We start from the raw sequence: 55947 nt of genomic DNA on the forward strand, positions 1-55947 counted from the left end.
GCAGTGGTAGCAGCGACCGACAGAGCGGCGGCGAGTGCGAGTTTCTTCATAGGATATCCTCCAAGATACGCCATCGGTGAGGCGACAGTTGCCACACCATATGGCACCCAAGACTGTACCTCGTCTGACTCGTTAAACAGGTCAGGCAAGGCTTTGCAATGTTAAGTCAAACGGTCATTCGAGCAGGCTACCGAGTGCCGTCAAATAAGCAACACCTGCGTGCCGACCTTTGTCATGTCAAACACTTCGGCGATATGCTCATTGTAGAGGCCGATGCAGCCCGACGACGACCGGCGACCGATCTTGCGCGTGTCGTGGGTGCCGTGAATCCGGTAATACGTCCACCCGAGGTACAACGCGTGGGATCCAAGCGGGTTGTCCGGCCCCGGACCGATGACCGTGGGCCACTCCGGATTGCGGCGCAGCATGTTGGGCGTCGGCCGCCAGGACGGACCGACCACCTTCTGGACGATCCGCGTGCGACCGCGCCGCGTCAGATCCTCGGACTGCGGAACAGATGACGGATACAGGTGATGCGTGCCGTCTTCTTGCCAAAGGTGCAGGGCGCGGCTGTCGATATCGACCAGAATCGCCCCGTTGCGCAGGCTGTCGAAATGCGGTTCCCACTGCATCCGACGGAAGGCCGAGATGTTGTGACGGGTCGTCGCCGAAATCTCGGATCGGTTCTGAACCGTATCCGGCAATTGTTGCGACAACGCCGGCGTCGCCAGAACAGCCGACGCGGCGGCACCGGTCGCAAGAAAGGACCGGCGGCTGATGTGTATCTTTAATCGAGCCATAGAAAATCTCCCTTTCGACGTTCCGGAGTCCCGCGGAACCGGACTGACGTCTGAGACAAGCGGTTGCAGGTTGAATGGCATGATCGGGAAAAGCAACACCACCCCTGGTGGACCGGCGGTACCTTGCAGTTACATTTCTGTCATCACGAGGATTTGCGTCGCGACCCGCTCCGCGCTAGGTCCAAGGAAACAATGCTTGGAAGACCTGCACAATGAACCGTCGTTACGCCCTGACTCTGCTGGCTGGCACGGCGCTTGCCGCCTGCGCACCGCCGCCGCCCACCCTTGGCCCCGACGGCAGACCCTTGCCGAAACTCTATCGTATTTCCGGGACCGACGCCCGGCGCATCCCATTCCGGGCGCTCGACGCCATCAACGCTCTGCGTCAGGGGGCCGGGCTCAGCACGCTGGAGCTGAGCGCCGCGCTGAACGCCGCCGCCGAGACGCATTCCCGCGACATGTCCCTGCAAAACCGCCCCTGGCATTTTGGATCCGACGGATCCTCGCCGATCGACCGCACCCGGCGCGTCGGGTTCAGCGGAGAATTCCTGGGCGAAGCCATTTCCGAGACCTTCGAAAGCGAACTGGAAACCATCGCGGCCTGGATGCAGGAACCCGGTCCCCGCCGCGTGATTCTGGACCCGGATGCCCGTCGCATGGGCTTTGCCTTCTTTCAGGAACCGAACGGCAAGATCTGGTACACGCTCGACGTCGGCACCTGATCTGATCTTCGAACACGACTGTGCGCCCCGAACTTCATCGGCGCGCACCTGTTTTGTCGGAAACCGAAGGCGTCAGGCGTAGATGTCGACCGGGACGCCGTTCTGCACCATCGCATAGACCTGCTGCATTTCGTGGTTCGTGACGGCCACGCAACCCGCGGTCCAATCGTGATGCGGGTCGCGTTTTTCCGGACCCCAACCATGAATGAAGATGTCGCCACCCGGGTTCTTGCCCTTGGCCGCCGCAAAGGCGCGGTCACGGGCGTTGGGATAGTCGATCCCGACCGATAGAAAGAAGCTGCTTTCGGGATTGCGGCGATTGATGTGGTATCGTCCTTCGGGCGTCTTGCCGTCGCCATAGAACTGCTTGTGACCCTCGGCGGTAAAGCCCAGTTGCACGCGGTAATGTTCCAACACACTGGTGTTGTGGATCAGGAACATTCGCCGGTGTTCCTTGTGGACCTCGATCTTCGTGACCTCCGGCCCGCGATAGGGAACGAATTTCTGCCCGCATGCGCCGAGCAGAGAAAGGCCGCCGGCGATGGCTGCCCGTCGAGTAAATCTATGCATGACCTGTTGACCTGATTTTTTTTGGTTCACTGTCCGAACCCAAGCATACCAGATTCGCGCAATTAAAAAAATATCCCTGTTACGACGAATTTTCCTCATGTCGTAGCAATACCGCAAGGCCGGAGCGGTAGTCCTTGTGGATCAGAGAGATGCCAAGGTCGCGCTTGATCCGGTCGTTTCGCACTTTCTTGGATTCGGCATAGAAACTGCGGGCCATGGGCGTCATTTCAGCCGTTGCGAAATCTTCGACCGGTGGCAGCGGCATCCCCAACAGCATTGCCGCATGGGCGATGACATCCTCCGGCGGGGCCGGATCGTCGTCGCAAAGGTTGTAGACAGCGCCCTGATCGGGACGCGCGATCGACGCTGCCAACACCTGAGCGATGTCGTCCACATGGATCCGGCTGAACACCTGCCCCGGTTTGACGATCCGCCGCGCCGTGCCCGCGCGCACCTTGGCAAAGGGTCCGCGTCCCGGTCCGTAGATCCCGGCCAGCCGGAACACATGCAAGGCCGCGCCGGTGTGCTCTGCCAGTTTGTGCCACGCCGCCTCTGCGGTCACGCGCAGTTGCCCGCGCCGCGTGGCGGGGGTCAGAGGCGTGTCCTCATCGACCCAGCCCCCGCCGTGGTCGCCGTAGACGCCGGTCGTCGACAGATAGCCGACCCACTGTCCGGGCCGAAGACCCGTGCGCAGCGCCGCGTCATAGGCCGCCAGTACCGGGTCCCCCTCCGGCCCGGGCCCGGCAGAGACCAGAATATGCGTCGCGCGCGCCAGTGCGTCGTCGATATCTGCCCCGAACAAGACAGGCGTCACCCCCTCGTCGCGCAACGCGTCTGCCTTTTCCTGGGTGCGGGTGGTTCCGATCACCTCCCACCCGCCCGCGAGCAACTGGGGCGTCAGCGCCCGCGCCGAATAGCCATGCCCGAAACTCAACAGAACCGACATCAGAGCCTCTCTACCGCCCAGCGGGCCGCATCCGCCACCGCCGCATCCGCGTCTTCACACAAGTCCTGCACCACCGGTTTCAGCGCCGCCAGACCCGAATTGCCGATGGCATAGCACACATTCCGGATCATCCGATCCCGCCCGATCCGCTTGATCGGTGACCCGGAAAAACGCGCCCGGAACCCGGTATCGTCAAGCCGCGCCAGATCCGCCAGATCCGGCGCGCGATGCGGCCCGTGATAGCGCATGTCCGAGGCCGTGACGGCGAACTTGTTCCACGGACAGACCGCAAGGCAGTCGTCGCATCCATAGATCCGGTTGCCCAGTCCCGGCCGCAGCGCAGGATCGACGGGCCCCCGGTGCTCGATCGTCAGATAGGAAATGCAGCGCCGTGCATCCAGTTGGAACGGGGCCGGAAAGGCATCGGTCGGACAGACATCCAGACAGCGCCGGCACGATCCGCAATGCTCCGCCTCAGGGGAATCCGGTGCCAAGGCCTCGGTTGCAAAGATCGCCCCGAGGAAGACCCAGTTTCCAAAGTCCCGCGACAAGAGGTTCGTGTGCTTGCCCTGCCAGCCGATCCCGGCGGCCTGGGCCAAGGGTTTTTCCATCACCGGCGCGGTATCGACAAAAACCTTCACCTCGCAACCCGTCTCGGCCACCATCCAACGCGCGACGCGCTTCAGCGCCTTCTTGACCACGTCGTGATAGTCCCGCCCCTGGGCATAGACGCTGACCGCGCCCTTTGCCCCGTCCTTCAGGTCGGTCAGGGGATCATGATCTGGCGCATAGGAATGAGCCAGCATCACGACCGAGCGTGCGTCGGGCCAAAGCGCGGCGGCACTGCCGCGCCAGCCCTCCCGCTCGGCCATCCAACCCATCTGCCCGTGCCGCCCTGCCTCCAGAAAACTCCGCAGGCGCGCCGCGCTCTCCGGTGCCGCGTCAGGACGGCAGACCCCCATGGACACGAACCCCGCGTCCAACGCCTCCGCCCGCAACCGCGCCTTCAGCCCGTCCAAAAGCAACCCGGCGTCAAAGGAAACGCACACCCCCGTGCATCAGGGGGCGTCAAATACCCACCCCAGGCACGACGCACATGCCAAGGCGCAGACCTCAAAAATCCAGGTCCGCATAGTGGGGCGCGGGCCGGAATCCGGGCACCACATCCGCCAGGATCGACCGAAAGGCCGGCCGCGATTTGATCTTGGCGTACCAGTCCCGCACGCCTGCGTTCCGGTTCCAATCCACGTCCGAGCTGTAGTCGAGACAGGACAGATGCGCCGCTGCGGCGAAATCCGCCAGCGTCATGTCAGGTCCCGCCAGCCAGCGCCGCTGGTCCAGCAGCCAGCCCATGTAATCCAGATGGAACTTGATCGCCTTCACGCCCGATTTGACGTTGGTCCCGTCGGGATACCCCTGCCGCGTCAGCTTCTTGTTGATCCGCTCATAGACCAGCTTGGACGTCACCTCGGCGTGGAACTTGTCATCGAACCAGGCCACCAGACGGCGCACCTCGGCCCGCTTCTCCGGGTCACGCGGCATCAGCGGCGGCTCGGGCATGGTTTCCTCGATGTATTCGCAGATCGCCTGACTGTCCGACAGGATCAGCCGGTCCATCCGCAACACGGGCACCTTGCCCGCCGGGTTCATCCGCAGGAACTCCGACCCGGCTTCCCAATAGGGCAACGGCTCCAGCACGACTTCCATCTTCTTTTCGGCAAGCGTCAGCCGCACCTTGCGGCAGAACGGAGAGAGCGCGAAGTGATAGAGTTGGATCATGGCCCCGGAATGCCCCGTGGCGCGGGCGGTTTCAATCCTCGAAACAAGCGGCGCGGCCGTCGGCGCGGATCGTTGCCGCTCCGTCAGCGACGGAATTGGCCCGCCGCGACAGAAACGAGGTCGGCGCGGCCGCGTCCCGTTCTTTCGGGTTCGGCAACACCGTCGCCAGCAGACCCGCCTGCCGCGCAGTCACCGCCGAGGCCCCGCGCCCGAAATAGTTCCGTGCCGCCATTTCGACACCGAACACGCCCTCGTCGAATTCGGCGATGTTCAGATAGACTTCCAGAATGCGCCGTTTGGGCCAGAATAGCTCCATCAACGGCGTCAGCCCCGCCTCCAACGCCTTGCGCGGCCACGACCGCCCCTGCCAAAGAAAGGCGTTCTTCACGACCTGCTGACTGATGGTAGAGGCGCCCCGGTTCGCGCCCGCTTCGATCGCCTCGCGAATGGCATCGACATCGAATCCCCAATGCAGACAGAAATTCGCATCTTCGGCGGCCACCGCGGCCCGCGGCAGAACCTCGGCCATGGTATCGATATCGACCCAGACCCGCTCCACCCCGCCCAAACGCGCGCTTTCCGACCAGATGTAGGGCGTGGTTGGCGGGTCGATCCAACGATAGGACGCGACCCAAAGCACCAGCAGCGCCACGAGAACAAGCCCCGCACGCAGCATCAGCCGCACGGCCCGGCGCAGGCCACCCGTCACGCGCGCCCGCAGGCCCGCCGCTTTTGTTTTCTTTCTGCTCGCCCGCTTCGCCATGCATCCACCAAACGGCGATTGGCCTCCGGGTCAAGACCGGGTGCTGCCTGCGCGCCCAGGCGCGCGGGAATCGTCACACGGCTGGAACAGGTGCCCCGGATCTTCTCCAGCCGCACAGACCTGCAACCGGTCCCGCGACAGCGCGCGTCGGGCGAGGGCAGGCAGCGCCTGTCCGAGCCCGACGCGGCCCTTCATTCCGCCGGGATCGCCCCTGCTTCTTCGGACAGGGGAACCGGGATGTGGATCAGCATTTCCTTCGGGCAAACCTGCAGGAAGTTGCCGACCTCCGCCTCCCAATCCGACAGGATCAGGCGGGCCTTTCGGGATCCGGTTTCGGCGGCGTGACGCTCCACCAGGGCGCGCAGCTGCGCTTCCCAATGGGCGACGGTCACGGGACAGGTCACCAGCGTTTCCATGTTCATCACCGGCGGGGCCTTGCCTTCCGGATCATAGAGATACGCCATCCCGCCGGTCATGCCGGCGCCAAAGTTGGCCCCGATGCTGCCCAGGATCACGGCCACGCCGCCGGTCATGTATTCACAGCCGTTCGACCCGCAGCCCTCGATCACCACCGACGCGCCCGAGTTGCGCACCGCGAACCGTTCTCCCGCGCGGCCAGCCGCGAACAGAAACCCGTCGGTGGCCCCGTAAAGCACCGTGTTGCCGATGATGGTGTTTTCATCCGCCTTCAGAGGCGAATCCATCGTCGGTCGCACCACGACCGTGCCGCCCGACAGGCCCTTGCCCACATAGTCGTTGGCATCGCCCGACACTTCGATCTTCAAGCCCGGTGCCGCAAAGGCCCCCAGCGATTGCCCGGCGGACCCCTGCAGCTTCACCGTCAGGTGGTCGGGTTGCAGGCCATTGCGCATGCCGAACTGCGACACGATATGCGACGAGGTCCGCGTGCCCACGGTCCGCAGGGTGTTCTGCACCGCATAGGACAGCTGCATCTTTTCGCCGTCATTGAGGAAACGGGCTGCGTCCTTGACGATCTGCGCATCCAGCGTGTCGGGCACGGCATTGCGCGGCTTGGTGCGATCATAGGTGATCTTGTCCGCACCATCGACGGTGATCAGCAACGGGTTCAGGTCCAGATCGTCCAGATGGGCCGATCCGCGCGACACCTGCGTCAGCAGGTCTGCGCGCCCGATCACCTCATCCAGCGACCGCGCGCCGATCTCGGCCAGGATTTCGCGAACCTCCTGCGCGTAGAATGTGATGAGGTTCACGACCTTGTCCGCCGTGCCCGTGAACTTGGCGCGCAGCGCCTCGTCCTGGGTGCAGACGCCGACGGGGCAGGTGTTCGACTGACACTGCCGCACCATGATGCAGCCCATCGAAATCAGCGCGGCGGTGCCGATGCCGTATTCCTCGGCCCCCATCATCGCGGCCATGACGATGTCGCGCCCGGTCCGCAGGCCGCCATCGGTGCGCAGGGTCACGCGTTCGCGCAACTTGTTCATCGCCAGAACCTGATGCGCCTCGGTCAGGCCCATCTCCCACGGCAGACCCGCGTATTTGATCGACGTCGCGGGCGATGCGCCGGTGCCGCCGTTGTGCCCAGAGATCAGGATGACGTCGGCCTTGGCCTTGGCCACGCCGGCGGCAATCGTACCCACGCCCGAGCTTGCCACCAACTTCACCGTCACCTTGCAGCGCGGGTTGATCTGCTTGAGGTCGTAGATCAGCTGCGCCAGGTCCTCGATCGAATAGATGTCGTGGTGCGGCGGGGGCGAGATCAGCGTCACGCCCTTGGTCGAATGCCGCAGCCGCGCGATCAGGTCGGTGACCTTCATGCCGGGCAACTGTCCACCTTCGCCGGGCTTGGCGCCCTGCGCGACCTTGATTTCCAACTCTTCGCAGTGGTTGAGGTATTCGGCGGTCACACCGAAGCGCCCCGACGCCACCTGCTTGATCTTGGCCGACGGGTTGTCGCCGTTCGGCTCGGGCACGAAATGCGCGGGATCTTCGCCGCCCTCACCGGAATCGGACTTTGCCCCGATCCGGTTCATCGCCACGTTGAGCAGTTTGTGCGCCTCAGGCGACAGCGCGCCCAGCGACATCCCAGGCGTCACGAACCGCTTGCGGATCGCGGTGATGCTCTCGACCTCTTCCAACGGCACCGGCTTGCCCAGCGGCTTGACCGCCAGCAGGTCGCGCAGGTGGATCGGCTGGTTGGCGCGGATCGCGTGGCTGAACTGCTTCCAGATCTCATAGGATCCGCGGTCGCAGGCGGCCTGCAGCATGTGCATGGTCTGCGCTTCCCAGGCGTGCTTTTCGCCAGAACGGCGCGCCTTGTAGAAGCCGCCGATCGGCAGGACGTTGGACGTGGACGACAGCCAGCCGCGGGCGTGGACCTCCTCCACCTTCCTTTGCAGGCCATTGGTGCCGATGCCGGAAATCCGGCTCAGCATTCCGGGGAAGTAATCCGCGACCATGGCGCGCGACAGGCCCACCGCCTCGAAGTTGAGACCCCCGCGATAGGAGGAAATCACCGAGATCCCCATCTTCGCCATGATCTTCAACAAACCCGCGTCGATGGCGGCGCGATACTTGGCGACGGCCTCGGTCAGGGTGCAATCCAGCAGCCCCTTTTCGATCCGGTCGGCCAGGCTGTCCTGCGCCAGATAGGCGTTCACCGTGGTGGCACCACAACCGACGAGCACCGCAAAGTAATGCGGGTCGATACATTCCGCCGACCGCACGTTCAGCGAACAGAACGTCCGCAGCCCCTTGCGCGTCAGCCAGGAATGCACCGCGCTGGTGGCCAGGATCATCGGCATCGGCACGCGGTCCTCGGACTGCATGCGGTCGGTCAGAACAAGATGCCCCGCGCCGGACCGGACGGCATCCTCGGCCTCGGCCCGGATCCGTTCCAGGTTGGCTTTCAGTTGCCCGGCTTCGCCACCGGCAGGGAAGGTGCAGTCGATGGTCACGACGGATTCGGCAAAATGCTCGAACATCGCCTGGAACTGGGCGTTGCCCACAAAGGGGCTGTCGAGCACCAGGATCTCGGTCTGGGACCCATCCTCGTCCAGCACGTTCTTGAGGTTCCCGAACCGCGTCTTCAGGCTCATCACCCGGAATTCGCGCAGACTATCGATGGGCGGGTTGGTCACCTGGCTGAACGCCTGCCGGAAGAAGTGCGACAGCGGGCGATACTTCTCGGACAGGACCGCCGAGGGCGTGTCATCACCCATGGACGCCAGCGTCTCTTTGCCGTCCTCGGCCATGGGGGCCAGGATCTGCTCCAGCTCCTCGATGGAATAGCCGGCGGCGATCTGCCGCTTGCGCAGTTCCTCGCCGTTGTGGATCGCCGTCTCGGAGACGCCGCCGGTCACCTGCTCCAGGTCGGTGATCCGCTCCACCCAGTCGCCGAACGGATGCGCGCCCGCCAGCTTGTTCTTCAACTCGGTGTCGTGGAACAGGCGGCCCTCCTTCATGTCGACCGCGATCATCTGGCCGGGGCCAAGCGCGCCCTTTTCGACCACGGTGCCCTCGTCGACGGGGACCATCCCCGCCTCGGATCCGGCAATCAGCAGGCCGTCACCGGTCACGGTATAGCGCATCGGGCGCAGGCCGTTGCGGTCCAGTCCGGCGCAGACCCAGCGCCCGTCGGTCATGGCCAGGGCAGCGGGGCCGTCCCACGGCTCCATCACGGCGTTGCAATAGGCATACATGTCGCGCCAGGCATCCGGCAGTTCAACCGCGGCCTGCGACCACGATTCGGGGACCAGCATCGTCTTGGCCATGGGCGCATTGCGCCCGGCGCGCACCAGCACCTCGAACACGGAATCAAGCGCGGCCGAATCCGACGACCCCTTTGGAATGATCGGCTTGATGTCCGCGGCGTTGTCCCCAAAGGCCGACGAGGCCATGCGGATCTCGTGGCTCTTCATCCAGTTGACGTTGCCCTTGAGCGTGTTGATCTCGCCGTTGTGCGCCAGCATGCGGAACGGCTGCGCCAACCACCACTGCGGGAAGGTGTTGGTGGAATAGCGCTGGTGATAGATCGCAAAGGCGCTCTCGAACCGCTCATCCTTGAGGTCGGGATAGAATTCCGCGACCTGCTCGGCCAGCATCATGCCCTTGTAGATGATCGACCGGCACGACAACGACGCCAGGTATAGGCCCGGAATCTGGGCTGCGATCGCGGCCTTTTCGATCCGGCGCCGGATCACGTAAAGATCGCGCTCAAAGGCTTCGTCGTCGACGCCCTTGACGTTGGAAATCAGGATCTGCTCGATCTCGGGCCGGGTGGCGTTGGCCTTTTCGCCCAGCACGTCGATGTTCACCGGCACATGCCGCCAGCCATAGATGTAATAGCCCATCCGCAGGACTTCCGTTTCCACGATCGTCCGGCAGGTTTCCTGCCCGCCGAAATCATTGCGCGGCAGGAACACCTGGCCCACGGCCAGCAATTGATCGGCGTGCGGCTCGTGCCCGGTGCGGCGGACCTGATCGTAGAAGAACTTGACCGGAATCTCGACGTGGATGCCCGCGCCGTCACCGGTCTTGCCGTCGGCATCCACCGCGCCCCGGTGCCAGATCGCCTTGAGCGCGTTGATCCCGGCCTCGACAACCTTGCGGGACTTGCGCCCGTTGATGTCCACGACCAGCCCGACCCCACAGGAGGAATGCTCGGATTCCTGGTGGTACAGGCTCGTGCCCTCCAGCTTGGTGCGCATCTCGACCTGCTGGCGTTCCCATTCGGTAAAATAGTGGGTCATGTCGATACTCCGTCAGGCCGCCGCATTGGCGTAGGTGTCATAGAGCGCGTCGATCCGGGGGTGATCGCCCCGGAGCGACGCGGAAATCACGTCTTTCAGAAGGCCCGCGTCCTTCAGGCTGCGGGCCAGATTGTGCCGCCCGCGCGGCCAGACCCGCCGGTACAGGCGCGGGTGAACCGGCAGCCGGTCCAGATGCGCCACGTCCTGCGGCGCGTTGGACCCGGCGTGGGCCAGGTATTCGGTTTTCGTCCCGGCAATCGTGTCACCGATGCAGGGCACGGGCAGCGGTCCCCAGACGGTCGCGACGTCCGGCCAACGCACATCGTCCAGCAGATGTTTGTCCATCGTGACCTGAGGCGCAAAGGCGACCGCGCGCCGCACCTCCAGGTCGCGGGCCAGCAGCAATGCGCCATACCCACCCATGGAATTGCCAAGGCTCAGCACCTCGTCCACCCGTTCCGCGTCGCAGACATCCTCGACCATCTCGACAATCCGCGACCACAGGCCCGGGGCGGCGTACCAGGTCGCCCGACGGTCGGTCACGAACAGCACCTTGTTGGTCCCGCCCTCGGTCACCGAGCCCGCGAATTCGTCCAGCGATTCGCCGCCCACCGACAACTTCAACCCGGTGAAGACGACGACCAGACGCGACGACGACCCGGGCAACCAGCGGAGCGCCAGCGCCTCGTCGCGATAGATCGTCTGGATCGGCGTCATCATGCGGATCGCGGTCTTTCGGGTTCAGGTCAGCAAAACTGACGTTTCGGGATCAAAGACGTCGGACCCGGATCCGACGTGGATCACCCCCGGATCACCCGGAGGTTCTCAGGCTTATTCCGCGGCGATGACCGCGCCCTTGGCATCCAGCTTTTCCAGGATCGCCTCGGCCGCTTCGCGCCCATCGCGGATGGCCCAAACCACCAGCGACGCGCCGCGCACGATGTCGCCTACCGCATAGACCCCGTCCAGCGGCGTCTCGTGGGTGCGGAAATCGGCCTTCACGGTGCCCCAACGGGTCACCTCCAGCTCTGGCTTGGACCACAGCGTCGGCAGATCCTCGGGCGAGAAACCCAGCGCCTTGATGACCAGATCGGCATCTTCGACGTAGTCGGCGCCCTCGATGATCTCGGGCGTCTGACGACCGGTGGCATCGGCTTCGCCCAGCTTCATACGCTGCACCTTGACGCCGCTGACGGCGGCACCGCCGGTCTTGGCCTCGGCCAGGGCGGCTTCGAACCCGGCGGGGGCTGTCAGCCAGATGAACTCGACGCCCTCTTCTTCGGCGTTCTGCGTTTCGCGCTGCGAACCGGGCATGTTGGCACGGTCGCGACGGTACAGACACTTCACGCTGGTCGCGCCCTGGCGGATGGCGGTGCGGACGCAGTCCATCGCGGTGTCGCCGCCGCCAATGACCACGACGCGCTTGCCCTCGGCGTCCAGGTCACCGTTGTCAAAGTCCGCGACCGCATCGCCAAAGCTCTTGCGGTTGGACGCGGTCAAATAGTCCAGCGCCCGCACAACGCCTTGGGCGTCCGCGTTGTCGCCGTCCAGTTCGCGCGACTTGTAGACACCGGTGGCGATGATGACGGCATCATGGGCGTCGCGGATTTCGTCGAAGGTGATGTCGGTGCCGACCTCGCAGTTCAGGCGGAAGGTCACGCCGCCCTCTTCGAGCTGCTGATTGCGCCGCTCGACGATGTCCTTCTCCAACTTGAAGCCGGGGATGCCGTACATCATCAACCCGCCGGAGCGGTCGTAGCGATCATAGACCGTCACCTGAACACCGGCACGGCGCAGCATATCCGCGGCGGCCAGACCACCGGGGCCGGCACCGATGATGCCGACGCTTTCGGCCCGTTCGGTGTGTGGCGCGATGGCAGGCACCCAACCCGCATCAAAGGCGGTGTCCGTGACGTATTTCTCGACCGCACCGATGGTGACGGTGCCGTGGCCCGATTGTTCGATCACGCAGTTGCCTTCACACAGGCGATCCTGCGGACAGATCCGGCCACAGATCTCCGGAAAGGTATTGGTGGCCTGGCTGATGTCGTAGGCTTCGCGCAGGCGGCCCTCGGCGGTCAGGCGCAGCCAATCGGGGATGTTGTTGTGCAGCGGGCAATGGCTCTGGCAGTAGGGCACGCCGCATTGGGAACAACGTCCGGCTTGCTCTGCCGCGCGTTCGGCGGCAAATTCGCGGTAGATCTCGCCAAAGTCATCGGTGCGCACCTCGGCATCCCGCTTTTCGGGGGTCTGCCGGTCCACGGTCACAAAGCGGAGCATCTTGTTCGAGGCCATCGGTCCCTCCTGGTAGGCGAAACCTCCTATACGAAAGGGAACGCCGGAGTAAAAGTCAGCAATGCTGACCTATTTGAACGTTTCTTGTGATAGTTGGGTGACATTTTTGGGCAATCCGCTGAAATTTAGGACCGATTCGGAATTATCATGCGGCTTCCCCTTCTGAACGGGGCTGTTCACACTGCGGAAAACAGACCGAATCGAGCATCATGTCCCTCTGGCATCTCCTCCTCCTCGCCGCCTTGCAGGGCGTTACCGAATTCCTGCCGATCTCGTCTTCGGGTCACCTGATTCTGCTGCCCGCATTGACCGGGTTGGAGGATCAGGGGGCCTTCCTCGATGTTGCCGTCCACGTCGGCACGCTTGGGGCCGTTGTCGTCTATTTCCGGTCCGATGTCGCAGCCGCCTTGCAGGGCACCGCGGGACTGCTGCGCGGCCGTTGGGGGCCGCAGGAACGGCTCGCCGCGGGATTGGCCATCGCCACTGTGCCCGTCGTCCTTGCGGGACTGGCCCTGAAACTCACGATCGGGACCGATGTCCTCCGCTCTGTCACGTTGATCGGCTGGACGACGCTGCTGTTCGGGCTGCTTTTGTGGTGGTTCGACCGGCGGGGGACGCAGTCCAAGACCATCGCCGACTGGTCCCTGTCCGAGGCCATCAAGATGGGTCTCTGGCAGGCTGTCGCCCTGATTCCCGGCACGTCCCGGTCCGGCATCACGATCACCGGCGCCCGCGCCATGGGGTATGACCGGTCCGAGGCCGCGCGGATCGCAATGCTGATGTCGATCCCGACGATCCTGGCCTCGGGCACGTTGCTGGCGCTGGAGGTGATCGGGGATGCGGACGCAGCGCTTGCACGCGACGGGGCCATTGCCGCTGGGTTCGCCTTTGTCGCCGCACTGGCCGCGCTGCACCTGATGATGCGGCTGCTGCGCTCGGTCAGCTTTACGCCTTACGTCATCTACCGAATCATCCTGGGGTCGGCCCTTCTGATCTGGGCCTATTCCGCCGCATAGGCCGGCAACCGCCGCGCCGCGCCAATGACCCCCGGCAGATCCCTGGACAGCAACCCGGTCGCCCGCCCGGCCACCAGGACAGCCCAGGCCCCGAACAGGTTCGCCACGACCGCAGCCCCCAGAATGCCGGGATAGCCGAACACCATCACGCCGCCCCAGGCCAACGGGACATAGATCGCCAGCACCCGTGCCAGCGACAGGCCCATGGCATAGCCCGACCGCGAAATCGCATTCAGCGACGCATTCCCCGTCACCAACATGCCAAAGCCGAACAGCGACCAACCAACGACCCGCAGGTACAGCGCGGCCGCTTCCGTGCTGTCTTCGCCTGCGCCAAAGGCCGCAGCGATGGGCACGGCAAACAGCGTCAGCACCACCGCAACCGCCAGCCCATAGCCGACCGCGAACCACAGACAAAGGCGCAGCGCCAGCTGCGCACGCTCGCTCTTTTGCGCGCCCCAGTTCTGGCCGACCACGGGGCCGATCCCGGCGGACAACGCCAGCAGGGGCACGGCCAGCACGCTTTCCACCCGCGTCGCCGCGCCAAAACCGCCGACTGCCGCCGTGCCCACCGTCGCCACCGCCGCCGTCACCAACGCCATCCCCGCCGGATTGATCGCATTGGAGGTCGCCGCCGGGGCCCCGATTGACGCCACCGCGCGGGCGTTCCGCCACAGATCGCGCATCGGCGCTTCGCAGGGTTTCAGAATACCATCCCGCCACGCCAGCCAGAAAGCGACGACAGATCCCGTCAACATCGCCACCAGCGTTCCCAGCGCCGCGCCCGCGACGCCCATTTCCGGCGCCGGACCCAGGCCCAGGATGAACACCGGTGTCGTGCCGACGTTCACCAAGGCCGAGGCCATCATCACCACGGCAGAGGTCGTGCCATTGCCATGCGCCCGAAACACCGCGTTGATCAGCATCATCGACACGAGAAACGGAAAGGCCATTGCCCAGATCGGCGTGTAGCGCAGGGCGGCGTCCAACACCGCGCCCTCGGCCCCCAATGCCGCGAAAAGCGGTTTGTCGAGCAGCCAGAAGATCAGCGAAGCCAACGACGCAAGCACCAGACCCAGGCCCAGCGCATGAAGCCCTCGGCGCGTGACGTCATCATCGCTGTCGCGGCGGCCAATCGCCTGGGAGATGATCGCGCTCGACCCCGCGGACAGCCCAACCGACAGCGAGGCGATGGCCGTCGTCACCGGATAGACAAAGCCCACCGCCGCCAGCGCCTCGGGCGAGATCTTGGCCAGGAAATAGGCGTCCACCAGACCCGTGGAGATTACGGCCAGAATGCCCAGCATCATCGGCAGGGACATCACGGCAATGGCCTTCCAGACCGGGCCTTCCGTCAGATCGCGTCCGCCTTTGGCCATGCCCCGTCCCCTTCGCTCGTCACCGAACCCGTCAGGGCGGGCATGGTTCCTCAGGTCTTCAGGTTGCGGGCGCTTTCCTTGATCTCGGAATACTGGCCCGAGGGACGGAACCGCCACAGATAGTCCGGCAGCACCGCGTCCAATGTGGTGGGCCGGATGCCCAAGGCTTCGAACCCCGGCAGGGTGCCGGTGACGACATTGTCCTGCGCCAGGTTGCGGACCTGATCCTGGGTCAGCGTGCCGTTGTGCAGCAGACCCGCGGTCACCGTCTGCGCCAGATCCAGCCCCCAGGCCAGAACCCGCGCGACAACGAACGGCACCGGCAGCAGCAGCGCGCGACGGCGCACCACATCCAGCATCAGACGCATCAGATCCCTGAAGCTGTGCACGTCGGGGCCGCCCAGCTCGTAGATGCCGCCGGGGGCCTGACCGGTGACGCCCTGCACGGCTGCGGCGGCGACGTCGTCGACAAACACGGGTTGGAACTTCGTCGCGCCCCCCACGACCGGAATCACCTTCGGCATCCGGGCCATGCCGGCGAACCGGTTGAAGAAGTCATCCTCGGGCCCAAACACGATCGAGGGGCGCAGGATCATCGCGCCCGGCATATGGGCCAGAACGGCGGCCTCCCCCTCGGCCTTGGTGCGGGCATAATCGCTCTCGCTTTCGGCATCCGCGCCGATGGCCGAGATCTGAACCATACGCGCGACGCCCATGGCGGAGGCGATCCGGGCGATGCGGCCCGGTGCCTCGGCCTGGACGGCGTCGAACTTGTTCTTGCCGCTTTCGGCCAGGATGCCGACGCAGTTGACGACGGCATCCGCCCCCATCAGCGCCGCCTCGACGCTGGCGTCATCGCGGATGTTGGCAAAGACCGGCTCGACCTGACCGACAGACCCGTAGACGCGGACGAAATGCGCCTCGTTCGGGCGCCGCACGGCAACCCGCACCCGCCAGCCATCCTTGGCCATGCGACGCGCAATGTAGCGCCCGACGAATCCGGAACCGCCGAAGATGGTGACGAGCTTAGACATGATAGGACCCCTGGCTGGCCGTGATGCCCCTGCTTCTGCGGCACCCGGCACCGCGATTCAAGTGCGGCTGCCCCCGCAGCCGTGTCGAAGTCAAATCCTTCGAAGGATTTGATCAAAATCTTCCAAGATTTTGACCCCCGACCGCCGACACGAAAAAATCCGCAAAAGTCCGATTGACACCATCCGCAGCCGGGGCTACCCACCGCCCACCGTGGATGCCCAGGTGGCGGAATTGGTAGACGCGCTGGCTTCAGGTGCCAGTTCTCGCAAGGGAGTGGAAGTTCGAGTCTTCTCCTGGGCACCACGGTCTACCACACGAATTGCCCAGCCTCCGTGCTGGGCATTCGCGTTTCAGGAGGTGCCCCCGATGACCATCACCCTGCACAAGTGCGACCTGCCCGACGGACTGTCGTTTCCGAATGGCGTCGCCATCGATTGCGAAACCATGGGCCTGAACCCGCACCGGGACCGGCTGTGCCTGGTGCAATTGTCGGGCGGCGACGGCAACGCGCATCTGGTGCAGGTGGGCAAGGGCCAGACCTCTGCTCCGAACCTGGAGGCGGTGCTGAACGATGCCTCGGTTCTGAAACTGTTCCACTATGGTCGTTTTGACATCGCCGCGATGTTTCACACCTTCGGCGCGCTGGCCCAGCCGGTCTGGTGTTCCAAGATCGCCAGCCGTCTGGTGCGCACCTATACGGACCGCCACGGCCTGAAGGCCCTGCTGCAGGAGCTGCTGCAGGAAGACATCTCCAAGATGCAGCAGACCTCCGACTGGGGGGCCGAGACACTGACCGACGCGCAGATGGCCTATGCCGCGTCGGACGTGCTGTATCTGCACCGTCTCAAGGAAAAGCTGGACGCCCGCCTGATCCGCGAAGATCGGGCCGACATCGCCCAGGCCTGTTTCGATTTTCTGCCGACACGCGCGAAGCTGGACCTGATCGGCTATCCCGAGACGGACATCTTTGCCCATTCGTGATAGGCCACGGGCATGGTCGCAGACAGCTATCATACCCCTCTGGTCCGGGCCGGGCGCGTCATCCTGCCGGTGACGGCGCTTGCGCTCTTGTCGACGTTGTTCCTGCTGGCCCGGACGGTGAATCCCGACGATGCGATTCCCTTTGCCGATGTCGACGTGTCCGAACGGGCCCGCGACCAGCAATTGACCGCCCCCCGCTTTGCCGGCGTCTCGCGCGAAGGGACGGAATTCGCGCTGTCCGCAAACACCGCCCGCCCCGACGCCGCCGACCCCCGCATCATGGAGGCGGACCAGGTCGTTCTGGACCTGATCGACATGAGCGGGGGCGAAGTCATGGTGCAGGCCGACATGGGCCGGGTCGACACCGCCGCGCGGCATATCACCCTGGATGGCAACGTGCAGGTGACCACCACGACCGGTTTCCGCCTGACCACCGCCCGGTTGGAGGGGACGCTAGGCACCCTGAACATCCGCGCCACCGGGGGTGTGGTCGGCGACGGCCCACTGGGGGGCCTGCGCGCCGATGAGATGCGCGTGAACCAGGATGAAGAAGGATCGCAGCGCCTGCTCTTCACCGGCGGGGTAGAGTTGGTCTATACACCGCCAACCGACTAGGATCTTGCTCATGTTGTTTCGTGCCCTCGCCATTGTCCTGCTGCTGACCACCCCGGTGATCGCCCAGCAGACTGATGTCGGTTTCGGGCGCGGCGACTTCGACCGGTCCGCCCCCGTCGAGGTGGCAGCGGATGAGCTGGAGGTGGATCAGGCCACGGGCCGCGCGGTGCTGACCGGCAACGTGGTGATCGCCCAGGGCGACCTGCGTCTGTCGGCCCAACGGGTGATCGTGAACTATGCCGAAGGCGACGGCGACCGCCGGATCGAGCGGTTGAACGCCGAGGGCGATGTGCTGATCGTCGCTGGCGACGATGCGGCCCAGGGACAATCGGCGACCTATGTCCTGGGCACGTCCGACATCCTGATGACCGGCGACGTTGTGGTGACCCAGGCGGGCAGCACCCTGGCGGGCGATCGTCTGACGGTGAACCTGACCTCGGGGGCGGGCACGGTGTCGGGCCGCGTGCGGACCACGTTGCAACCGTGACAGACACCGGACCTGAAACGCTCCGCGTGACGGAGGGCGACGGAGGGCTGCGGATTCGCAACCTGCGCAAGTCCTACAAGAAGCGGCCCGTCATTCGCGACGTCTCGATGGATCTGGCGCGCGGCGAGGTCGTCGCCCTGCTGGGGCCGAACGGATCGGGCAAGACAACGACGTTTTATTGCATCGCCGGACTGGTCACGCCTGATGGGGGCAAGGTCAGCCTGGATGGGCGAGACGTCACCTGGCTGCCGATGTATCGCCGCGCCAAGGCGGGAATCGGCTATCTGCCACAAGAGATGTCGATCTTTCGTGGGCTGACGGTCGAGCAGAACATCATGGCCATCCTGGAGGTGGCCGAGCCCAAGCGTCACCGCCGCCGCGAACGGCTGGAGGAGCTGCTGGGCGAATTCCACATTCAGCACCTGCGCCGGGCCTCGGCGCTGGCGCTGTCGGGGGGCGAACGTCGCCGGGTGGAAATCGCGCGCTGCCTGGCGGCCAAACCCCGCTACCTGCTGCTGGACGAACCCTTTGCGGGGGTCGACCCGATCGCGGTGGGCGATATCCGCGCCCTAGTGGTCGAGCTGAAGTCGCGTGGCATCGGCGTCTTGATCACCGATCATAACGTGCGCGAAACCCTTGAAATCGTGGACCGCGCCTACATCCTGCACGATGGCGGCGTGTTGATGTCGGGCACCCCCGATGAGGTCGTGTCAAACGATAACGTGCGGCGCGTCTACCTTGGCGAAAGCTTCGCGCGTTAACGCAGGCCCCGCGATTTTCGTTGACTTCCCCACCCTATCCGTAGCCCAATCACAGGATGGAGCCCCGCTCTCATGCCCTTGTCTCGCCCGCCGGGACGCATGCGACAACCGCCGCGCACCACGCGGCTCGGTGCCCAGATCTTCAACCTAAATCCTAGGCTGAACCCCTACCCCGTCTCAGGAGGACTCATGCGCTACCAGATCACCGGAAAGCAGATCGACATCGGCGAAGCCCTGCAAACTCACGTGCAAACGCAGCTCAGCGCAGTCATGGAAAAATACGCCGGTCGCCCGACCGATGCCCAGGTGACGTTTTCCAAGTCGGCACATGAATTCGTCTGCGAAGCGACCGTGCATCTGTCGACCGGCCTGACCGCCACGGCCAAGGCCAAGGCAACGGAAATCTACGCCGCCTTCGACAGTTCCGCCGAGAAGATGGAAAAACAGCTTCGCCGCTACAAGCGCCGGCTCAAGAACCATCACCAGGACCGCGCGCAGCCGGTTGAAGTTTCCGGTGGCTCTTCTTATATCCTCGCCGCCGAGGCGGAGGACGCGGAGCCCGATACGCTTCAACCTATGATCGTGGCAGAGATGGAGACGAAGATCGCCTCCCTGTCTGTCGGAGAGGCGGTCATGCAGATGGAATTGGCCGGTGCCCCAGTGCTCGTTTTCAAAAACGAGAAGGGTGGCGGTGTAAATGTCGTGTATCGACGCGAAGATGGAAACGTCGGTTGGATCGACCCTGCAACAGCAAGCGGGGCATAGCCGACCGGGGCAGGCAGGACAGGGAACGATCATGCAGTTGAACGACATCCTTACCCAAGGATCGGTACGGCATTTGCCGAAGGTCAGCAGCAAGAAGCGGCTGTTCTGCGACCTGGCCGACATCGCCCAGCAGGTGCACGGGCTGGAACAACCAGACGCGTTCACCGCGCTTCAGGATCGCGAAGCATTGGGCCCCACGGGCGTGGGCGGCGGTGTCGCCCTGCCCCATGCGCGGCTCAGCGGGTTGGACCGGGTGCACGGGGTTTTCCTGCGCCTGGATCAGCCGCTGGATTTCGATTCGATGGATCGCAAGCCGGTCGATCTGGTCTTTGCCCTGTTCGCGCCCGAAGGCGCGGGGGTGGCCCACCTGAAGGCGCTGGCACTGGTATCGCGGACATTGCGCGATACCGGGCTCTGCGCCAAGTTGCGGGCCAATGTGGATCCGGCAATCCTCTATACGCTTCTGACGGAATCGCAGGCCTCCGAAGCGGCCTGATCCCCTAGCTGTTCTTCCAACGGCGGAAGCCGAACTGAAAGAAGTCGCGCCGATAGGCGTCGATGACCGCGTCGTCCTGTTCGGGTCTATAGATCTGGAGCAGGGTCGGCCCCGATCCGGGCCGTTCCAGGATCAGCGGTTGTGGCGCCCGTCCGACCCGCTGGGCCAGCCCGTCCAGATCGGCCTGTGCATCCGTTTCCCGGATCAGCCGCTGCGGCAAGACGACCTGCGCCAGACCCGCCAGCGTTTCCGCCTGCGACGCCCATATGGGTTTCACGGGCAGGGCCGATTGGCCGTTCAGGTTGGCCTTGAGGAACGTCAGGAACCCCAGAAATCCGGCGGCATGGGCCTCCGGCTCTGGTCCTGCGGGCAGGGCGACGCCATGTTGATTGGTCAGGATCCGCCGGATCGTGTTCGCCTCTGGCCCCTTGCCGGTCAGCACCTCGACAAAGGCATCATGGGCCCGTGCCAGAGGGTGGCGCAGAACGGTAAAACTGGTGAAACCCTTGGCCTTGCGCATCCAGGGCCGCAGCTCCCGCTCCTTCAGGCCTTCGTGCGGGGGGGCACCGTCCAGCCGGGTCATCCAGTCGCGCAGCGCCGCGGTCGGCCCCCCCGGCAGGGGCAGGCATAACAGCGGGCTTTCGGCGGCGGCCATGAGGGGTGCGACATCGGCCGGGCGAGGCGGTTCCAGATGCGTTGAACGGGACAGCTGGAACGGATCCAGACGGACCAGATGGGCGCGCATCTCATCGGCGTTCTCAACCTTGTCGGCGGTCTGGCCGGGGTTCTGTTTCTTCAGCTTGCCAGGCACCTCGGCCAGCCGATCCGCGCTGCCCAGAAAGGCGGCAAGGCCGTTGAGGATATCCAGGTCCCCAATCTGTTCATAGCTGATCCAGAACGCGGTCTGGCCCGTGCGCTGCAAATGGGTCTGGATCAGGTCGCGGAAGCCTTGTTGCGCCGCCAGCAACGCGTCGAATTCCGCGCCGTCAAACCGGGCCTGCGCAGCCTTGGCCATCTTGGGATTGGTCAACCGCCATTGTCCCGTCTGCCGGGCAATCGCCAGCGAGACATAGGCATCCAGCGGATTGCGGGTCAGCACGATCTTGGCGGTGCGCGGGTCGTCGAGGATCGTGTCCAGAACCCGCGGATCGTGGTCGTGAAAGTACCGAAAGCCGGGCAAGCCGTCGGTATTGGCGCGGATCAGGTCCAGCAACGGCAGGGGATCGACCTCGCGCGCTGCCATGTCCATGCCGAACAACGCGTCCCGATTGTGCGCGCCCAGAAAGACCGGATTGAAGATCTCTCCGTAGGCGGTGACGTCCGACAACGCGGACAGCGACGCCTCCAGGTGGTTCGACCCGGTGCGCATTTCAGCGAACACGACGAAAGCATCAAACCTAGCGGGCACGACCACCCCCGGCACGCGGCAGGGCACGGGTGGCGGCAAAATCGCCCATCACCGTGGGCTTCAACCCGGCATTGCGCAGCTGTTGCAGGAACTCGGGCAGGCCCGACAGGTCCCGCATCGGCGGAGCCGAGAGACCCCGGCGCGCGGACGGGCCGCCGATCTCGTCCAGCACCTCCTCCAACTTGTCGGTCGGGGCGACGGAAAAATCGGCCAGCGTCCATTGGTGGACCCGCGCGGCAACCCCCGGTTTGCGCAGTTTGGCGAGAAACAGCATTTCGGCCTGCTGCAGGCGCGCAATCTCGGCGCGGACCTCGTCGAAGGGCCGATCGGATTGATACAGCGGAACGGCCCAGGCCCCCGACACGATGCACAACGTGGCATTGGCGTCCCGCAGCATGAAATCGGTGATCCCGGGCGTGTCGCCCGGCCCATAGTGAAAGCTCTGCCGTTCGCCGCGCGTCGACCACAGCAAGTTGGTCAGGAACTGCGTAGGCCGGTAATCGCGCAGCGCGGCGCTGTCGGGCAGGCACCCGTTCAGGACCGTCTCTGCACCTGCGAACTGCGCGCGGTCGGGATGATAAAGCCGCCCATGCACCCGCCCGCCGATCCGTCGCGCCAGATAGGCGTCAAAGCCGTCGAACAGGTCCTGGAACCCGGAAAACACGGCATAGCGCGCGCAGGTCAGCCCGTTTTCCCGGCCGGCACGGGGAAACCGTCCCTGATTATACAGTCCAGCCCGGCCCAGATCACGGCGTTCATTGGCCCGCGAAAACACGCGGTCGATCTTGCCCGGGTTCGGCTCCGCGACCCGTTCCGCCGGGCGTGCGGGGTCGAGGAAGGTATCATAAAGCCGATCGGCCCGCGGCCAGATCTTGCGCGCCAGAAAGCAATCGGAACGTTCCAGCAGTTGCAGGTGATCGTCGTAGAAGATGTGCGGCTTGCCCTGCACGTCGAATTTCGACAGCGTCAGCGACCGGCTTTCGATCCGGCGCGCATAGCGACGCGCAAGGGTCTGGAAATAGCTTTCGTCCGGGATCCAGACACGGGCAAAATAGCGGTCCATCGCGGCGCGGTCCGGCGCGGTCAGCACAGCCTCCAGGGTCTGCCGGGTCAGGCACCACCATTGGCTGCCCAGATGCGGTGTCACGCCTTCGGGGATACGGCGTTTCAGGCCAAGACGGCGTTGCAGATCGGTATAGACGTCGAACAGGCGCCGGTGTTTGCGCCAGGAAAACGGAAACCGCAGGGTGAACCGCTCCGCCTCCAGGCCGTCGATGGCCCAGGCGACGTCGTCGATGGTCACGCTTTCGATGAAATCGGTGTCCGGGTGGGCATCCAGATACTCCCGCAACTCTCCGACGGGGCGCAGGGGCAGGCAGGATCCGCTGGCCAGACAGGCGTGGCGCACCTGCGGGAACACGGACAACAGCTGCGCCACCGCCGTCTGTGTCGCGGCAACCAACGACCAGGTGCCCCATTCGACCCGTGTGCGCGCGCTGAACTGTACCAAGGGCACATCGGCCAACCGTTTGCGAAAGCCGTCATAGACGCCCTGCCCGACCTTGGCGTCCACGTGGATCACCACGGGACACTCCGCCGCCGCGTAATGGCGGGCGACCTGTTCGGCGCGCTCGAACGCGGTGTGCACCAAAAGGACAAAGCCCAGGGTCATGCCCAGTTCCCTTTCGACATCAGGCCCAGAATCTCCAACTGGCGCCAGTTGATGTAGCGTTCCGACCATTTGCACCAGAGGTCGGGATCCTCGTCCAGTTCGCTGGCATAGGCGCGGTATTCGGTGCCGGCGCGATAATGCTCGCCCCGCGCGGCTTCCTCGGCGGCGCGATCGACGAACAGGCTGAGGAACTTGGCATGCAGCAGGACACCGGTCGCCTTTTCACCGCCACCGGTGTCATAGGTCTGGTTCAACCCGCGCGGCAAAAGCGCGTGGGTCGAGCTGACATAGGCGTATTCCGGGGCCCATTTCACCAGCGGCACCTTGTTGAGCGCGGGGGCCTGTTTCGGACGGTCGGCAAAGAACATCCGCGCCCGCACGCCCCCCTGGATCCAAAGGTTCCAATAGGTCGGATTGCGTTCATACAGATAGTTGCCCGCGTCGAACCAGCTGGCGATCTCGAAGGGGTTCTGGCCTTCGCGATAGGGGTGCTGCGTGACCGGGCCCTTGGGATACATATCCAGCAGCATCGCACCAAAGGACCGGACCTGCGACGCATCCAGCCAGTCGGTCAAGGCGCGCAGGGGCCGGGTGTCACAGAACGGATAGACAAAGAATTCATCCACATCGACCGTCAGGCACCAATGCCGCGCCCCGTGTCTGCGTTGCAGCCAGTTCAGCCAATCCACCCCAAAGGCAGAGCGGTTGTAGCTGTCGTCCGTGGTCCAGACCGACACGTCGGCCTGTTCGGCCAGGTATTCGCGGGTGCCATCCTTGCTGCCGTTGTCGACGAACAGAAAGTGGTCGATGCCCTGGCGGCGATAGTAGTCCAGGAAATAGGGCAGGCGGATGCGTTCGTTGCGCACGGTCGTGAACGACAGCAGATCGGCGCGCCCGATCGCGGCGGTGCGATCGGCCACGGGGGACAATTGACCGCGCTTGGCCATGGCCCGCGCGCGCCAATACTTGCGCCTCAGACGCATCCGATAAGAGGACAGCATCCCCATCGTTGCCCATCTTCCTTTCCTGCGGGGCGCAGCCACGGCCGCACCCGGATCTGGTATTGTTTCCGATACGGGGGAAATGCGGCGGTGTTGGGGCCTCTTTGCACAGAAACCTTGCTGTGACGTTACACCCAGCCCCCGCGCGACATCAGGCCCAGCGACTCCAACTGCTGCCACCCGGCATAGCGCGTGGATTGATCGCACCACAGGGTCGGATCCCCGATCAACGCGTCATAATACCCCTCGTAGAGGTCGGAGTTTTCGAAATGCTCTTTGCGCCCTTTTTCCTCGGCGGATTTGGTCAGGATGTTGGGCAGGAATTTGGTGTGCAGCAGAACGCCACTAGGGGCCTCGGTCCCGGTGTCGTCGTAGACGTGGTTCAGATGCCGCGGCAGAAGGGTATGGGTCGAAGACACGTAGGCGTAGCTGCGATGCCAGTTCACCAAGGGCACCTTGGACAGGGTCGGCGCACGGCGCGGGTCGGCGGAAAAGAACGCGCGCGCACGGGGGCCACCCTGCACCCAGAGGTTCTGCAATTTCGGTTGCCGGGTCGCGACATAGTTCCCGGCATCGAAATACGGCAGGGCGCGGGTCGGATCCTCTCCGGCGCGATAGGCCGTCTGCCCAAGGGCGCCGCGCGGATAGAGATCCAGCATCAGCGCCCCCATCATCCGCCGTCCCCGCAGGTCCAGCCAATCGGTCAACGCGCGCAGGTCGCGGGTGTCATGATGGGCATAGATCAACAGCTCATCCGCATCGAGCGTCAGACACCAATGGCCGTGACCGTACCGCCGCAGCAGAACAGTCAGCCAATCCACGCCAAAGCGCGACGCCTTGTAGCCGTGGGGCGTCGACCAAAGCGAGACGTCCGGCTGGTCGGCCAGCCAGGCGGCGCTGCCATCGGTGCTGTCGTTGTCGACGATCAGGAAATGCGCGACGCCCAGCGCGCGGTGGTGGTCAAGGAACTGCGACAGACGCAGCCCCTCGTTTCGGACGGTGGCAAAGCCCAGAACGTCGCCGGGCCGGATCGTCCCGGTCCGGTCCCTGACGGGGCGCAGTTGCGCACGCTTGCGCAGCGACCGGAGCAACAGGCGACGACGCCTCCAGCGCAGCTTGTAGGCCGTCCAGAGGTCCTGGCCCGTCGCCATCCGGTTATTGCGCGGCGGCCTGGATCGCCGTGATGTCCGACAGGAAGTCGAGCAGATCGTCGCGCAGATCGGGCCGCGCCATACCGAAGGCGACCGTGGCCTGAAGGAAACCCGACTTCGAGCCGCAGTCGTAGCGTTCGCCGGCGAACCGGAACCCGTGCACACCCTCTCCGGAGGAGATTTCCTTGGCGATGGCGTCGGTCAGCTGGATCTCGCCCCCTGCCCCTTCTTTGGCATTGTCGAGGTGGGACATGATGTTCGGGCTCAGGATATAGCGACCGATGACCGCCAGGTTGGACGGCGCCGTGCCCTCGGCGGGTTTCTCGACCATGCCCTTGACCTTGACCGTCGTTCCATTGTCCTCCGAGACGTCGAGAATGCCGTAGGATTTGGTCTTCTCCGGGGCCACTTCCATTGCGGCGACGACGCTGCCACCGGTTTCGGCATAGGCTTCGACCATCTGTTGCAGACAGGGCTTTTCGGCAGCGATCACGTCGTCGGGCAGCATCACGGCAAAGGGTTCATCGCCGATCAGGCGACGGGCGCACCAGACGGCGTGCCCCAGGCCCATGGCCTTGTGTTGCCGGATATAGGCGATCTGGCCGCTGTCCATATAGGTGTGGCGCAGTTCCGCCAGCAGATCGTCCTTGCCGGAATCGATCAGCTTCTGCTCCAACTCCGGCGAATGGTCGAAGTAATCCTCCAGCGCGGACTTGCCGCGCGCGGTGACAAAGATGAATTCCTCGATGCCGGCGGCACGGGCCTCGTCGATGGCGTATTGCACAAGCGGCCTGTCCACGAGGGTCATGATCTCTTTCGGGACCGACTTGGTCGCGGGCAGGAAACGGGTGCCCATCCCTGCCACGGGGAAAATCGCTTTGGTCACCGGCTTCGGCATCGGAAATCCTCTTCTTTGACGTCCCACCCTCTCCGAACTTTGGACCGGGTCGGGGCAAGGGGTATCTTACCCCTGAAATAGCATACTCTTGTTAGACTGCGAATGGCCCGAAACAGTGCCATTCACCAAACACTGCGCAATTACGCCTTTTGCAAATCAACACCGGGCGCATACGCGATGAAGAAAGGGTTGGCGAACCCTTCCTTGCCATATGCCAGCGGGGTGTGATCGTCGAACCGCACCACGTGACCACCGGCACCGGACAGAACCGCGTGGCCGGCTGCGGTGTCCCATTCCATGGTCCGACCCAGACGCGGATAAAGATCCGCCTCGCCCGTGGCGACCAGGCAGAACTTGAGGGACGACCCGGCAGAGCGCATGTCGCTCACCTGATACTTGTTGATGTAATCGTCCGTCGCCTGATCGCGGTGCGACTTGGACGCGACGACAAGCAGGGCCGCGTTATCGGGCCCGGACACGGAAATCGGCGTGCAGGCACCAACCGTTTGCTTGTCGAAGGGACCGGTTTCTTCGACGGTCTGGCCATCGGCACGGGTCCAGAACAGGCGGTTCTTGGCAGGGGCATAGACCACACCGCGCACCGGCGTGCCGTCTTCGACCCAGGCGATATTGACCGTGAAATCGCCCCGGCGCTGCACGAACTCCTTGGTGCCATCCAGCGGGTCGACGATGAAAAAGGTCGATACATCCAGGTTGTGGGTTTCCGACTGCTCTTCGGTGACAACGGCGGCATCCGGGAAGGCCGCAGCCAGACCGGCAGAGATGATGGCATCGGCGGCCTCGTCGGCGGCGGTGACGGGGCTGTCGTCCGACTTGGCCCGGACGTCGAAATCGTCGGCCTGATAGATCTCCATGATCTTGTCGCCCGCTTCCAGCGCCAGACGCCGCAGCGTCACCATCATTCCGTCAAAATCCATCTCTAGAACCTTCCTTAATGCTTCTGGCCTATGAGATCAGGCTTAAATGAGGTGCCCTTCGCCGACCCTCGTCCTTATGCTAAGGACCCCAAGTCGGAGCAAGTACGGAAAGACGTAACAGTGTTTCGGGTCCAGAGACGCCAAACCGCCCTGTCCAGCGCCTTTACCCTGCTGGAGCTGATCTTTCACGCCACCGTGCGCCAGACCCGCAAGGGTCACGGCAACGGGTTGGTCGCGCTTGGCATGAACGTTTTGCAAACGGCCGTGTTCCTGGCCGCTTTCTTTGCGCTGTTCACCCTGCTGGGCATGCGCGGCAGCGCCATTCGCGGTGATTTCCTGCTGTATCTGATGTCGGGCATTTTCCTGTTCCTGACCCATGTGAAAACCGTGGGCAGCATCGCGGGGGCCGAGGGGCCGGCCTCTCCGATGATGAAACACGCGCCAATGAACACCGCCGTCTCGATTGCGGCGGCGGCGCTGTCGGCGCTTTACCTTCAGACGTTGTCCGGGGCGCTGGTGCTGTTCGCCGTCCACGTCGCCTGGCACCCGGTCGAGATTGCGAGCCCGTCGGGAACCGTCATGATGTTCCTGCTGTCGTGGCTGTCGGGGATCGGGATCGGGCTGTGCCTGCTGGCGCTGAAGCCGTGGTTTCCCAACTTCGTACAGATTGCCAATTCGATCTATTCGCGGATGAACATGGTGTTTTCCGGCAAGATGTTCGTGGCCAATTCCCTGCCCAGTTCCTGGCTCGGCTATTTCAGCTGGAATCCGCTGTTTCACACCATCGACCAGTCGCGGGGCTATACCTTCGTCAACTACAACCCGCACTATACCAGTTGGGAATACCCGCTGATCCTGTCGCTTGTGCTGATCCTGATCGGCTTGATGGGAGAGTTCTATACCAAGCGCCACGCTTCCGTGTCCTGGTTCGCCGGGCGCTGAGGCACCGGGCGAAAGGGGGACGTGATGAAGGCTCTGTTGACGACCATCCTGATCTGGCTGGCGTGGCCCGCGCTGGCCACGCAGGACGCCTGGCCCGCGCTGCATGATGTGACCGGTGTTGCGGGCGACGATGTGCTGAACATCCGCGCGACACCAGACGCCAACGCGCCGATTGTCGGCACCTTGGCCCCCGACGCCCGAAACGTGGAGGTGGTGCGCCCAAACGATCCGCTGACCTGGGGCGTGGTGAACACCGCCGAAGGAATGGGCTGGGTGTCGCTGCGGTTCTTGCAACGGCAACCGGCGCAGTATCAGGGCGCGTTTCCGATCCTGGGTCGCTGTCTTGGGACGGAGCCGTTCTGGACGCTGGCTCTGATTGGGGACACCGCGACCTTTTCCACCCCCGAAAGCGAGGAACAGGGAACGGTCCTCGCCCGCCTCGGCTCGCTCAACCGGCGGGACCGGCACGGGCTGCGCCTGTCGCTGAACGACGGCTCCAAGGGAGGCGAGGCGCTGGACGGGGTTATCCGTTGGGAGGCCTGTTCCGACTTCATGTCGGACCGCGAATACGGGCTGTCCTATGACATGATCCGGGGCGACGCCGTGCTGTCTGGCTGCTGCACCCTGGGCCGCTAGGTCACGACCCGCAGGGTCAGGTTGATGCGCCCCGGCGCGTCAAGCAAGGTCGACGTGCCCGGCACGATCCGGTCGACCCCGTGGTGCCGCAACCGCGCCTCCCCCGCCATGACCACCACATCACCAGAGCGGAGCCACAGGCTCTGGGTGCTGCCGCCCTTGTCCCGGTTGCCGATCCGAAACAGCGCATCGTCGCCCAGCGAAATCGACACCACGGGTTGCGCAAAGTCCGCTTCGTCCCGATCCTGATGCAGGCCCATCCGCGCGCCCGGCCCATACCAGTTGACCAAACAGCTTTCGGGTGGGCGCGCGTCCGGCACGACGGCCTGCCAGACCGCCAGGATCGACGCCGGGATCGGCGGCCAGGGCACCCCCTTCGGATGCTCCGGTCCGTAGCGATAGCCGCGCTGATCGGTGATCCAACCAAGCGCCCCGGCAGATGTCATGCGCACCGAAAGCGGCTTGCCCCGGCGGGTCACCGGCGCGACCAAAGGTGCCGCCCGGGCGATTGCACGGACATCCACGACCATCGACGCCTGCGCTTCTGCATCCAGAAAGCCGTCGAAGATCCGGAACCCGCGGACGTTGCGGCCTTGCAAATCCGTCAATTTGTGCCCCTTCACATCCTTGCGAGCCTAAAACCCCCTCACTATATACCCCACGAACCGCGGGCCGGGACCGTCAGGAACCGATCCGCATTCACCTGGGATGAGGACCGGAGTGCCTGTACGGGCTCCGGGACGAGCAAATCGCCAAGAGAGGACTATCTGAAATGGCAAAAGTCATCGGCATCGACCTCGGGACCACGAACTCCTGCGTTGCCATCATGGACGGGTCGCAGCCCCGCGTGATCGAGAATGCAGAGGGCGCGCGCACCACGCCGTCCATCGTTGGTTATACCGAATCCGAGCGTCTGGTCGGTCAGCCCGCCAAGCGGCAGGCCGTCACCAACCCTGAAAACACCGTCTTCGGCGTCAAGCGTCTGATCGGCCGTCGTTTCGACGATGAGCATCTGGCCCGCGACAAGAAGAACCTGCCCTTTAACGTCGTGTCCGGCAACGGCGACGCCTGGGTCGAAATTCGCGGTGAGAAGTATTCCCCCGCACAGGTTTCCGCGCTGATCCTTCAGAAGATGAAGGAAACCGCCGAAAGCTATCTGGGCGAGGACGTGACGCAGGCCGTCATCACCGTGCCCGCCTATTTCAACGACGCACAGCGTCAGGCCACCAAGGACGCCGGTAAAATCGCCGGTCTCGAAGTGCTGCGCATCATCAACGAGCCGACGGCCGCCGCGCTGGCCTATGGTCTCGACAAGAAAGAGACGCGCACCATCGCGGTCTATGACCTTGGCGGCGGCACCTTCGACGTGACGATCCTGGAAATCGACGACGGCCTGTTCGAGGTCAAATCTACGAACGGCGACACCTTCCTGGGTGGCGAAGACTTCGACATGCGGATCGTCACCTACCTGGCGGACGAGTTCAAGAAAGAGCATGGCACCGACCTGACGCAGGACAAGATGGCGCTTCAGCGCCTGAAGGAAGCGGCGGAAAAGGCCAAGATCGAGCTGTCGAGCGCGAACCAGACCGAGATCAACCAGCCCTTCATCTCGATGGGCAGCAACGGCCAGCCGCTGCACATGGTCATGAAGCTGACCCGTGCCAAGCTGGAAAGCCTTGTGGGTGATCTGATCAAGGCCTCCATCAAGCCCTGCAAAGAGGCGCTGAAGGATGCCGGTCTGACCACGTCGGACATCGACGAGGTCGTTCTGGTCGGCGGCATGACCCGTATGCCCCGCGTGATCGAAGAAGTGACGAAGTTCTTCGGCAAGGAGCCCCACAAGGGCGTGAACCCCGACGAGGTCGTCGCCATGGGTGCCGCCATTCAGGCCGGCGTTCTGCAAGGCGACGTCAAGGACGTGGTCCTGCTGGACGTGACCCCGCTGTCGCTGGGCATCGAGACGCTGGGTGGCGTGTTCACCCGTCTGATCGACCGCAACACGACGATCCCGACCAAGAAGTCCCAGGTCTTCTCGACCGCCGAGGACAACCAGAACGCCGTGACGATCCGCGTGTTCCAGGGCGAACGTGAGATGGCCGCCGACAACAAGATGCTCGGCCAGTTCAACCTGGAAGACATCCCGCCGGCCCCCCGTGGCCTGCCGCAGATCGAAGTGACTTTCGACATCGACGCCAACGGCATCGTGTCTGTCGGTGCCAAGGACAAGGGCACCAACAAGGAGCAGAAGATCACGATCCAGGCCTCTGGCGGTCTGTCGGATGCGGATATCGAACAGATGGTCAAGGACGCCGAGGCCAACGCCGACGCCGACAAGTCCCGTCGCGAACTGGTCGAGGCCAAGAACCAGGCCGAGAGCCTTGTGCATTCGACCAAGAAGTCGGTCGAAGAGCATGGCGACAAGGTGGACCCGTCCACCGTCGAGGCGATCGAACTGGCCGTGTCCGCCCTGGAAGAGGTCATGGAAGGCGACGACGCCGACAAGATCAAATCCGGCATTCAGAACGTGACCGAAGCGGCCATGCGTCTGGGTGAGGCGATCTACAAGGCCTCTGCCGGTGACAACGACGGCGGGGAGCCCCCGGTCGACGAAGCCACCGCGGGCGCCGACGAAGAGATCCTCGATGCCGATTTCGAGGACCTCGACGACGACCAGAAGCGGGCCTGATCCTGCACTACGATCACCGCGACAGGCCGGCCCCGACCCGGGCCGGCCTTGTTCGTGAAAGGATGACCCATGGCCAAACGTGACTACTACGAGACGCTTGGCGTCGCCCGCGGCGCAGGCCCAGACGAGATCAAGAAAGCCTTCCGCACCAAAGCGAAAGAGCTGCACCCCGACCGGAATTCGGACAACCCGAACGCCGAGGCACAGTTCAAGGAAGCCAACGAAGCCTACGACGTCCTGAAGGACGCCGAAAAGAAGGCCGCCTACGACCGCTTCGGCCACGCCGCCTTCGAAGGTGGCATGGGCGGCGGCGGTCCCCGGCGTCCGCATCCCGGCGCGCAGGGGCAGGGCGATTTCGCCTCTGCTTTCTCGGACGTGTTCGAGGATCTGTTCGGCGACTTCATGGGTGGACAGCCCGGCGGCGCCGGTCGCGGTGGCCGTCCTCGTGCCACCCGAGGGTCCGACCTGCGCTACAACATGCGCATCACCCTCGAAGAGGCATTCAACGGCGAGCAAAAGACGATCACCGTCCCCACCGCCGTGCAATGCGGCAAGTGCGAGGGCAAGGGCACCGAAGGCGCGTCTGAACCCGCGACCTGTCCAACCTGTGCGGGTATGGGCAAGGTACGGGCGCAACAGGGCTTTTTCACCGTCGAACGCACATGCCCGACCTGTTCCGGGGCCGGTCAGATCATCAAGAATCCCTGCGACAAATGCGGCGGCGTCGGTCGGGTCGAGAAAGAGCGGCAGCTGTCGGTCAACATCCCCGCAGGCGTCGAAACCGGCACCCGTATCCGCCTGTCCGGCGAGGGCGAGGCCGGGCTGCGCGGCGGGCCGACGGGCGATCTTTATATCTTCATCGAGGTGGAGGATCACCCGATCTTTCAGCGCGACGGGGTCAACCTGTACTGCCAGGTACCGGTGTCGATGACCTCTGCTGCGCTCGGCGGTGAGGTCGAGGTGCCCACCATCGACGGTGGCCGCTCCCGCGTGAAGGTGCCAGCCGGGTCACAGACCGGGCGTCAGATGCGTCTGCGCGGCAAGGGCATGCCTGCCCTGCGCGGCGGTGCCACAGGTGAGATGTATATCGAACTGGCAATCGAAACCCCGGTGAACCTGACCACCAAGCAGAAAGAGCTCCTGCGGGAGTTCGAGAAGATCGGCGAGGACAACAATCCCCAGGGGGATAGTTTCTTTCGCAAGGTCAAAGGGTTCTGGGACGGCATGACGCAATGATCAGCGTCTGATCTGAACGAAAGGGGCACCCGGTCGGGTGCCCCTTTGCGTTAGCGGTGCGCCTGAAAGAACCGCAGCATTTCGGCTGTGGCATCGGGTCCCGCAGGGTCGGCGTGACTGCCGCTGCGGTCGCCGCCAGACCAGGCGTGGGCCAATCCATCGACTTGCCACAGCTCGGACGGTTGCGAATGGCCCGTGGTCGGCATCACGGTCACGCGGGTGGTGCGCCCGCCTGTGGTAACGGTTCGCATGGTGCCGCCCCCCGACAGGATCGCCGTGCCATTGGCCGGGGCAACCGTGCGGTCGCGGTCACCGTGGAACACGATCGCGGGCACCGCCAAGGGCGCGCGTCCTTGGCCCCCCGACCCCATCGCGGAAAACGCGGACCCGACATCCCGCGCACAGCCAGCCGGCAGGCCGGAATGAACCCCGACCGAGCTCACCAGATCCGAATAATGCGTGCCCAGCACAGCCGCCATGGCCCCCCCGGCGGACAGGCCCGCAACATGGACGGGCCGATCCCCGACCTGGGTCAGGGTCGCCTTTATCACGCTGGCGATTGCAGCTGGTTCCCCGCCGCGCCCCTGATGGCCCGGCTCGAACCAGTTCCAACACAGGTTGGCATTCGCCGCGCGCGATTGCTCGGGCCAGATGACATGGGCCCCGATCTGCGCGGCGGCGGCGTTCATGCGCGTGCCGGTGGAAAAGTCCTCAGGCGTCTGGGTACAACCGTGCAGCATCACGATCAGCGGGGCGTCATCCTGCGGCCTGTCCGGGGTGAACAGACCATAGGGCAGGGCACCTGACTGCCGGGACCAACTGCCGCTCTGTCGATCCTTGCCGGGCGTGACGGGCCGTTTGGGTCGCATTGTCTTGGCCCGCTTTGGCGACGCGGGTCCGGGCAGGGCGCGGGCCTGGGGTGTCACGTCCTTCATGGGGCGATCGGGCTGACTGGCTGGCGTGCCCGACAATCGGGCCTGGATCGATTCCGTCGCCTCGACCAGCTTGCCTGATCGCACCAGGTTCAGAATATCCGTCATGTCCGCCATAGGGACCCCCATTTCCCGGTCCCCAACAGCAGGTCCGCTCCAACAGGTTATGCTGCAGTGCAGAAAAAACAAGTGCAACTGCAGCATAATGACATTTGTTTACCTCAGCCTCCGACCCTGCAGGCCGCCAGCAGCGCCATGTTCAGGATGTCGCTGGCCGTCGACCCGGTCGAGGCGATCTGAACCGGCCGATCCACCCCCGTCAGGATCGGACCAATTACCGTGGCCCCCGCCATTTCCTGCATCAACTTGACCGAGATACTGGCCGAGTGTCTTGCCGGAACCACCAGAACATTGGCCGGGCCGGTCAGGCGCGAGAACGGATAATGCGCCGCCACGTCCGGGTTCAGGGCCACATCGACGGTCATCTCGCCTTCGTATTCGAAATCGGCTCCCCGTTCCTCCAGGACTCTGGGGGCCAGATGCATCTTGGTCGCGCGTTCACTGACCGGATAGCCAAAGGTGGAAAAGCTGACGAAGGCCACGCGCGGCTCCATCCCCAGACCGCGCGCCACGCGGGCACCCGCCTCGGCGATGGTGGCCAGATCCTCTTCCTCGGGCCATTCGTGGACCAGGGTATCGCCCATCAGGACGATCCGACCCCGGTGCAGCAGGGCCGTGATGCCGACCGCCTCGGCGTTGTTCTGAATGTCGAAGACATGGCTCAGCAGGCGGATCGCATGGGCCGATTTGCGCGTGGCACCGGTGACCAGGCCGTCACCGTGGTCATGGGCCAGCATCAGCGCCGCAAACACATGCCGGTCGCGCGTGGCCAACCGATGCACATCCTGCGCGTCGTAGCCCTGCCGCTGCAGGCGCGCATAGAGAAACTCCTTGTAGGCGTCCAAATGCCGGGTGTTGGCGGCGTTCACGACCTCCAGCTCGCGCACGGCATCGCCAAGGCCTGCGGCCTCCAGCTTTTCGCGCACATCGTCGGGGCGCCCCACGACCAGCGCCTTGCCGTATCCGTTGCGTTGATAGGCCACGGCGGCGCGCAACACGCGGGGGTCGTCGCCCTCGGCAAAGATCATGCGGGCCTGCGCCTGTCGGGACCGGCTGCTCAGCCCCTGAAGGATCGATGCGGTCGGGTCCATCCGCGCGGCCAGCGCGTTGGCATAACCCTCCATATCGACGATCGGGCGGCGCGCGACACCGGTGTCCATGCCCGCGCGGGCCACGGCGGGCGGGATTACGTGAATCAGGCGCGGATCAAAAGGCGTGGGGATGATGTAGTCGCGCCCAAAGGTCAGCTTGCGGCCATAGGCCATGGCGACCTCATCTGGCACATCCTCCCGGGCGAGTTCGGCCAAGGCCTCGGCACAGGCGATCTTCATCTCGTCGTTGATGGCGCGGGCATGAATGTCGAGCGCGCCCCGGAACAGATAGGGAAAGCCCAGGACGTTGTTCACCTGGTTCGGATAGTCTGACCGCCCTGTGGCGACGATGGCATCGGCCCGGACCTCATGCGCCTCCTCCGGGGTGATCTCCGGGTCGGGGTTGGCCATGGCAAAGATGACGGGGTTTTCCGCCATTTTCGACACCATCTCGGGCGTGACGGCCCCCTTGGCCGAAACGCCAAGAAAGACATCGCAGCCGTCCATCGCCTCGTCCAGCGTGCGCAGCTTGGTGGCGACGGCATGGGCCGACTTCCACTGGTTCATCCCCTCGGTGCGGCCCTGATAGATGACGCCCTTGGTGTCGCACATGATGCAGTTCTCGTGCCGCGCGCCCATGGATTTCAGCAGCTCCAGACAGGCGATCCCCGCCGCACCCGCGCCGTTCAGCACGATCTTGACGTCCTCGATCCGCTTGCCCGACAGGTGCAGCGCGTTGATCAGGCCCGCTGCACAGATCACCGCCGTGCCATGCTGGTCGTCATGAAAGACGGGGATGTCCATCTCTTCCTTAAGACGGCTTTCGATCATGAAGCATTCAGGGGCCTTGATGTCCTCCAGGTTGATGCCACCGAACGACGGCCCCATCAGCTTCACCGCGGCGACAAAGGCGTCGACCTCTTCGGTGTCCAGCTCGATGTCGATGGAATTGACGTCGGCAAAGCGTTTGAACAGAACCGCCTTGCCCTCCATCACCGGTTTGGAGGCCAGCGCGCCCAGGTTTCCCAACCCCAGAACGGCAGTTCCGTTCGAGATGACGGCCACCAGATTGCCCTTGGTCGTGTAGTCATAGGCAAGGCTGGGATCTTCGGCGATCCGTTCGCAAGGCACGGCCACGCCCGGCGAATAGGCCAGCGACAGGTCGCGCTGCGTGGCCATCGCGGTCGAGGCGTTGATCTCGATCTTTCCGGGCCGAGGCTCCAGGTGATAGGCAAGCGCCTCTGCGTTGGTGATCTTGGTGCGTCCGGCCATGTCGTTCCTCCCGTTGTTCGGATGGTGTAGCGGACGGAAACCGCTGCGGGTAGGTTGCTCGTGGCTCAACGGGGGGCGCAAATGTCAGTCACGCCGATGATGGCGCAATTTCTGGAGATCAAGGCAGAGGCGCCGGACGCCCTGCTGTTCTACCGGATGGGCGATTTCTACGAGCTGTTCTTTGATGACGCGGTGGCGGCCTCGGCGGCGCTGGACATTACGTTGACCAAACGCGGCAAGCACCTGGGCGAAGATATCTCCATGTGCGGCGTGCCGGTGCATGCCGCCGAAAATTATCTGATGACCCTGATCCGCAAAGGGTTTCGCGTGGCCGTCGCGGAGCAGTTGGAGCCACCGGAAGAGGCCAAGAAGCGCGGCTCCAAATCCGTGGTGAAGCGCGGCATCGTGCGCCTGGTGACGCCCGGTACCCTGACCGAAGACACGCTGCTGGACGCGCGCGCGCACAACTACCTGGCCGCCTACGCCGAGGTGCGGGGGCAGGGGGCGCTGGCCTGGGCCGACATCTCTACGGGGGCGTTTCACGTGTGTCGCTGCCCGCGTGTTCGTCTGGGGCCCGATCTGGCGCGGTTGGGCGTGCGCGAGGTGGTCCTGATTGAAGGATCGGACGTTGTCCCGGTGGTCGAGGATCTGGGTGCCGCCGCGACGCCGCTAGGGGCCAGCGCCTTTGACAGTGCCTCGGCAGAGGGGCGGTTGAAGGAGCTGTTCGACGTCGGGTCGCTGGATGCTTTCGGCACATTCGATCGGGCCGAACTGGGGGCCATGGGGGCCCTGATCGAATACGTGGAGATCACGCAGCGCGGCAAGCTGCCCCTGATGCGCGCGCCCCGGCAAGAGATGTCGGGCGAGTTGATGACCATCGACGCTGCGACCCGTCGCAACCTGGAGCTGACGCGCGGCAGCGGGGGCGGGCGCGACGGCTCGTTGCTTTGGGCAATTGACCGCACGGTGACGGCGGGCGGCGGGCGCCTGTTGGAGCAGCGACTGGCCGCCCCGTCCGCCCGCGTCGATGTGATCACGTCGCGTCTGGATGCAGTCGATTGGGCCGTGCGCAACGATGCCTTGTCGGGGCAGATGCGGGACGCACTGCGACGGGCCCCGGATATGGATCGAGCGCTGTCACGGCTTTCGCTTGATCGGGGCGGGCCGCGTGACCTGGCTGCGATCCGTGGCGGGTTGGAGGCGGGGATTCGTCTCTATCAAAGGCTTTCAGAGACGGATTTGCCGCTCAAGGTATCCGATCTGGTGGGGCAGAAAGAATTGCTGGACCTGCTGGACGCGGCCTTGGTCGCAGAGCCGCCCTTGATGCTGCGCGACGGCGGTTTGGTCGCCCCTGGCTATGATACCGACCTGGACGAAGCGCGGAACCTGCGCGACGAGGGTCGCGGCGTGATCGCTGCCATGCAGGCGGACTTCGTGTCCCGCACGGGCATCTCGTCTCTGAAGATCAAGCACAACAACGTGCTTGGCTATTTTGTCGAAACCACCGCTGTCCATGCCGACAAGATGCGCGCCGACGACCATTTCATCCATCGGCAGACGACGGCCAATCAGGTCCGGTTCACGACCGTCGACCTGTCCGAGTTGGAAACCAGGATCCTGAACGCGCGCGCGCGCGCCCAATCGCGGGAGGAGGCGATTTTCACCGCGCTACGCGGGGCGATTCTGGTGGCATCGGACGCGATCTTTGCCGCCGCACGCATCCTTGCAGAGCTGGACCTGACAACCGCGCTGGCGGACCTGGCGCGGGGCGAGAACTGGTGCAAGCCCCGCGTGGACAACAGCCGCGCCTTCGAGGTGACCGCAGGCCGGCACCCGGTGGTGGAGCGGGCGTTGAAACGCGACGGCGCGCCCTTTGTGGCCAACGACACCGCGTTGACCGCCAAAACCGGTGCCGCCATTCGCCTGCTGACCGGTCCGAACATGGCGGGTAAATCGACCTGGCTGCGGCAGAACGCGTTGATCGCGGTTCTGGCGCAGATGGGTAGTTTCGTGCCGGCCGACACCGCGCATGTCGGGTTGGTAAGCCAGCTATTCAGCCGGGTCGGGGCGTCGGATGACCTGGCGCGGGGCCGGTCCACCTTTATGGTGGAAATGGTCGAAACGGCGGCGATCCTCAATCAGGCTGACAAACACGCGCTGGTGATCCTGGACGAGATCGGACGAGGAACCGCGACCTATGACGGCCTGTCCATCGCCTGGGCCACGTTGGAGCATCTGCACGACGTGAACGGCTGCCGCGCCCTGTTCGCCACCCATTACCACGAATTGACCACCCTGGCCGCAAGGCTGACGGGCGTGGAAAACGCCACCGTGGCGGTGCGGGAATGGGAAGGTGACGTGATCTTCTTGCACGAGGTGCGCGATGGGGCCGCGGACCGATCATATGGCGTGCAAGTCGCGAAACTGGCCGGCCTGCCAGAGGCGGTCGTTGCACGCGCGCGCGAGGTGCTGACGATGCTGGAGGAGTCGGAACGCGCGGGCGGCGGCAAGATCAAGGCGATGATCGACGACCTGCCGCTGTTCCGGACCGTCCCTGCGGCACCGGCCCCGTCAAAGGCGAGCCCCGTCGAAGACCGGCTTCGGGACGTGATGCCGGATTCGCTGAGCCCGCGCGAGGCGTTGGACCTGCTCTATGAGCTGAAGGGCCTGACCGGTCATTAAAGCGGAGGGCGGCGGCGTGAACCCCGCCCTACCACGCCCCGTAAGGCGTAGGGCGGGGTTCACGCCGCCTGCGTCGACAATCGCCTAGCTGGCAGGTGTCGACGACACGCCGACCTGCGCCGGACGCAGCAGGCGATCGTGCAGCAGGAACCCTTCGGCGGCGACCTGAATGATCTCTCCGGCCTTGGTGCCGGGCAGGGGGGCCTCGAACATGGCCTGATGGACCTGTGGGTCGAATTTCTCGCCCAGTTCGGGCGAGATCAGCGTGATGCCGTGCTTGCCGAACACGCCGACCAACTCCTTCAGCGTCAGCTGAATGCCTTCGATCACGCCGTCCTTGCCGTCGCCTGCCGCATCCAGGGCACGCCGCAGGTTATCGTAAACCGGCAACAGGTCCCGCGCCAGTTTGGAGCCGCCATATTGCTCCGCCTCCTTGCGGTCGCGGGCGGCGCGTTTGCGCACGTTCTCGGCCTCGGCCAAGGACCGCATGAGACGGTCCCGCAGCTCATCGCGTTCTTCCACGATGGCATCCACATTGGCGCGGGCGTGGTCCTTCGGGCCGTCGCCCTCTTCCATCGCGGCGTCCAGGTCGAAGTCCTCTTCCAGGTCTTCGGGATCGTCGAGGAACGGATTTTCCTTCGGATCTGCCATGCTTATCCTTCGTCTCTATCTTTGGGGGCCGGACAGCATCCGTCCGACCAGCTGGGCTGTGTAATCGACGATCGGAACGATCCGACCATAGTTCAGGCGGGTGGGGCCGATCACGCCGACCGCGCCCACGATTTTTCGATCCGCGTTCATATAGGGGGAAACCACCAGAGAGGAACCGGAAAGTGAGAAGAGTTTGTTCTCGGACCCGATGAAGATCCGCACACCTTCGCCCTGTTCGGCCAGCGACAGGAATTCCGTGATGTCCCGCTTGCGTTCCAGATCGTCGAACAGGCTGCGTATCCGGTCCAGGTCGGCGGGATCGGCACCTTCGTCCAGCAGATTGGCACGGCCCCGCACGATCAGCCGTTCGCCCCGCTCGCCCTCGCTTTCCCAGGCGGCCAGACCCTGTTCGATCAGATCATGGGCCAGCACATCGATTTCCTGACGCCGGGCGTCGACCTCGGCGGTCATCAGATGGTGCAGGTCGGAAATAGTCCGGCCTTCGATCATCGCATTCAGGAAATTCGCGGCCTCGCGCATGGACGACGGGGTCTGGCCCGGGGGTGGGACGAAGACGCGATTTTCCACGTGGCCATCGCCAAAGACCAACACGACCAAGGCGCGGTCGGGGGCAAGGCTGACGAACTCGATATGCTTGATCGGGGCCTCGTGTTTGGGCGCAAGTACAAGAGAGGCCCCCTTGGTGATACCGGACAAGGCGTTGCCGACCCGGTCCATCAACCCGCTGACATCCGCCTCGGAGGATCCGACCGAGGCTTCGATCTTGTCGCGATCCTCGTCGCCCAGCTGTGCCTCCAGCAGGCCATCGACGAACATGCGCAGACCCGCCTGGGTCGGGATACGACCCGCCGAGATGTGCGGTGCCTGGATCAGGCCCAGAAACTCCAGATCCTGCATGACATTGCGCACGGTCGCGGCGGACACCTGTTCCGACAGGGTCCGGGTCAACGTGCGGCTGCCGACCGGTTCGCCATTGCCGAGATAACCCTCGACGACGCGGCGGAACACCTCGCGCGAGCGGTCGTTCATCTCGGACAGGATTTGGGCATTGTCTGACATGGCATCCTCGGACGGGGCGGATGGGATTTATTCATCCCTGTGCACAGGGTCAATCACCCGCATTCACGCAAGGCTTGCACGTAGAGCGGGCAAGGGCCAGAACCCCGGCACAACAACTAAGGACATTCCATGAGACCTTCCGGCAGAGCCCTGGACCAGATGCGCGACATTTCCATCGAGGTGGGCGTCACGATGCATGCCGAAGGGTCCTGCATGATCCGCTGCGGCAATACTCACGTGCTGTGCACCGCATCGCTGGAACCGCGCGTGCCGCCGTTTTTGCGCAACACCGGGCAGGGCTGGGTCACGGCAGAGTACGGCATGCTGCCGCGGGCCACGACATCGCGCATGCGTCGGGAATCTGCGGCTGGCAAACAATCGGGCAGGACCCAGGAAATCCAACGGCTGATCGGGCGGTCCCTGCGCGCGGGGATCGACCGTCAGGCCCTGGGCGAACGGCAGATCACCGTCGATTGCGACGTGATCCAGGCCGACGGCGGCACCCGCTGCGCCTCGATCACCGGGGGGTGGGTTGCGCTGCGGCTGGCCGTGAACAAGTTGATGGCCGCCGGCGAGATCGTGACCGACCCGATCATCGATCACGTCGCCGCCGTGTCCTGTGGTATCTACGCTGGGCAATCGGTTCTGGATCTCGACTACCCCGAAGACAGCGAGGCCGGGACCGACGGCAATTTCGTCATGACCGGATCGGGTCAGATGATCGAGTTGCAGGCCAGCGCCGAGGGCGCGACCTTTTCCCGTGATCAGTTCGGCGAATTGATGGCCCTGGCCGACAAGGGCGTCGCGGAACTTGTGGCAGCACAGAAGGCAGCCGTCGCATGAAACCGCTGGGCGACACCTTGCTGATCGCCACGCACAACGCGGGCAAGCTGGAGGAGTTCGCCCAGCTGTTCGCGCCGCGTGGCATCACCTGCAAATCGAACGCAGATTTCAACCTGCCGGAACCGGAGGAGACCGAGAACACGTTCCTCGGCAACGCGCGCATCAAGGCGCGTGCCGCCGTCGCCGCGACAGGGTTGCCTGCCCTGGCGGACGATTCCGGGATCGAGATTGACGGCCTGAACGGGCGCCCCGGCGTTCATACCGCCGATTGGGCCGAAACCCCCGGTGGCCGCGATTTTGGCCTGGCGATGAGCCGGGCGCATCGCGAGCTGATCGAAGCAGGGGCACCACGTCCCTGGACGGCACGGTTTCGCGCGACCCTGGTGATGCTTTGGCCCGATGGGCACGAAGCCGTGTTCGAGGGGCGCGCAGAGGGCACGTTGACCTGGCCGATCCGGGGCGCAACCGGCCATGGATATGACCCGATGTTCGTGCCAGACGGGCAACGTCTGACCTTTGCCGAAATGACCGCAGAGGCCAAGAACGCCATGTCTCATCGTGCGGACGCACTGCGTAAGTTGATCCATGCGTTGGAGACGGAGACATGAGCCGGCGCCTGATTTCCACCGGCTCACCGTTCGAGGCATCCATCGGATATTCCCGCGCCGTGGTGCAGGGGGACTGGTGCTTTGTCTCCGGGATCACGGGCTACGACTATGCAACGATGAAAATGCCAGACGGCATCGCGGCGCAGGCACGCAATTGTTTCACGACGCTCGATGGCGTTCTGGAGCAAGGGGGTTTCACGTTGAACGACGTCGTCCGCGTCACCCATTATGTCACGGATCGGGCTTTGGTCGATACACTTACGCCTGTGTTAGGGTCTTGTCTGGGGTCGGTCCGTCCCGCCGCCACCATGGTGATCGCGGACCTGATGAAGCCCGAAATGCTGTATGAGTTGGAGGTCACGGCCTTCAGGGGGACGTGATGGAGAATTGGCAGCGGGGCGGCTTTGGAATTTATGTCCATTGGCCATTTTGTGCTGCGAAATGTCCCTATTGCGACTTTAACAGTCATGTCGTGTCCCACGTGGATCAGGCCCGTTGGCTGCGCGCTTTTGAGGCCGAACTGTCGTACTGGGCGGACCAGACACCCGGGCGCGTCGTGTCGTCAGTATTCTTCGGAGGCGGAACGCCATCGTTGATGTTGCCGAACGTAGTGGCCGGTATTCTGGACGCGATACGCCGCCACTGGACGCCTGCCAACGATCTGGAAGTCACGTTGGAAGCCAATCCGACCTCTGTCGAAGCCGCGAAGTTTGCCGAGTTCGTAGGTGCAGGCGTGACGCGGTTTTCGGTCGGACTGCAGGCGTTGAACGATGCGGATCTGAAGGCGCTTGGCCGACTGCATACCGTGGCAGAAGGTCGGCGGGCGTTCGAGATTGCCCGGTCTGTTTGCGACCGGGTGTCCTTTGACCTGATCTATGCGCGGCAACATCAGGACGAGGCCACCTGGCGGCGGGAACTGACCGAGGCAGTGTCCTTTGGCTCGGAGCATCTGTCCCTCTATCAACTGACGATAGAGGACGGAACGGCGTTCGGCGCGCGTGCCGCGGCGGGACGCCTGGCCGGGTTGCCGGACGAGGACCGTGGAGCCGATATGTACGAGATGACGCAGGATATCTGCGAAGCAGCCGGGCTGAGCCGATACGAGGTCAGCAATCACGCGGCCCCTGGTGCAGCCTGTCGGCACAATCTTGTCTATTGGCGCGGCGGGGATTGGCTGGGTGTCGGACCGGGTGCCCATGGTCGGGTTGGGCTTTCCCAAGGTCGGGCCGCCACGGTGAATAGGCGCGCCCCTGGCGACTGGTTGACGTCCGTAGAGGGTAAGGGACACGGGCTTGCAACCCTTGAAAACCATCAAACCATTGAAATTGCAGAAGAATATATATTTATGTCCCTCCGCATGACTGAAGGGGCCGACCTGGCGGTCCTTGCGGATCTGGGATTTCAGATCACGCCGACCAGGGTTCAGGGCTTGCTGTCAGACGATCTAGCGACCGTCGAGAACCGTCACCTGGTCCTGAGCGAAACCGGGACGATGGTCCTGAACCGGGCCGTGGGCGCTTTGCTACCTCTCGAACCCCTGGGAAAGTAGGCCGCAAAGCTGGTCGAGTTGATCAAGCGAACGGTAGCGCAGGCGCAGTTCGCCGCCTTCGTCCCCTGTCTGATGATCGATCTGAACCCGAAGGCCGAGCGCCGCCGAGAGATCCCCCTCAAGCGCCAAGGTATCGGCGTCTTTGTCAGGCGTTGCCTTGCTGCTTCGAGGGGCCGATTTTGCGGGTTCCCCTTTCGCCAAACGCTCGGTCTCGCGAACCGAAAGACCGCGTCGGATCACTTCGTTGGCCAGCGCCTCTGGATTGTCCGAACTGATCAGGGCGCGGGCATGACCAGCCGACAGGCGGCCATCCCGCAGCATATCCTGAACCGCATCGGGAAGCTTTAGCAGGCGCATCAGGTTTGCGATGTGGCTGCGAGACTTGCCAAGGACCGAAGACAGCTTTTCTTGCGTATGTCCGAACCGGTCGATCAACTGGCGAAAACCAAGTGCTTCCTCGATCGCATTCAGATCATCACGCTGAATATTCTCGACGATGGCAACTTCGAGAACTTCGGTATCGTTGAAATTTCGGATGATCACCGGAACAGAATGAAGGCCGCAGCGCTGCGCCGCGCGCCAACGACGTTCACCCGCGACGATCTCGTAGGATTCCGCTGCGTCAGACACGGGCCGCACGATCAGCGGCTGAAGCACACCTTTTTCGGAGATCGACGCCGCCAAGTCAGACAGACGATCCTCGTCGAAACTACGGCGGGGCTGATCCGGATTCGGACGGATCATTTCTATCGCAATCTCGCGGTCGGGATTGGCGCGGCGACCAGTCGCGTCGCTTGCGTCGACACCCACGTCCGCCATGAGCGCTGAAAGACCGCGGCGCATCGGCTTCTTTTGCGTGAAATCAGACATGTTCTGTCACCTTATCTTGTGCGTGCCTTTCGCGCAGTTCCGTGGCCAGGGCGCGGTAGGCGATGGCACCGCGGGACGTTGGATCATAGTTGAGCACGGGCATGGCATAGCTGGGCGCTTCGCTGAGCCGGACGTTGCGGGGAATCTTGGTCTCAAACACCAATTCCCCCAGATTGCTGCGGGCGTCTTCCTCGACCTGGACGCACAGGTTGTTACGACGATCGAACATCGTGAGGACAATCCCCTCAACCCGTAGATCCGGGTTTGCAGTCTCCCGTACCTCTCGAACGGTCAGGAGAAGCTGAGACAGACCTTCGAGCGCGAAGAACTCCGCTTGCAGCGGTACGAGAACTGAATCCGAGGCAACTAGGGAATTGATGGTCAGCAAGCTAAGAGACGGAGGGCAGTCAATCAGAACATAGTCATAATCCGCAGGTCGTAGGCGAAGCGCATTCCGCAGATGAACAACGCGCCGTGCGGTCGACATGAGCTCGGCATCCGCAGAGCTGAGATCCATCGTGGCAGGAATGATTTCGAGATTTTCTACGTCGGTCTTGCGCGCCAGATCGTTCGCGGAGGCGTCCGAAAGGAGCAGGTCATAGACCGTTTTCGCGCGTGTATCCCTTGAAATACCAAGCCCCGTCGATGCGTTCCCTTGAGGATCGAGATCAATGACAAGCACCCGCTCTCCGCGCATTGCGAGAGCCGCTCCGAGATTGATGGCGGTTGTCGTCTTGCCGACACCACCTTTCTGATTGGCGACGCTTATGATGCGCATTCTAATGCTCTTTCCGCCTCAGGTTTCTTATAACAAGAATACGACCGTCGGACTCTGCGCGAACCTGTCGTGCGTCCAAATCGTATTCCCAAGTATCCGATGCGACTGCATGTTCATCAGCCCAGGATCGGCCCTTTGGGAATACACAAGTTGTCCCAACCGTTCCATGACGTTCTACAAATTTTAGCAGATCCGTGAGAGGCGCAAGGGCCCGCGCGCTGATGACTGTTGCCTTTTTGGGGGGCGCGGCTTCGATCCGATTGGCTAGAATTTCCAGATTCAGGCCGAGTTCACGCCGCACCGCACGAAGAAACTCACACTTGCGCTTGTCGCTTTCCAGCAGAATTATCTTCGTGTCCCGGTTCAGAATTGCAGCGACAACTCCGGGGAGGCCTGCGCCGGTTCCAAGATCAAGCCAGGTATCAGGTTCGTTCTCGATGCACTGAACTGCGTCGATACTGTCCAGGATATGCCTGTTCCAGAGATCATCGACGGTAGAGGCTCCGATCAGGTTAATGCGACGGTTCCATTTCAGCAGGACCTCAGCATAGGCGTTCAGATCCGATAGTGTTTCACGTGAAACGTCGGGGAGGAAAGCGTCATCGATCATGCTGTCTGCCGCTGAGACCGCTTGAGCGCGCTCAACAACGCAATGATCGCAGCCGGTGTGGCACCCTCAATCCGACTTGCTTGGGCAACGGTTTCAGGACCAATGCGGGCAAACTTCTCGGCAATCTCATGGCTGATCCCATGAACATTGGAAAAATCGAAATCTGCGGGAATGATCATTGCCTCATCTCGGCTGAGGGCCTGGATGTCTCTGGCCTGTCGTTCTTCGTAAATCGCGTAAAGCGCGTTTCGCTGAACTTGTGTCAGAACCTCCAACGACCAGCTGCCTCCAGCAGGCCACACCGAAAGAAGGTCTTCAATCTGAACCGACTGCTGGGCCATAACGTCCCAAACGCTACGGCTGGCCGTGCTGTTCCCAGCAGGAAAGCCTGCGTGCCGCGCTTGATCCGCCGAAAGTTTACTGTCTTTCGCGGAGGACGTGCAGTCAAGTACCTGTTCCGTCTTCCAACTGAACACTGAAGAACGATCTGGCGAAATTAATCCCAACGCACGTCCAAAATCGGTAAGACGGGCGTCCGCATTGTCTGCTCTCAAGGTAAGACGATACTCCGCCCTGGAGGTGAACATACGATAGGGCTCCGTCACACCGCGCGTAACGAGATCGTCGACCATAACACCGATGTAGGAACGTGAGCGTTCAAAGATGGCTGCTTCTAGCTGAAGATGCTGACGAGCAGCATTCGTGCCAGCCACCAGTCCCTGGGCGGCTGCCTCTTCGTAGCCTGTGGTGCCATTTATCTGACCAGCTAGGAAGAGTCCGGGAATGGCACGCAGCTCAAGCGACCGCGACAGAGCCCTGGGATCCAGATAGTCGTATTCAATTGCATATCCGGGCTGGACAATCTCTGCCTGCTCCAGACCAACAATTGATCGGACGTAAGCGTCCTGAACATCCTCCGGCAGCGAGGTGGAGATTCCGTTAGGGTATACAAGGTCCGAATCCAAACCCTCGGGCTCCAGAAAGATCTGATGGCTCGTCTTTTCCGCAAAGCGGACGACTTTATCCTCGATGGATGGACAGTAGCGCGGACCGATCCCGGAGACATGGCCCCCATACATTGCAGATCGTTCTAGATTGCTACGGATAATGTCATGCGTCTGCTGATTGGTATGAGTGATGCCGCACTGAACTTGCTTCAATGCAGGACGTCCATTGTTCAAGAAAGAGAACATCACCGGCGGTTCATCGCCGTCCTGCATCTCCAACACGTCCCAGTCTATTGATGATCGCCGCAAACGAGGTGGCGTGCCGGTCTTCAATCTACCAAACGGAAGTCCCATAGACCGCAACCGTTTGGCCAGCGCGTTCGACGGCTTCCCACCTTGGCGGCCGCCGGAAAGGGCACGATCACCGATAAGAATGACGCCACCAAGAAACGTGCCGGTCGTCAGAACAACCTGATTGGATCGAAGGATATCGCCGGTGGCCAGAGCCACGCCTACGACCTTTCCAGAATGATCCAACTCAAGATCGACGACTTCACCAAGGACAACATCAACGTTTTCGGCCGCCTCAATGACGGCACTCATCGTCGATTTGTAAACATCCCGGTCCGCTTGTGCGCGAGGTCCTTGAACCGCGGGGCCCTTGCGTCGGTTCAGCAGCCGAAACTGAATTCCAGCTGCATCCGCCACGATCCCCATGGCACCACCAAGCGCGTCAATCTCGCGAACCAAGTGACCCTTACCGAGCCCCCCAATCGCGGGATTACACGACATGACGCCAAGATCATCTGCACGCATTGTCACAAGCGCGACACGCACACCGATGCGCGCTGCGGCCAAGGCCGCTTCGCAACCTGCATGCCCGCCGCCGATGATGATCACATCGTAGTCCAGATGTTTCACGTGAAACCTCGTCATTTTCCCAGACAGAACGACGAGAAGATCTCGTCCAGCACCGCTTCCATATCTACGCCGCCAATCATTCCATGCAAGCTTTGCGCCACCGCCCGCAACCCCTCGACCGAGAACTCAACCGGGGCCTGACCCAGATCTCTCAGGATTACTGACAGCTCTTCGACCGAATTTCTCAATGCCAACTCATCCCGCTGCCTGGAAACGAAGCCCGCCGATTCGACGCGTCTGGCCAGAATCTCCGAAACTCTCACCAAGAGCTCACTCACCCCCTGACCAGTGACAGCCGATATGTCGCCGGGGCGAAGGTCAGATTTGGAACGGAGAATGATGTCTTCCTCCTGAACGGCTACCAAGCTTCGAAGGTCACCCTCATCCTCTTGCAGGAAGATTCTAAGATCCGCCGTAACAGCCCGTTTCTTGGCGCGATCTACACCGATCTGTTCCACCGGATCATCCGTTTCCCGAAGCCCCGCCGTATCGAGAAACACGACACGGATGCCATCGACATCTACCGCACGCTCGATGATGTCCCGCGTCGTACCAGGGATATCCGAGATAATCGAAACATCTGATGATGTTAACTTATTGATTAAAGATGATTTTCCAGAATTAGGCGGCCCGACAAGCGCCACTTCGAACCCACTTCTCAGACTTCTCGCGTGCGTCACGCCCGCCAGTTCATGCGTCAACTCCGACGAAAGCCGCATCAACAGATCCCGCACTTCTGGCGTGACATCCTCCGGCACCTCCTCATCCGCGAAATCGATGGTCGCCTCCAACAAGGCCATCGCCCGGATCGTCATGGCACGCCAGCCGGACAGACGTGTCGACATCTCGCCGCTCATGACCCGCATCGCTTCTCGTCGTTGGACTTCGGTCTCGGCCTCGATGATATCCGCAAGCCCCTGGACCTCGGTCAGGTCCAGACGTTCATTCAACAGGGCACGACGCGTAAATTCCCCAGGGTCCGCCATACGAACGCCGTCCAGGGCCCCAAGACGTGCCAACATCGCCCGCATGACGGCAATGCTGCCATGCAATTGAAATTCAACAACATCTTCGCCTGTAAAACTCGCGTCAGCATCGAAACGCAAAACCAGAGCTTCGTCGATCACACCACCATCCGCATCACGCAACTTGCGAAGGCTGGCGACACGCGCAGGGGTCTCGGTCACACCGAACCACGCCATGACCTGCCCGACCTGTGGCCCGGATACCCGGATCACAGACACCCCGGCCTTACCCGGGGCGGTGGCCTGCGCGAAGATGGTATCGGACATCGGACAAGATCACGAATTCATCGAGTCGAAGAAATCGGAGTTCGTCTTTGTCTGTTTCAGCTTGGACAGCAGGAACTCGATCGCATCCGTCGTCCCCATCGGGTTCAGGATCCGCCGCAGTACGAACGTCTTCTGCAGGTCCTTCGGATCGACCAGCAGCTCTTCTTTTCGGGTGCCGGACTTCAGAATGTCCATGGCCGGGAACACCCGCTTGTCCGAGATCTTCCGGTCCAGAACAATCTCGCTGTTGCCGGTGCCCTTGAACTCTTCAAAGATGACTTCGTCCATGCGCGACCCGGTATCGATCAGCGCGGTCGCGATGATCGTCAGCGACCCACCTTCCTCGATGTTGCGAGCGGCACCAAAGAACCGCTTGGGCCGCTGCAGCGCGTTTGCATCGACACCACCTGTCAGAACCTTGCCCGAAGACGGCACAACCGTGTTGAACGCCCGTCCCAGGCGCGTGATCGAATCCAGCAAGATGACGACATCGCGCTTGTGCTCTACCAGGCGTTTGGCCTTTTCGATCACCATTTCCGATACCGCCACGTGCCGCGTCGCCGGTTCATCGAAGGTCGAGGAAATCACCTCGCCCTTCACTGACCGCTGCATGTCCGTGACTTCCTCGGGCCGCTCGTCGATCAGCAGAACCATCAGATAACATTCAGGATGGTTCTCTTCGATCGACTTGGCGATGTTCTGCATGATCACCGTCTTACCGGTCCGCGGCGGGGCTACGATCAGGGATCGCTGACCTTTGCCGATCGGTGCCACCAGATCGATGATCCGCGCCGTCCGATCCTTGATCGTCGGATCTTCGATCTCCAGCTTCAGGCGTTCGTCCGGGTAAAGCGGGGTCAGGTTATCAAAGCTGACCTTGTGACGGGTCTTCTCCGGCTCCTCGAAGTTGATCGAGGTCACCTTTGTCATCACGAAATAACGTTCGTTGTCATCGGGTGCCTGGATGATCCCATCGACCGTGTCGCCGGTCCGCATCGAATGCGAACGGATCACTTCGGGCGACAGATAGATGTCGTCGGGACCGGGCAGATAGTTGGCCTCCGGTGCGCGCAGAAAGCCGAAGCCGTCCTGCAACACTTCCAGCACGCCTTCGCCACTGATCTCCCAGCCCTCATCGGCCCGTTCCCGCAGGATGGAGAACATAAGTTCCCCTTTCCGCATGGTGGACGCATTGTCGATTTCCAGCTCTTCGGCCATGGAAACCAGATCCTTGGGCGAGGTCGCCTTCAGATCGCGCAGGTTCAGACGTTCGGTGACTTCGGGGGCATCGGTTTCGGTGCCGGGAATATCGTCGCGCATGGCGCAGCTCCGTCAAACGGGCGCCGACCTTCGGGGCCGCGCCGGATGGGCAATTCATGGGAAACGGGGATCGGACCAGAACGGCCCACCGTTGGACCAGCAGCTAGGCGGTTCGCCGGGCGAAGTCAATCGACGGAGCGGCTCAGAACGGTTTCACGATCACGGAGACGACGATCAGGATCATCAGGACCGTCGGCACCTCGTTCATCATCCTGAACCCGCGTCCCGTCCTGTCTGACGCCCCCGCAGCCAGCGCCTTGCGCTCGCCCGCGCACCACATGTGAAACACCGTCATCCCGATCACGCAGGCCGCCTTGATCCAGGCCCAGCCCGTCCCCCAGTCGACACCGCCCATTCCCACCATGATCAGACCGAACAACCAGGTGGAAATCATCGCAGGCGTCATGATCGCCTTCAACAACCGCCGTTCCATGATTTCCAGCACCGGCATCATCTCCGGCACGGTCTTACGCTGTTCCACGTGGTAGACGAACAGCCGAGGCAAATAGAAAATCCCGGCCATCCACGCGATGACAGAGATCACATGCAGGGCCTTTGCCCAGAGATACAGATCACCCATGTCGTCATGCTCCGCGCTTTGCCCCGATCTAAATATAAGAAGAAAAGAAAGGAAGATGTTGTTGATAGGGGCGGTGAATAACGGGGATTGAATCCCGCTCCCAGGGTTTTGCACATGCGGGTTGTTTCACCCCGCCCCCGCGGTGAATTCCGGGGAGGAATCGGGCCCGATCGCTGCAGGCATGGTGTTTCACCTGTGGACAGAACTGTGGTTCACCTCTCGACAAACCCGTAGGCACCCACGCCGTTCACACCCTGCGCAGCTGCCTTTTCCGCAGGGACAAACTGTCCAAAGTGTCCGGAAAACCCGAGAGCTATCCTCGACGCTCTGCCTTGTGGCAAGTATCACAAGGTTTCCGACAGGGTTCTCCGCCCGGTCATCAACAGAACGATCCCCATGCTGACGCTCGCCTCTTCTTCCGAAACCCGACAGACCTTGTTGCGCAATGCCGCCATCCCGTTCGAAGCCGTGCCCGCCCGGATCGACGAAGACAGCCTGCGCGACGCCTTGCTGGCCGAGGGGCATGGCCCCCGCAACGTGGCCGATGCCCTGGCCGAGATGAAGGCCCTGCGTCTGCGCCGTCCCGGTCTGATCCTGGGCTGTGATCAGATCTGTGCCCTGGGCGACGACATACTGACCAAACCCGCCACGCCCGAGGCGGCGCGCGCCCAGCTGACACGCCTGTCCGGTGGCCGGCACAAGCTGCATTCGGCCGCTGTCATCGTCGAAGACGGCACGCCGATCTGGCGTCATATCGGTGACGTCACCATGATCATGCGCCCCGTGTCAGATGTTTATATATCTGATTACGTTGAAAGAAATTGGGACACTATCCGTCACAGCGCCGGGTCCTATACCTTGGAAGGCGAGGGCGCGCGCCTGTTTCAGCAGGTTCAAGGGGATTTCTTTTCGGTGCTGGGCCTGCCGCTGTTGCCGTTGATCAACTATCTCGTAACACGGGGGGACCTGCCCGCATGACCATCCTTGCCGGCGTCATTGGCGATCCGATCGCTCATAGCCGCTCTCCAATCCTGTGGGGGCACTGGCTGACCCGTTACGGCATCAGGGGCCACTACGTGCCGCTGCATGTCCGCCCCGAAGACCTGCGTGCGACGCTCGACCTGCTGCCACGCCTGGGGTTTGCCGGGATCAACGTCACCATTCCCCATAAGGAAGCCGTCTTTGCCGCCGCAGACGAGGTCACCGACCGGGCCCGCGCCGTGGGGGCCGCCAACACGCTGACCTTTGCCGACGGGCGCATTCTAGCGGACAATACCGACGGTTATGGGTTTCTGGCCAACCTGGATCAGGGGGCGCCAGACCGTGATCCCGCATCCCCTGCCTTCGTGCTTGGCGCCGGCGGGGCCGCTCGCGGTGTGATCGCCGCCTTGCGCGATGGCGGTGCGACCCGCATTACCCTGACCAACCGCACCCGCGCCCGGGCCGAGGCGCTGGCCGCCGAATTCGGCCCGATCATTACCGTCGTCGATTGGGACGCGGCCGATGCGGCGCTGGCCGGTCATGGTCTGTTGGTCAACACCACCAGTCTTGGCATGCAAGGCCACGGCGATCTGACCCTGGACCTGTCCGCCCTGCCGGCTCAGGCTGTTGTTACCGATATCGTCTATACTCCGCTGGAAACGCCTCTTCTTCGGGCGGCCAAGGCGCGGGGGCACCCGACCGTCGATGGTCTCGGCATGTTGTTGCATCAGGCGGTGCCGGGGTTCGAACGCTGGTTCGGGCGCACGCCCGAGGTGGACGCCACCCTGCGTCAGGCGGTGCTGGCATGATCGTCCTTGGCCTGACCGGATCCATTGGCATGGGCAAAACCGAAACGGCCAAACTGTTCCGCGATCGGGGGGTTCCGACCTGGGATGCCGATGCCGCTGTCCATCGTCTTTATGGTCCGGGCGGCGCGGCGGTAGAGCCGATCCGCGCGGCCATACCCGAAGCGGTGCCCGGCGACATCGTCGACCGAGGAGCCCTGCGGGAGTTCATCATCGTTGATCCGGATATCCTGAAAGCGGTGGAGGCCATCGTCCACCCCCTCGTGGCCCAGGACCGCGCGGCTTTTTTGCGGGATACCGACGCCCCCATCGTTCTGCTGGATGTGCCGCTGTTGTTTGAAACCGGCCTGGCGGTGGACAAATCCATCGTCGTCACCATCGATGCAGACACCCAAAGGCAACGGGTCCTGGCGCGGGGCACCATGCCAGAGGCCGTGTTCGAGGATATCCTGTCCCGTCAGATGCCCGACGCAGACAAACGCGCCCGCGCCGACTACATCATTGAAACCACATCGCCAGAAGCTGCCGCCGCACAGGTCGATGCCATCCTTGCCGAGTTGAGGGGAACGCCATGAGAGAAATCGTCCTCGACACCGAAACCACCGGGTTCGAGCCGGAGTCGGGCGACCGCATCGTCGAGATCGGCGCCGTCGAGCTGATCAACTATGTGCCTACCGGCAAGACCTATCACCAATACATCAACCCCGAACGGTCCATGCCGGACGGGGCGTTTCAGGTGCACGGGCTGGGAGACGATTTCCTGAAGGATTTCCCGGTTTTCGCGCAGGTTGGTCAGGCCTTCGTCGATTTCATCGGCGACGCCCGGCTGGTGATCCACAATGCTGCCTTCGACATGAAATTCCTGAACGCTGAACTCGGATGGATGGGCCTGCCGCGTCTGCCGATGGATCGGGCGCTCGATACGCTGGCCATCGCGCGGTCCAAGTTTCCCGGCTCTCCGGCGTCGCTGGATGCGCTGTGCCGGCGGTTCGGGGTCGACAATTCCTCGCGCGAAAAACACGGCGCGCTGCTCGACAGTGAAATCCTGGCAGAGGTCTATCTGGAGCTGATCGGCGGTCGCCAACCGACGCTGGTTCTGGCCGGTCAGGAGCGGAGCGACGCTGCGGAGTCGGCGGGCGATTGGAAAGCGCGGCCACGCCCGACGCCCTTGCCCAACCGTCTGACGGACGCAGAACGCGCCGCCCACGAGACCTTTGTCCAAGGGCTCGGGGACGGCGCGCTTTGGAAGTCGCTGACCTGACGGATCAGTTGGTCGGGGCAGCCGCAGCCTGGGCCTGGGCCCGGCGCGTGATCTCGTTGCGATAAAGCGAGACGAAATCGATATTTTCCAGGTTCAGCGGCGGGAAGCCACCGTCGCGGGACACGTCGGACACGATCCGGCGCAGGAACGGGAACAGCATGCGCGGGCATTCGATCAGAAGATAGGGATGCATCTGCGCATCCGGCACGTTCTGGATCGCAAAGATACCGGCATAATCCAGTTCCATCGCAAAGATCGGCTCTTCGCCGCCCTTTGCCTTGGCCGTGATATTCAGCTTGACGGAAACCTCGAACTGGCCGTCCTGCTGCCGCTTGCGCGCGTCCAGGCCGACCTGCACGTTGATGTCGGGCTGGCCGTCCATCGTCTTGCCCTTCTGGGCGGCGACGTTCTCAAAGGACATGTCGCGGATGAACTGACCCAGAACCTGCATCTGCGGCATCTTGGGCTGTTCGGGTGCTGGTGTCCCCTCAGCGGCGGCGGCGGTTGCGTCGGGGGCGGGAACGGTATCGTCCGTGTCGGCCATTCTGATAATCTCCGGTCTCGTGAAAGCGTTGGGCCGTTGCCTAGCAGAGCCGGAGAGGCGTCACAACAACGCCGCTCAGTCGCGCGGCTCGGTCCAGCCCGACGGGCCCTTGCGCGGGGGCATTTCCACATAGTCGGCGTCGATCACGGTGTCGTCGGGCTGACCCCGCCCATAGGGGTCATGGGGCTGCTGCGCCTGGCCGCCCATGGTGAAACTCTGGACCTTGATACGTTTGCGCACCGCTTCCATCACGGCGTCGCGCACGGCGGGCACCAACAGGGCAAAGCCCACGGCATCGGTGAAAAACCCAGGGGTCAGCAGCAGCAGGCCCGAGGCCAGGATCATCGCCCCATGGGCCAGGGGCCGGGTCGGATCGTTCAACTCGTTGAACGAGGATTGAACTTTCTGGATCTGTTCCAGGCCCTGTTTGCGCACAAGATGGGTGCCCAGAACGGCCGTCGCCAGAACGATGGCCAGCGTCGGCCAAAGGCCCAGCCAGCCGCCAACCTGGATAAACAACCCGATCTCCAGCAAGGGGACCAGAATGAAGAGGGCAAGCAGCCACATCGCGATAATCCTCCGTCAGGGGTTGGGTGACTTCCCTTGACCCCAAGCCCGACTTACATATGTGCCACCTGTGCGATACCAAGACCGCATTCCCGATGGCGGGTCCCGGAGAAAAGGATGAATGACGCCGTGATACAACTCCTCGTGCTGGCGGCAATCGCGCTGTTCCTGGTTTTTCGCCTCAAGAATGTGCTGGGCAAGCGCACCGGTTTTGAAAAACCGACGATCCCCGCCCCGCGTGACGATGCGCCGGTTCGCCGGGATTTCGAGGTGATCGAAGGCGGCCCGGATCGTGACATCACCGATCACGTCGCCGAGGGCAGCGTCAGCGCCAAGGCACTGGCTTCGATGAAGGCGGCGGAACCCGGGTTTGTCGTGACCGAATTCGTCGGCGGCGCCCGTCAGGCCTATGAGATGATCCTCATGGCGTTCGAGAATGGCGATCTTGCCTCTGTCGAGCCGTTCCTGTCCGAAGATGTCTACGAGGCCTTCCTGTCGGTCGTGGCCGACCGCGAAGACAAGGGCCTGAAGATCGACGCGAGCTTCATCGGCGTGCGCGAAACATCTCTGGAAGAGGCCGAATTCGACGACGCCACCAGCGAAGGCCAGATCACCCTGCGCTTCGTGGGCGAGTTGACCAGCGTTGTGCGCGACGCCGAAGGCACCATCGTCGAGGGCAACCCCAACGAGATCAAGAAACAGCGCGACATCTGGACCTTTGCCCGCGTGATGGGGTCCGATGACCCCAACTGGAAACTGGTCGCCACGGGCGGCTGAGGTGTCCGCCGACCGCACGCCCCGAACCGCCCCCGAAACGGGGCGGTTTTCGTTTTCCGACCTGCGGGGCTGGGGGGCGGATGACCTGGACGGGGCCTTGGCCGCTTTCCGCCAGGCCCCGGACGATCCCCTGACCGACGCAGCCCGCAACGCG

The 55947-nt window shown here is 63.3% G+C and carries 55 protein-coding genes and 1 tRNA gene (2 of these 56 running past the window's edge); 24 read left to right on the forward strand and 32 right to left on the reverse strand.

What is annotated here, in order from left to right; translation table 11 throughout:
- Together K3551_RS02915 and K3551_RS02920 are read right to left on the reverse strand one after the other, a co-directional pair.
- Nucleotides 1–50, reverse strand: partial view of a hypothetical protein gene (locus K3551_RS02915; protein WP_259917536.1) — the 5' portion only. 133 nt of this gene lie to the left of the window's left edge; 50 of the gene's 183 nt are visible here — the first part of the coding sequence; its start codon is at nt 48–50; its stop codon lies off the left edge, out of view.
- Nucleotides 51–200: 150 nt separating this feature from the next.
- On the reverse strand, nt 201–800 hold the full coding sequence (locus tag K3551_RS02920) for a L,D-transpeptidase family protein (RefSeq protein WP_259917538.1): 600 nt from the start codon (nt 798–800) through the stop codon (nt 201–203).
- Nucleotides 801–1012: 212 nt separating this feature from the next.
- Here K3551_RS02920 and K3551_RS02925 point away from each other — a divergent pair, with 212 nt between their 5' ends.
- The gene (locus tag K3551_RS02925; protein WP_259917539.1) at nt 1013–1522 is read left to right on the forward strand and encodes a CAP domain-containing protein; all 510 of its coding nucleotides are present in this window, start codon (nt 1013–1015) and stop codon (nt 1520–1522) included.
- Between the two features lie 72 nt (nt 1523–1594).
- Here the strand turns inward: K3551_RS02925 and K3551_RS02930 are convergent, their stop codons facing one another.
- The 8 genes from K3551_RS02930 to K3551_RS02965 form a co-directional block, all read right to left on the reverse strand.
- Complete coding sequence (locus tag K3551_RS02930; RefSeq protein ID WP_311199756.1) at nt 1595–1963, reverse strand: L,D-transpeptidase family protein; 369 nt, start codon at nt 1961–1963, stop codon at nt 1595–1597.
- A gap of 208 nt (nt 1964–2171) precedes the next feature.
- Nucleotides 2172–3038 (reverse strand): SDR family oxidoreductase, encoded by an 867-nt coding sequence (locus K3551_RS02935; RefSeq protein ID WP_259917542.1) that lies wholly within the window; start codon nt 3036–3038, stop codon nt 2172–2174.
- Nucleotides 3038–4000 (reverse strand): tRNA epoxyqueuosine(34) reductase QueG, encoded by a 963-nt coding sequence (gene queG / locus K3551_RS02940; RefSeq protein WP_259919437.1) that lies wholly within the window; start codon nt 3998–4000, stop codon nt 3038–3040. Before queG ends, K3551_RS02935 begins: the two co-directional genes overlap by 1 nt.
- 151 nt (nt 4001–4151) lie before the next feature.
- Nucleotides 4152–4817: a glutathione S-transferase family protein gene (locus tag K3551_RS02945; RefSeq protein ID WP_259917545.1), complete on the reverse strand. Its 666-nt coding sequence runs from the start codon at nt 4815–4817 to the stop codon at nt 4152–4154.
- Between the two features lie 31 nt (nt 4818–4848).
- The gene (gene mtgA / locus K3551_RS02950) at nt 4849–5580 is read right to left on the reverse strand and encodes a monofunctional biosynthetic peptidoglycan transglycosylase (RefSeq protein ID WP_259917547.1); all 732 of its coding nucleotides are present in this window, start codon (nt 5578–5580) and stop codon (nt 4849–4851) included.
- 191 nt (nt 5581–5771) lie between these two features.
- The gene (gltB, locus tag K3551_RS02955; RefSeq protein WP_259919440.1) at nt 5772–10271 is read right to left on the reverse strand and encodes a glutamate synthase large subunit; all 4500 of its coding nucleotides are present in this window, start codon (nt 10269–10271) and stop codon (nt 5772–5774) included.
- Nucleotides 10272–10325: 54 nt separating this feature from the next.
- Complete coding sequence (locus K3551_RS02960; RefSeq protein ID WP_259917548.1) at nt 10326–11033, reverse strand: hypothetical protein; 708 nt, start codon at nt 11031–11033, stop codon at nt 10326–10328.
- A 111-nt stretch (nt 11034–11144) separates the two neighbouring features.
- The gene (locus K3551_RS02965; protein WP_259917549.1) at nt 11145–12608 is read right to left on the reverse strand and encodes an NAD(P)-dependent oxidoreductase; all 1464 of its coding nucleotides are present in this window, start codon (nt 12606–12608) and stop codon (nt 11145–11147) included.
- Between the two features lie 209 nt (nt 12609–12817).
- Between K3551_RS02965 and K3551_RS02970 the strand changes: the two genes are divergently transcribed.
- On the forward strand, nt 12818–13624 hold the full coding sequence (locus K3551_RS02970) for an undecaprenyl-diphosphate phosphatase (protein WP_259917550.1): 807 nt from the start codon (nt 12818–12820) through the stop codon (nt 13622–13624).
- On the opposite strand, the gene K3551_RS02975 is transcribed toward K3551_RS02970, so the two are convergent.
- The gene (locus K3551_RS02975) at nt 13609–15003 is read right to left on the reverse strand and encodes an MATE family efflux transporter (protein ID WP_259917552.1); all 1395 of its coding nucleotides are present in this window, start codon (nt 15001–15003) and stop codon (nt 13609–13611) included. The two genes, K3551_RS02970 and K3551_RS02975, sit on opposite strands and share 16 nt — an antisense overlap.
- A 50-nt stretch (nt 15004–15053) precedes the next feature.
- Nucleotides 15054–16037 (reverse strand): complex I NDUFA9 subunit family protein, encoded by a 984-nt coding sequence (locus tag K3551_RS02980; protein ID WP_259917554.1) that lies wholly within the window; start codon nt 16035–16037, stop codon nt 15054–15056.
- A gap of 217 nt (nt 16038–16254) precedes the next feature.
- Here K3551_RS02980 and K3551_RS02985 point away from each other — a divergent pair.
- From K3551_RS02985 to K3551_RS03015, 7 genes are all read left to right on the forward strand, one after another.
- A tRNA-Leu gene (locus tag K3551_RS02985) sits at nt 16255–16341 on the forward strand.
- Nucleotides 16342–16404: 63 nt separating this feature from the next.
- Entirely contained in the window at nt 16405–17019 is a 615-nt protein-coding gene (locus K3551_RS02990; RefSeq protein WP_259917555.1) for a ribonuclease D, read from the forward strand.
- Between the two features lie 12 nt (nt 17020–17031).
- Nucleotides 17032–17634 carry an LPS export ABC transporter periplasmic protein LptC gene (gene lptC / locus K3551_RS02995; RefSeq protein WP_259917558.1) on the forward strand — a complete coding sequence of 201 codons (603 nt, stop codon included), beginning with the start codon at nt 17032–17034 and terminating at the stop codon, nt 17632–17634.
- Between the two features lie 10 nt (nt 17635–17644).
- Nucleotides 17645–18121, forward strand: coding sequence for a lipopolysaccharide transport periplasmic protein LptA (gene lptA / locus K3551_RS03000; RefSeq protein ID WP_259917559.1), 477 nt, complete (start codon nt 17645–17647; stop codon nt 18119–18121).
- Nucleotides 18118–18882: an LPS export ABC transporter ATP-binding protein gene (gene lptB / locus K3551_RS03005; protein WP_259917561.1), complete on the forward strand. Its 765-nt coding sequence runs from the start codon at nt 18118–18120 to the stop codon at nt 18880–18882. The genes lptA and lptB overlap by 4 nt, the downstream gene beginning before the upstream one ends.
- Nucleotides 18883–19071: 189 nt before the next feature.
- The gene (gene hpf / locus K3551_RS03010; protein ID WP_259917562.1) at nt 19072–19647 is read left to right on the forward strand and encodes a ribosome hibernation-promoting factor, HPF/YfiA family; all 576 of its coding nucleotides are present in this window, start codon (nt 19072–19074) and stop codon (nt 19645–19647) included.
- A 31-nt stretch (nt 19648–19678) separates the two neighbouring features.
- A complete protein-coding gene (locus K3551_RS03015) occupies nt 19679–20143 on the forward strand; it encodes a PTS sugar transporter subunit IIA (protein WP_259917563.1) in 465 nt (154 codons plus the stop codon).
- A gap of 4 nt (nt 20144–20147) precedes the next feature.
- Here the strand turns inward: K3551_RS03015 and K3551_RS03020 are convergent, their stop codons facing one another.
- The 6 genes from K3551_RS03020 to cysQ form a co-directional block, all read right to left on the reverse strand.
- Nucleotides 20148–21551: a sulfotransferase domain-containing protein gene (locus K3551_RS03020; protein ID WP_259917564.1), complete on the reverse strand. Its 1404-nt coding sequence runs from the start codon at nt 21549–21551 to the stop codon at nt 20148–20150.
- Complete coding sequence (locus K3551_RS03025) at nt 21541–23223, reverse strand: beta-1,6-N-acetylglucosaminyltransferase (protein ID WP_259917565.1); 1683 nt, start codon at nt 23221–23223, stop codon at nt 21541–21543. The genes K3551_RS03020 and K3551_RS03025 overlap by 11 nt, the downstream gene beginning before the upstream one ends.
- Nucleotides 23220–24230 carry a glycosyltransferase family 2 protein gene (locus tag K3551_RS03030; protein ID WP_259917566.1) on the reverse strand — a complete coding sequence of 337 codons (1011 nt, stop codon included), beginning with the start codon at nt 24228–24230 and terminating at the stop codon, nt 23220–23222. Before K3551_RS03030 ends, K3551_RS03025 begins: the two co-directional genes overlap by 4 nt.
- Nucleotides 24231–24352: 122 nt before the next feature.
- On the reverse strand, nt 24353–25375 hold the full coding sequence (locus K3551_RS03035) for a glycosyltransferase family 2 protein (protein ID WP_259917567.1): 1023 nt from the start codon (nt 25373–25375) through the stop codon (nt 24353–24355).
- 4 nt (nt 25376–25379) lie between these two features.
- Complete coding sequence (galU, locus tag K3551_RS03040) at nt 25380–26273, reverse strand: UTP--glucose-1-phosphate uridylyltransferase GalU (RefSeq protein WP_259917569.1); 894 nt, start codon at nt 26271–26273, stop codon at nt 25380–25382.
- Nucleotides 26274–26413: 140 nt separating this feature from the next.
- The gene (gene cysQ, locus K3551_RS03045) at nt 26414–27211 is read right to left on the reverse strand and encodes a 3'(2'),5'-bisphosphate nucleotidase CysQ (protein WP_259917570.1); all 798 of its coding nucleotides are present in this window, start codon (nt 27209–27211) and stop codon (nt 26414–26416) included.
- Between the two features lie 120 nt (nt 27212–27331).
- On the opposite strand from cysQ, the gene K3551_RS03050 reads away from it, so the two are divergent.
- A complete protein-coding gene (locus K3551_RS03050; RefSeq protein ID WP_259917571.1) occupies nt 27332–28153 on the forward strand; it encodes an ABC transporter permease in 822 nt (273 codons plus the stop codon).
- Between the two features lie 24 nt (nt 28154–28177).
- On the forward strand, nt 28178–28789 hold the full coding sequence (locus K3551_RS03055; RefSeq protein WP_259917572.1) for a COG3650 family protein: 612 nt from the start codon (nt 28178–28180) through the stop codon (nt 28787–28789).
- On the opposite strand, the gene K3551_RS03060 is transcribed toward K3551_RS03055, so the two are convergent.
- On the reverse strand, nt 28786–29319 hold the full coding sequence (locus K3551_RS03060) for an alpha-ketoglutarate-dependent dioxygenase AlkB family protein (RefSeq protein WP_409197419.1): 534 nt from the start codon (nt 29317–29319) through the stop codon (nt 28786–28788). The two genes, K3551_RS03055 and K3551_RS03060, sit on opposite strands and share 4 nt — an antisense overlap.
- Nucleotides 29320–29561: 242 nt before the next feature.
- On the opposite strand from K3551_RS03060, the gene dnaK reads away from it, so the two are divergent.
- Nucleotides 29562–31475, forward strand: coding sequence for a molecular chaperone DnaK (gene dnaK / locus K3551_RS03065; RefSeq protein WP_259917575.1), 1914 nt, complete (start codon nt 29562–29564; stop codon nt 31473–31475).
- Between the two features lie 69 nt (nt 31476–31544).
- Nucleotides 31545–32711, forward strand: a complete 1167-nt coding sequence (gene dnaJ / locus K3551_RS03070; RefSeq protein WP_259917576.1) for a molecular chaperone DnaJ — start codon at nt 31545–31547, stop codon at nt 32709–32711.
- Between the two features lie 50 nt (nt 32712–32761).
- Here dnaJ and K3551_RS03075 read toward each other — a convergent pair whose 3' ends face one another.
- Both K3551_RS03075 and K3551_RS03080 read right to left on the reverse strand, forming a co-directional pair.
- Entirely contained in the window at nt 32762–33760 is a 999-nt protein-coding gene (locus K3551_RS03075) for a PHB depolymerase family esterase (protein WP_259917578.1), read from the reverse strand.
- A gap of 104 nt (nt 33761–33864) precedes the next feature.
- A complete protein-coding gene (locus tag K3551_RS03080) occupies nt 33865–36126 on the reverse strand; it encodes an NADP-dependent malic enzyme (protein ID WP_259917581.1) in 2262 nt (753 codons plus the stop codon).
- A gap of 81 nt (nt 36127–36207) precedes the next feature.
- Here K3551_RS03080 and mutS point away from each other — a divergent pair, with 81 nt between their 5' ends.
- A complete protein-coding gene (gene mutS / locus K3551_RS03085) occupies nt 36208–38808 on the forward strand; it encodes a DNA mismatch repair protein MutS (protein ID WP_259917583.1) in 2601 nt (866 codons plus the stop codon).
- Nucleotides 38809–38892: 84 nt separating this feature from the next.
- Here the strand turns inward: mutS and K3551_RS03090 are convergent, their stop codons facing one another.
- Nucleotides 38893–39459: a nucleotide exchange factor GrpE gene (locus K3551_RS03090; RefSeq protein ID WP_259917585.1), complete on the reverse strand. Its 567-nt coding sequence runs from the start codon at nt 39457–39459 to the stop codon at nt 38893–38895.
- A gap of 15 nt (nt 39460–39474) precedes the next feature.
- On the reverse strand, nt 39475–40539 hold the full coding sequence (gene hrcA, locus K3551_RS03095; RefSeq protein ID WP_259917587.1) for a heat-inducible transcriptional repressor HrcA: 1065 nt from the start codon (nt 40537–40539) through the stop codon (nt 39475–39477).
- Nucleotides 40540–40668: 129 nt separating this feature from the next.
- On the opposite strand from hrcA, the gene rph reads away from it, so the two are divergent.
- From rph to hemW, 4 genes are read left to right on the forward strand one after another with little or no spacing between them, the layout of a single operon-like run.
- Nucleotides 40669–41382, forward strand: a complete 714-nt coding sequence (gene rph / locus K3551_RS03100; RefSeq protein ID WP_259917588.1) for a ribonuclease PH — start codon at nt 40669–40671, stop codon at nt 41380–41382.
- Complete coding sequence (locus tag K3551_RS03105) at nt 41379–41990, forward strand: non-canonical purine NTP pyrophosphatase (RefSeq protein WP_259917590.1); 612 nt, start codon at nt 41379–41381, stop codon at nt 41988–41990. The genes rph and K3551_RS03105 overlap by 4 nt, the downstream gene beginning before the upstream one ends.
- A complete protein-coding gene (locus tag K3551_RS03110) occupies nt 41987–42370 on the forward strand; it encodes a RidA family protein (RefSeq protein WP_259917592.1) in 384 nt (127 codons plus the stop codon). Before K3551_RS03105 ends, K3551_RS03110 begins: the two co-directional genes overlap by 4 nt.
- Nucleotides 42370–43539, forward strand: a complete 1170-nt coding sequence (gene hemW / locus K3551_RS03115; RefSeq protein ID WP_259917594.1) for a radical SAM family heme chaperone HemW — start codon at nt 42370–42372, stop codon at nt 43537–43539. The genes K3551_RS03110 and hemW overlap by 1 nt, the downstream gene beginning before the upstream one ends.
- On the opposite strand, the gene K3551_RS03120 is transcribed toward hemW, so the two are convergent.
- The 7 genes from K3551_RS03120 to hemJ form a co-directional block, all read right to left on the reverse strand.
- Nucleotides 43513–44409: a ParB/RepB/Spo0J family partition protein gene (locus tag K3551_RS03120; RefSeq protein ID WP_259917595.1), complete on the reverse strand. Its 897-nt coding sequence runs from the start codon at nt 44407–44409 to the stop codon at nt 43513–43515. The two genes, hemW and K3551_RS03120, sit on opposite strands and share 27 nt — an antisense overlap.
- A complete protein-coding gene (locus K3551_RS03125) occupies nt 44402–45187 on the reverse strand; it encodes a ParA family protein (RefSeq protein WP_259917596.1) in 786 nt (261 codons plus the stop codon). Before K3551_RS03125 ends, K3551_RS03120 begins: the two co-directional genes overlap by 8 nt.
- Nucleotide 45188: 1 nt before the next feature.
- On the reverse strand, nt 45189–45797 hold the full coding sequence (gene rsmG, locus K3551_RS03130) for a 16S rRNA (guanine(527)-N(7))-methyltransferase RsmG (protein ID WP_259917597.1): 609 nt from the start codon (nt 45795–45797) through the stop codon (nt 45189–45191).
- Nucleotides 45794–47665 carry a tRNA uridine-5-carboxymethylaminomethyl(34) synthesis enzyme MnmG gene (gene mnmG / locus K3551_RS03135; protein ID WP_259917598.1) on the reverse strand — a complete coding sequence of 624 codons (1872 nt, stop codon included), beginning with the start codon at nt 47663–47665 and terminating at the stop codon, nt 45794–45796. The genes rsmG and mnmG overlap by 4 nt, the downstream gene beginning before the upstream one ends.
- Nucleotides 47666–47676: 11 nt before the next feature.
- Nucleotides 47677–48957 carry a tRNA uridine-5-carboxymethylaminomethyl(34) synthesis GTPase MnmE gene (gene mnmE, locus K3551_RS03140; RefSeq protein ID WP_259917599.1) on the reverse strand — a complete coding sequence of 427 codons (1281 nt, stop codon included), beginning with the start codon at nt 48955–48957 and terminating at the stop codon, nt 47677–47679.
- A gap of 9 nt (nt 48958–48966) precedes the next feature.
- The gene (gene rho / locus K3551_RS03145; protein ID WP_259917601.1) at nt 48967–50277 is read right to left on the reverse strand and encodes a transcription termination factor Rho; all 1311 of its coding nucleotides are present in this window, start codon (nt 50275–50277) and stop codon (nt 48967–48969) included.
- A gap of 142 nt (nt 50278–50419) precedes the next feature.
- A complete protein-coding gene (gene hemJ, locus K3551_RS03150) occupies nt 50420–50857 on the reverse strand; it encodes a protoporphyrinogen oxidase HemJ (RefSeq protein ID WP_259917602.1) in 438 nt (145 codons plus the stop codon).
- Between the two features lie 396 nt (nt 50858–51253).
- On the opposite strand from hemJ, the gene K3551_RS03155 reads away from it, so the two are divergent.
- The 4 genes from K3551_RS03155 to dnaQ are packed head-to-tail and all read left to right on the forward strand — an operon-like array spanning nt 51254 to nt 53905.
- Nucleotides 51254–51835, forward strand: coding sequence for a nucleoside triphosphate pyrophosphatase (locus K3551_RS03155; protein WP_259917604.1), 582 nt, complete (start codon nt 51254–51256; stop codon nt 51833–51835).
- Nucleotides 51832–52647 carry a shikimate dehydrogenase gene (locus K3551_RS03160; protein WP_259917605.1) on the forward strand — a complete coding sequence of 272 codons (816 nt, stop codon included), beginning with the start codon at nt 51832–51834 and terminating at the stop codon, nt 52645–52647. Before K3551_RS03155 ends, K3551_RS03160 begins: the two co-directional genes overlap by 4 nt.
- Complete coding sequence (coaE, locus tag K3551_RS03165) at nt 52644–53219, forward strand: dephospho-CoA kinase (protein ID WP_259917607.1); 576 nt, start codon at nt 52644–52646, stop codon at nt 53217–53219. The genes K3551_RS03160 and coaE overlap by 4 nt, the downstream gene beginning before the upstream one ends.
- Complete coding sequence (dnaQ, locus tag K3551_RS03170; RefSeq protein WP_259917608.1) at nt 53216–53905, forward strand: DNA polymerase III subunit epsilon; 690 nt, start codon at nt 53216–53218, stop codon at nt 53903–53905. Before coaE ends, dnaQ begins: the two co-directional genes overlap by 4 nt.
- A 4-nt stretch (nt 53906–53909) precedes the next feature.
- Here dnaQ and secB read toward each other — a convergent pair whose 3' ends face one another.
- Both secB and K3551_RS03180 read right to left on the reverse strand, forming a co-directional pair.
- Nucleotides 53910–54449 carry a protein-export chaperone SecB gene (secB, locus tag K3551_RS03175; RefSeq protein WP_409197401.1) on the reverse strand — a complete coding sequence of 180 codons (540 nt, stop codon included), beginning with the start codon at nt 54447–54449 and terminating at the stop codon, nt 53910–53912.
- Between the two features lie 75 nt (nt 54450–54524).
- Nucleotides 54525–55016: an FxsA family protein gene (locus tag K3551_RS03180; protein ID WP_259917609.1), complete on the reverse strand. Its 492-nt coding sequence runs from the start codon at nt 55014–55016 to the stop codon at nt 54525–54527.
- 117 nt (nt 55017–55133) lie between these two features.
- Between K3551_RS03180 and K3551_RS03185 the strand changes: the two genes are divergently transcribed.
- On the forward strand, nt 55134–55793 hold the full coding sequence (locus K3551_RS03185; RefSeq protein WP_259917610.1) for a Tim44/TimA family putative adaptor protein: 660 nt from the start codon (nt 55134–55136) through the stop codon (nt 55791–55793).
- Nucleotides 55756–55947, forward strand: the 5' portion of a protein-coding gene (locus tag K3551_RS03190; protein ID WP_259917611.1) for a murein transglycosylase A. Its footprint extends 738 nt past the window's final position; the window shows 192 of its 930 coding nt (coding positions 1–192); it begins with the start codon at nt 55756–55758; the stop codon falls past the right edge of the window. Before K3551_RS03185 ends, K3551_RS03190 begins: the two co-directional genes overlap by 38 nt.

This window comes from Jannaschia sp. M317 (genome assembly GCF_025141175.1).
Classification (GTDB): Bacteria; Pseudomonadota; Alphaproteobacteria; order Rhodobacterales; family Rhodobacteraceae; genus Jannaschia.

What these genes read in the sequence shown, in the direction of transcription:
- K3551_RS03030 (WP_259917566.1), bottom strand. Translation starts at nt 24,230, where the DNA reads ATGGGGATGCTGTCCTCTTATCGGATGCGTCTGAGGCGCAAGTATTGG.
- hrcA (WP_259917587.1), bottom strand. Translation starts at nt 40,539, where the DNA reads ATGTCAGACAATGCCCAAATCCTGTCCGAGATGAACGACCGCTCGCGC.
- K3551_RS02975 (WP_259917552.1), bottom strand. Translation starts at nt 15,003, where the DNA reads ATGGCCAAAGGCGGACGCGATCTGACGGAAGGCCCGGTCTGGAAGGCC.
- K3551_RS03125 (WP_259917596.1), bottom strand. Translation starts at nt 45,187, where the DNA reads ATGCGCATCATAAGCGTCGCCAATCAGAAAGGTGGTGTCGGCAAGACG.
- K3551_RS03055 (WP_259917572.1), top strand. Translation starts at nt 28,178, where the DNA reads ATGAAGGCTCTGTTGACGACCATCCTGATCTGGCTGGCGTGGCCCGCG.
- K3551_RS02980 (WP_259917554.1), bottom strand. Translation starts at nt 16,037, where the DNA reads ATGTCTAAGCTCGTCACCATCTTCGGCGGTTCCGGATTCGTCGGGCGC.
- mnmE (WP_259917599.1), bottom strand. Translation starts at nt 48,957, where the DNA reads ATGTCCGATACCATCTTCGCGCAGGCCACCGCCCCGGGTAAGGCCGGG.
- K3551_RS03075 (WP_259917578.1), bottom strand. Translation starts at nt 33,760, where the DNA reads ATGGCGGACATGACGGATATTCTGAACCTGGTGCGATCAGGCAAGCTG.
- K3551_RS03120 (WP_259917595.1), bottom strand. Translation starts at nt 44,409, where the DNA reads ATGTCTGATTTCACGCAAAAGAAGCCGATGCGCCGCGGTCTTTCAGCG.
- K3551_RS03185 (WP_259917610.1), top strand. Translation starts at nt 55,134, where the DNA reads ATGAATGACGCCGTGATACAACTCCTCGTGCTGGCGGCAATCGCGCTG.
- K3551_RS03090 (WP_259917585.1), bottom strand. Translation starts at nt 39,459, where the DNA reads ATGGCAGATCCGAAGGAAAATCCGTTCCTCGACGATCCCGAAGACCTG.
- K3551_RS03105 (WP_259917590.1), top strand. Translation starts at nt 41,379, where the DNA reads ATGAAACCGCTGGGCGACACCTTGCTGATCGCCACGCACAACGCGGGC.
- K3551_RS03015 (WP_259917563.1), top strand. Translation starts at nt 19,679, where the DNA reads ATGCAGTTGAACGACATCCTTACCCAAGGATCGGTACGGCATTTGCCG.
- queG (WP_259919437.1), bottom strand. Translation starts at nt 4,000, where the DNA reads ATGGGGGTCTGCCGTCCTGACGCGGCACCGGAGAGCGCGGCGCGCCTG.
- K3551_RS03035 (WP_259917567.1), bottom strand. Translation starts at nt 25,375, where the DNA reads ATGGCGACGGGCCAGGACCTCTGGACGGCCTACAAGCTGCGCTGGAGG.
- K3551_RS02945 (WP_259917545.1), bottom strand. Translation starts at nt 4,817, where the DNA reads ATGATCCAACTCTATCACTTCGCGCTCTCTCCGTTCTGCCGCAAGGTG.
- galU (WP_259917569.1), bottom strand. Translation starts at nt 26,273, where the DNA reads ATGCCGAAGCCGGTGACCAAAGCGATTTTCCCCGTGGCAGGGATGGGC.
- cysQ (WP_259917570.1), bottom strand. Translation starts at nt 27,211, where the DNA reads ATGGATTTTGACGGAATGATGGTGACGCTGCGGCGTCTGGCGCTGGAA.
- K3551_RS03180 (WP_259917609.1), bottom strand. Translation starts at nt 55,016, where the DNA reads ATGTGGCTGCTTGCCCTCTTCATTCTGGTCCCCTTGCTGGAGATCGGG.
- secB (WP_409197401.1), bottom strand. Translation starts at nt 54,449, where the DNA reads ATGGCCGACACGGACGATACCGTTCCCGCCCCCGACGCAACCGCCGCC.
- dnaQ (WP_259917608.1), top strand. Translation starts at nt 53,216, where the DNA reads ATGAGAGAAATCGTCCTCGACACCGAAACCACCGGGTTCGAGCCGGAG.
- K3551_RS02960 (WP_259917548.1), bottom strand. Translation starts at nt 11,033, where the DNA reads ATGATGACGCCGATCCAGACGATCTATCGCGACGAGGCGCTGGCGCTC.
- hemJ (WP_259917602.1), bottom strand. Translation starts at nt 50,857, where the DNA reads ATGGGTGATCTGTATCTCTGGGCAAAGGCCCTGCATGTGATCTCTGTC.
- lptC (WP_259917558.1), top strand. Translation starts at nt 17,032, where the DNA reads ATGGTCGCAGACAGCTATCATACCCCTCTGGTCCGGGCCGGGCGCGTC.
- K3551_RS03060 (WP_409197419.1), bottom strand. Translation starts at nt 29,319, where the DNA reads ATGGTCGTGGATGTCCGTGCAATCGCCCGGGCGGCACCTTTGGTCGCG.
- mtgA (WP_259917547.1), bottom strand. Translation starts at nt 5,580, where the DNA reads ATGGCGAAGCGGGCGAGCAGAAAGAAAACAAAAGCGGCGGGCCTGCGG.
- K3551_RS02930 (WP_311199756.1), bottom strand. Translation starts at nt 1,963, where the DNA reads ATGTTCCTGATCCACAACACCAGTGTGTTGGAACATTACCGCGTGCAA.
- dnaJ (WP_259917576.1), top strand. Translation starts at nt 31,545, where the DNA reads ATGGCCAAACGTGACTACTACGAGACGCTTGGCGTCGCCCGCGGCGCA.
- K3551_RS02935 (WP_259917542.1), bottom strand. Translation starts at nt 3,038, where the DNA reads ATGTCGGTTCTGTTGAGTTTCGGGCATGGCTATTCGGCGCGGGCGCTG.
- gltB (WP_259919440.1), bottom strand. Translation starts at nt 10,271, where the DNA reads ATGCGCACCAAGCTGGAGGGCACGAGCCTGTACCACCAGGAATCCGAG.
- lptA (WP_259917559.1), top strand. Translation starts at nt 17,645, where the DNA reads ATGTTGTTTCGTGCCCTCGCCATTGTCCTGCTGCTGACCACCCCGGTG.
- K3551_RS03080 (WP_259917581.1), bottom strand. Translation starts at nt 36,126, where the DNA reads ATGGCCGGACGCACCAAGATCACCAACGCAGAGGCGCTTGCCTATCAC.
- hpf (WP_259917562.1), top strand. Translation starts at nt 19,072, where the DNA reads ATGCGCTACCAGATCACCGGAAAGCAGATCGACATCGGCGAAGCCCTG.
- rsmG (WP_259917597.1), bottom strand. Translation starts at nt 45,797, where the DNA reads ATGATCGATGACGCTTTCCTCCCCGACGTTTCACGTGAAACACTATCG.
- K3551_RS02970 (WP_259917550.1), top strand. Translation starts at nt 12,818, where the DNA reads ATGTCCCTCTGGCATCTCCTCCTCCTCGCCGCCTTGCAGGGCGTTACC.
- K3551_RS02925 (WP_259917539.1), top strand. Translation starts at nt 1,013, where the DNA reads ATGAACCGTCGTTACGCCCTGACTCTGCTGGCTGGCACGGCGCTTGCC.
- K3551_RS03155 (WP_259917604.1), top strand. Translation starts at nt 51,254, where the DNA reads ATGCTGACGCTCGCCTCTTCTTCCGAAACCCGACAGACCTTGTTGCGC.
- K3551_RS02965 (WP_259917549.1), bottom strand. Translation starts at nt 12,608, where the DNA reads ATGGCCTCGAACAAGATGCTCCGCTTTGTGACCGTGGACCGGCAGACC.
- K3551_RS03110 (WP_259917592.1), top strand. Translation starts at nt 41,987, where the DNA reads ATGAGCCGGCGCCTGATTTCCACCGGCTCACCGTTCGAGGCATCCATC.
- K3551_RS03025 (WP_259917565.1), bottom strand. Translation starts at nt 23,223, where the DNA reads ATGACCCTGGGCTTTGTCCTTTTGGTGCACACCGCGTTCGAGCGCGCC.
- rho (WP_259917601.1), bottom strand. Translation starts at nt 50,277, where the DNA reads ATGCGCGACGATATTCCCGGCACCGAAACCGATGCCCCCGAAGTCACC.
- K3551_RS02920 (WP_259917538.1), bottom strand. Translation starts at nt 800, where the DNA reads ATGGCTCGATTAAAGATACACATCAGCCGCCGGTCCTTTCTTGCGACC.
- dnaK (WP_259917575.1), top strand. Translation starts at nt 29,562, where the DNA reads ATGGCAAAAGTCATCGGCATCGACCTCGGGACCACGAACTCCTGCGTT.
- K3551_RS02990 (WP_259917555.1), top strand. Translation starts at nt 16,405, where the DNA reads ATGACCATCACCCTGCACAAGTGCGACCTGCCCGACGGACTGTCGTTT.
- hemW (WP_259917594.1), top strand. Translation starts at nt 42,370, where the DNA reads ATGGAGAATTGGCAGCGGGGCGGCTTTGGAATTTATGTCCATTGGCCA.
- mutS (WP_259917583.1), top strand. Translation starts at nt 36,208, where the DNA reads ATGTCAGTCACGCCGATGATGGCGCAATTTCTGGAGATCAAGGCAGAG.
- K3551_RS03160 (WP_259917605.1), top strand. Translation starts at nt 51,832, where the DNA reads ATGACCATCCTTGCCGGCGTCATTGGCGATCCGATCGCTCATAGCCGC.
- rph (WP_259917588.1), top strand. Translation starts at nt 40,669, where the DNA reads ATGAGACCTTCCGGCAGAGCCCTGGACCAGATGCGCGACATTTCCATC.
- coaE (WP_259917607.1), top strand. Translation starts at nt 52,644, where the DNA reads ATGATCGTCCTTGGCCTGACCGGATCCATTGGCATGGGCAAAACCGAA.